General features: G+C 51.8%; 47 protein-coding genes and 1 tRNA gene (1 of these 48 running past the window's edge). 26 read left to right on the top strand and 22 right to left on the bottom strand.

Annotated features, from left to right (window positions below; translation table 11 throughout):
* Window positions 1–360: 360 nt before the first annotated feature.
* Window positions 361–852: a hypothetical protein gene (locus AB7C91_RS04630; protein ID WP_428589533.1), complete on the top strand. Its 492-nt coding sequence runs from the start codon at window positions 361–363 to the stop codon at window positions 850–852.
* Here AB7C91_RS04630 and AB7C91_RS04625 read toward each other — a convergent pair.
* From AB7C91_RS04625 to AB7C91_RS04605, 5 genes are all read right to left on the bottom strand, one after another.
* Window positions 849–2,147: a tyrosine-type recombinase/integrase gene (locus AB7C91_RS04625; RefSeq protein WP_428589530.1), complete on the bottom strand. Its 1,299-nt coding sequence runs from the start codon at window positions 2,145–2,147 to the stop codon at window positions 849–851. The genes AB7C91_RS04630 and AB7C91_RS04625 overlap by 4 nt on opposite strands.
* Window positions 2,148–2,266: 119 nt before the next feature.
* A tRNA-Leu gene (locus AB7C91_RS04620) sits at window positions 2,267–2,350 on the bottom strand.
* A gap of 8 nt (window positions 2,351–2,358) precedes the next feature.
* Window positions 2,359–2,829 (bottom strand): hypothetical protein, encoded by a 471-nt coding sequence (locus AB7C91_RS04615; RefSeq protein ID WP_332446372.1) that lies wholly within the window; start codon window positions 2,827–2,829, stop codon window positions 2,359–2,361.
* Window positions 2,830–2,934: 105 nt separating this feature from the next.
* A complete protein-coding gene (locus AB7C91_RS04610) occupies window positions 2,935–4,158 on the bottom strand; it encodes a threonine synthase (RefSeq protein WP_332446371.1) in 1,224 nt (407 codons plus the stop codon).
* A 59-nt stretch (window positions 4,159–4,217) separates the two neighbouring features.
* Window positions 4,218–5,684, bottom strand: a complete 1,467-nt coding sequence (locus AB7C91_RS04605; protein WP_332446370.1) for a pyridoxal-phosphate dependent enzyme — start codon at window positions 5,682–5,684, stop codon at window positions 4,218–4,220.
* 360 nt (window positions 5,685–6,044) lie between these two features.
* Between AB7C91_RS04605 and ygfK the strand changes: the two genes are divergently transcribed.
* The 3 genes from ygfK to AB7C91_RS04590 are packed head-to-tail and all read left to right on the top strand — an operon-like array spanning window position 6,045 to window position 11,886.
* A complete protein-coding gene (ygfK, locus tag AB7C91_RS04600) occupies window positions 6,045–9,287 on the top strand; it encodes a putative selenate reductase subunit YgfK (RefSeq protein WP_428589525.1) in 3,243 nt (1,080 codons plus the stop codon).
* A gap of 11 nt (window positions 9,288–9,298) precedes the next feature.
* Entirely contained in the window at window positions 9,299–10,621 is a 1,323-nt protein-coding gene (ssnA, locus tag AB7C91_RS04595; protein ID WP_332446368.1) for a putative aminohydrolase SsnA, read from the top strand.
* Window positions 10,622–10,668: 47 nt separating this feature from the next.
* Window positions 10,669–11,886 (top strand): YgeY family selenium metabolism-linked hydrolase, encoded by a 1,218-nt coding sequence (locus tag AB7C91_RS04590; RefSeq protein ID WP_332446367.1) that lies wholly within the window; start codon window positions 10,669–10,671, stop codon window positions 11,884–11,886.
* A 137-nt stretch (window positions 11,887–12,023) separates the two neighbouring features.
* Here AB7C91_RS04590 and AB7C91_RS04585 read toward each other — a convergent pair whose 3' ends face one another.
* The gene (locus tag AB7C91_RS04585) at window positions 12,024–12,164 is read right to left on the bottom strand and encodes a hypothetical protein (RefSeq protein WP_332446366.1); all 141 of its coding nucleotides are present in this window, start codon (window positions 12,162–12,164) and stop codon (window positions 12,024–12,026) included.
* Between the two features lie 45 nt (window positions 12,165–12,209).
* Between AB7C91_RS04585 and AB7C91_RS04580 the strand changes: the two genes are divergently transcribed.
* From AB7C91_RS04580 to ygeW, 4 genes are all read left to right on the top strand, one after another.
* Window positions 12,210–13,598 carry an 8-oxoguanine deaminase gene (locus AB7C91_RS04580; RefSeq protein WP_332446365.1) on the top strand — a complete coding sequence of 463 codons (1,389 nt, stop codon included), beginning with the start codon at window positions 12,210–12,212 and terminating at the stop codon, window positions 13,596–13,598.
* Complete coding sequence (locus AB7C91_RS04575; protein ID WP_332446364.1) at window positions 13,595–14,428, top strand: FAD binding domain-containing protein; 834 nt, start codon at window positions 13,595–13,597, stop codon at window positions 14,426–14,428. Before AB7C91_RS04580 ends, AB7C91_RS04575 begins: the two co-directional genes overlap by 4 nt.
* Window positions 14,425–17,307, top strand: a complete 2,883-nt coding sequence (locus AB7C91_RS04570) for a molybdopterin-dependent oxidoreductase Mo/Fe-S-binding subunit (RefSeq protein WP_428589519.1) — start codon at window positions 14,425–14,427, stop codon at window positions 17,305–17,307. Before AB7C91_RS04575 ends, AB7C91_RS04570 begins: the two co-directional genes overlap by 4 nt.
* A 106-nt stretch (window positions 17,308–17,413) precedes the next feature.
* On the top strand, window positions 17,414–18,613 hold the full coding sequence (gene ygeW, locus AB7C91_RS04565) for a knotted carbamoyltransferase YgeW (protein ID WP_332446362.1): 1,200 nt from the start codon (window positions 17,414–17,416) through the stop codon (window positions 18,611–18,613).
* Window positions 18,614–18,684: 71 nt separating this feature from the next.
* Here the strand turns inward: ygeW and AB7C91_RS04560 are convergent, their stop codons facing one another.
* The 4 genes from AB7C91_RS04560 to AB7C91_RS04545 all read right to left on the bottom strand — a co-directional run bounded on the left by AB7C91_RS04560 (window position 18,685) and on the right by AB7C91_RS04545 (window position 22,710).
* Complete coding sequence (locus AB7C91_RS04560) at window positions 18,685–19,047, bottom strand: VOC family protein (protein WP_428589515.1); 363 nt, start codon at window positions 19,045–19,047, stop codon at window positions 18,685–18,687.
* Between the two features lie 18 nt (window positions 19,048–19,065).
* Entirely contained in the window at window positions 19,066–20,271 is a 1,206-nt protein-coding gene (locus AB7C91_RS04555; RefSeq protein ID WP_332446360.1) for an aminoacetone oxidase family FAD-binding enzyme, read from the bottom strand.
* 38 nt (window positions 20,272–20,309) lie between these two features.
* Window positions 20,310–21,314, bottom strand: a complete 1,005-nt coding sequence (locus tag AB7C91_RS04550; protein WP_332446359.1) for an NAD-dependent epimerase/dehydratase family protein — start codon at window positions 21,312–21,314, stop codon at window positions 20,310–20,312.
* A 106-nt stretch (window positions 21,315–21,420) separates the two neighbouring features.
* Window positions 21,421–22,710, bottom strand: coding sequence for an NCS2 family permease (locus AB7C91_RS04545; RefSeq protein WP_332446358.1), 1,290 nt, complete (start codon window positions 22,708–22,710; stop codon window positions 21,421–21,423).
* A gap of 301 nt (window positions 22,711–23,011) precedes the next feature.
* Between AB7C91_RS04545 and ade the strand changes: the two genes are divergently transcribed.
* Window positions 23,012–24,757, top strand: coding sequence for an adenine deaminase (gene ade / locus AB7C91_RS04540; RefSeq protein ID WP_428589510.1), 1,746 nt, complete (start codon window positions 23,012–23,014; stop codon window positions 24,755–24,757).
* Here the strand turns inward: ade and AB7C91_RS04535 are convergent.
* Genes AB7C91_RS04535 through AB7C91_RS04525 form a run of 3 tightly spaced genes read right to left on the bottom strand, consistent with a single transcriptional unit; the run spans window position 24,747 to window position 27,618 of the window.
* Window positions 24,747–25,502 (bottom strand): ABC transporter ATP-binding protein, encoded by a 756-nt coding sequence (locus tag AB7C91_RS04535; RefSeq protein WP_332446356.1) that lies wholly within the window; start codon window positions 25,500–25,502, stop codon window positions 24,747–24,749. The two genes, ade and AB7C91_RS04535, sit on opposite strands and share 11 nt — an antisense overlap.
* Complete coding sequence (locus AB7C91_RS04530; RefSeq protein ID WP_428589507.1) at window positions 25,499–26,518, bottom strand: FecCD family ABC transporter permease; 1,020 nt, start codon at window positions 26,516–26,518, stop codon at window positions 25,499–25,501. Before AB7C91_RS04530 ends, AB7C91_RS04535 begins: the two co-directional genes overlap by 4 nt.
* Window positions 26,515–27,618, bottom strand: a complete 1,104-nt coding sequence (locus AB7C91_RS04525) for an ABC transporter substrate-binding protein (protein WP_428589504.1) — start codon at window positions 27,616–27,618, stop codon at window positions 26,515–26,517. The genes AB7C91_RS04530 and AB7C91_RS04525 overlap by 4 nt, the downstream gene beginning before the upstream one ends.
* Window positions 27,619–27,771: 153 nt before the next feature.
* Between AB7C91_RS04525 and AB7C91_RS04520 the strand changes: the two genes are divergently transcribed.
* From AB7C91_RS04520 to AB7C91_RS04500, 5 genes are read left to right on the top strand one after another with little or no spacing between them, the layout of a single operon-like run.
* Complete coding sequence (locus tag AB7C91_RS04520; RefSeq protein ID WP_428589501.1) at window positions 27,772–29,097, top strand: glutamate-5-semialdehyde dehydrogenase; 1,326 nt, start codon at window positions 27,772–27,774, stop codon at window positions 29,095–29,097.
* Complete coding sequence (gene proB, locus AB7C91_RS04515; protein WP_332446352.1) at window positions 29,097–30,221, top strand: glutamate 5-kinase; 1,125 nt, start codon at window positions 29,097–29,099, stop codon at window positions 30,219–30,221. Before AB7C91_RS04520 ends, proB begins: the two co-directional genes overlap by 1 nt.
* Window positions 30,211–31,131, top strand: coding sequence for a hypothetical protein (locus AB7C91_RS04510; protein WP_332446351.1), 921 nt, complete (start codon window positions 30,211–30,213; stop codon window positions 31,129–31,131). The genes proB and AB7C91_RS04510 overlap by 11 nt, the downstream gene beginning before the upstream one ends.
* Window positions 31,128–31,874: an N-acetylmuramoyl-L-alanine amidase gene (locus tag AB7C91_RS04505; RefSeq protein WP_332446350.1), complete on the top strand. Its 747-nt coding sequence runs from the start codon at window positions 31,128–31,130 to the stop codon at window positions 31,872–31,874. The genes AB7C91_RS04510 and AB7C91_RS04505 overlap by 4 nt, the downstream gene beginning before the upstream one ends.
* An 11-nt stretch (window positions 31,875–31,885) precedes the next feature.
* The gene (locus AB7C91_RS04500) at window positions 31,886–32,476 is read left to right on the top strand and encodes a GyrI-like domain-containing protein (RefSeq protein WP_428589496.1); all 591 of its coding nucleotides are present in this window, start codon (window positions 31,886–31,888) and stop codon (window positions 32,474–32,476) included.
* Here the strand turns inward: AB7C91_RS04500 and AB7C91_RS04495 are convergent.
* From AB7C91_RS04495 to AB7C91_RS04480, 4 genes are read right to left on the bottom strand one after another with little or no spacing between them, the layout of a single operon-like run.
* The gene (locus tag AB7C91_RS04495; protein WP_332446348.1) at window positions 32,473–33,924 is read right to left on the bottom strand and encodes a nicotinate phosphoribosyltransferase; all 1,452 of its coding nucleotides are present in this window, start codon (window positions 33,922–33,924) and stop codon (window positions 32,473–32,475) included. The genes AB7C91_RS04500 and AB7C91_RS04495 overlap by 4 nt on opposite strands.
* A 10-nt stretch (window positions 33,925–33,934) precedes the next feature.
* A complete protein-coding gene (serS, locus tag AB7C91_RS04490) occupies window positions 33,935–35,212 on the bottom strand; it encodes a serine--tRNA ligase (RefSeq protein WP_332446347.1) in 1,278 nt (425 codons plus the stop codon).
* A gap of 9 nt (window positions 35,213–35,221) precedes the next feature.
* Window positions 35,222–36,025: a pyrroline-5-carboxylate reductase gene (gene proC, locus AB7C91_RS04485; protein WP_332446346.1), complete on the bottom strand. Its 804-nt coding sequence runs from the start codon at window positions 36,023–36,025 to the stop codon at window positions 35,222–35,224.
* The gene (locus tag AB7C91_RS04480; protein WP_332446345.1) at window positions 36,013–36,528 is read right to left on the bottom strand and encodes a tRNA (cytidine(34)-2'-O)-methyltransferase; all 516 of its coding nucleotides are present in this window, start codon (window positions 36,526–36,528) and stop codon (window positions 36,013–36,015) included. Before AB7C91_RS04480 ends, proC begins: the two co-directional genes overlap by 13 nt.
* A 134-nt stretch (window positions 36,529–36,662) precedes the next feature.
* Between AB7C91_RS04480 and AB7C91_RS04475 the strand changes: the two genes are divergently transcribed.
* From AB7C91_RS04475 to AB7C91_RS04460, 4 genes are all read left to right on the top strand, one after another.
* The gene (locus AB7C91_RS04475; protein WP_332446344.1) at window positions 36,663–37,490 is read left to right on the top strand and encodes an undecaprenyl-diphosphate phosphatase; all 828 of its coding nucleotides are present in this window, start codon (window positions 36,663–36,665) and stop codon (window positions 37,488–37,490) included.
* 1 nt (window position 37,491) lies between these two features.
* Entirely contained in the window at window positions 37,492–38,634 is a 1,143-nt protein-coding gene (locus AB7C91_RS04470; RefSeq protein ID WP_428589490.1) for an MFS transporter, read from the top strand.
* A gap of 186 nt (window positions 38,635–38,820) precedes the next feature.
* A complete protein-coding gene (locus tag AB7C91_RS04465; RefSeq protein ID WP_332446342.1) occupies window positions 38,821–40,506 on the top strand; it encodes a 2-oxoacid:acceptor oxidoreductase subunit alpha in 1,686 nt (561 codons plus the stop codon).
* A complete protein-coding gene (locus AB7C91_RS04460) occupies window positions 40,503–41,354 on the top strand; it encodes a thiamine pyrophosphate-dependent enzyme (RefSeq protein WP_332446341.1) in 852 nt (283 codons plus the stop codon). The genes AB7C91_RS04465 and AB7C91_RS04460 overlap by 4 nt, the downstream gene beginning before the upstream one ends.
* Before the next feature lie 19 nt (window positions 41,355–41,373).
* On the opposite strand, the gene dinB is transcribed toward AB7C91_RS04460, so the two are convergent.
* The 3 genes from dinB to AB7C91_RS04445 are packed head-to-tail and all read right to left on the bottom strand — an operon-like array spanning window position 41,374 to window position 45,102.
* Complete coding sequence (gene dinB, locus AB7C91_RS04455) at window positions 41,374–42,540, bottom strand: DNA polymerase IV (protein ID WP_332446340.1); 1,167 nt, start codon at window positions 42,538–42,540, stop codon at window positions 41,374–41,376.
* A gap of 4 nt (window positions 42,541–42,544) precedes the next feature.
* A complete protein-coding gene (locus AB7C91_RS04450) occupies window positions 42,545–43,624 on the bottom strand; it encodes a D-alanine--D-alanine ligase family protein (protein WP_428589485.1) in 1,080 nt (359 codons plus the stop codon).
* Window positions 43,615–45,102: a UDP-N-acetylmuramyl-tripeptide synthetase gene (locus tag AB7C91_RS04445; RefSeq protein WP_332446338.1), complete on the bottom strand. Its 1,488-nt coding sequence runs from the start codon at window positions 45,100–45,102 to the stop codon at window positions 43,615–43,617. The genes AB7C91_RS04450 and AB7C91_RS04445 overlap by 10 nt, the downstream gene beginning before the upstream one ends.
* Before the next feature lie 104 nt (window positions 45,103–45,206).
* On the opposite strand from AB7C91_RS04445, the gene AB7C91_RS04440 reads away from it, so the two are divergent.
* On the top strand, window positions 45,207–46,286 hold the full coding sequence (locus tag AB7C91_RS04440) for a hypothetical protein (RefSeq protein WP_332446337.1): 1,080 nt from the start codon (window positions 45,207–45,209) through the stop codon (window positions 46,284–46,286).
* 2 nt (window positions 46,287–46,288) lie between these two features.
* On the opposite strand, the gene AB7C91_RS04435 is transcribed toward AB7C91_RS04440, so the two are convergent.
* The gene (locus AB7C91_RS04435) at window positions 46,289–48,853 is read right to left on the bottom strand and encodes a cation-translocating P-type ATPase (RefSeq protein ID WP_332446335.1); all 2,565 of its coding nucleotides are present in this window, start codon (window positions 48,851–48,853) and stop codon (window positions 46,289–46,291) included.
* 445 nt (window positions 48,854–49,298) lie between these two features.
* Here AB7C91_RS04435 and AB7C91_RS04430 point away from each other — a divergent pair, with 445 nt between their 5' ends.
* The 7 genes from AB7C91_RS04430 to miaA all read left to right on the top strand — a co-directional run bounded on the left by AB7C91_RS04430 (window position 49,299) and on the right by miaA (window position 54,080).
* Window positions 49,299–49,475, top strand: coding sequence for a hypothetical protein (locus AB7C91_RS04430; RefSeq protein WP_332446334.1), 177 nt, complete (start codon window positions 49,299–49,301; stop codon window positions 49,473–49,475).
* Window positions 49,476–49,540: 65 nt separating this feature from the next.
* Window positions 49,541–50,998, top strand: a complete 1,458-nt coding sequence (locus AB7C91_RS04425) for a UDP-N-acetylmuramate--L-alanine ligase (RefSeq protein ID WP_428589479.1) — start codon at window positions 49,541–49,543, stop codon at window positions 50,996–50,998.
* The gene (locus tag AB7C91_RS04420) at window positions 50,998–51,867 is read left to right on the top strand and encodes a YicC/YloC family endoribonuclease (RefSeq protein WP_332446332.1); all 870 of its coding nucleotides are present in this window, start codon (window positions 50,998–51,000) and stop codon (window positions 51,865–51,867) included. Before AB7C91_RS04425 ends, AB7C91_RS04420 begins: the two co-directional genes overlap by 1 nt.
* Window positions 51,868–51,878: 11 nt before the next feature.
* Window positions 51,879–52,403, top strand: a complete 525-nt coding sequence (gene cmk, locus AB7C91_RS04415) for a (d)CMP kinase (RefSeq protein WP_332446331.1) — start codon at window positions 51,879–51,881, stop codon at window positions 52,401–52,403.
* Between the two features lie 22 nt (window positions 52,404–52,425).
* The gene (locus AB7C91_RS04410; RefSeq protein ID WP_332446330.1) at window positions 52,426–52,863 is read left to right on the top strand and encodes a hypothetical protein; all 438 of its coding nucleotides are present in this window, start codon (window positions 52,426–52,428) and stop codon (window positions 52,861–52,863) included.
* Window positions 52,864–52,942: 79 nt separating this feature from the next.
* Window positions 52,943–53,146, top strand: coding sequence for a hypothetical protein (locus AB7C91_RS04405; RefSeq protein WP_332446329.1), 204 nt, complete (start codon window positions 52,943–52,945; stop codon window positions 53,144–53,146).
* Complete coding sequence (gene miaA, locus AB7C91_RS04400) at window positions 53,112–54,080, top strand: tRNA (adenosine(37)-N6)-dimethylallyltransferase MiaA (RefSeq protein WP_428589474.1); 969 nt, start codon at window positions 53,112–53,114, stop codon at window positions 54,078–54,080. Before AB7C91_RS04405 ends, miaA begins: the two co-directional genes overlap by 35 nt.
* Here the strand turns inward: miaA and AB7C91_RS04395 are convergent.
* Window positions 54,031–54,651: the 3' end of a hypothetical protein gene (locus AB7C91_RS04395; RefSeq protein WP_428589471.1), read on the bottom strand. It continues 858 nt past the right edge of the window; only the last 621 of its 1,479 coding nucleotides appear in the window; the start codon falls outside the window, past its right edge — the gene reads right to left on this strand; it ends in the stop codon at window positions 54,031–54,033. The genes miaA and AB7C91_RS04395 overlap by 50 nt on opposite strands.

Genomic DNA, 54,651 nt, shown 5'->3' with positions numbered 1-54,651 from the left:
TTCGAATCGATTGCGGATGCCGCCGTTGCGTACGGCGTGAACAAGAAAATCATACTTGATCGAATCAGTGATGGGTGTACGCTCAAAGACGGATACACGACCCTTGATTGGTACTCCAACGAGGAAGAAACGGTTGAGGAACTGAGAGAGATGAGGCAATACATCCCTTTAGATTAGGAAAGTAAAGTCTGTAGTATGCCATGATGATGTCATGGCAACCTTTCTCTGCCTTTTGGAACTTCATACTCCCCAATCCCTACATAGTTATATTTTATGTAAGACTACATTCATAGTATTTGTATGGAACTTAACTCTGATACCATATTATAGTATAGGGAAATTAAATTTTGGGGGAGCGTCTTGGAGAAATACGATTCTTGCAGCCGGCCATTATTCAATACACGCACTTCTCGTAAGTGGATGGAGGCGGATTCTCAAGCGAGAAAGCTTGAAAGCCAGGATGGACTGGATCGAATTGTTTTGATAGATGATGATGAATATCGAATTTTCACCTTGGAAGAGTGCTATAAGGTATTCTCTTATTACGAAGATGAACATGCTGAAGAAATACACATAGAAAAAGCTTTCTACGATGCACAGGAGGGGTTACCGATTTATGCCTTTTTCGATTTGATATTATCTGTGAAAGGTGGTTGTTCTGATTATTTCGTTCGTGCTTACACAATGTTGATGTCCAAGGATTTTTTTATGATTGATGTCGAACCATTCATGGATAAAGAAATACGGATGAAGCTTCGGTATAAACTTCCTCCATGCTCCGACCTGTTGTACCTGACGCACTATCTGAAGGAGCATTGGGAAAAATTCGAACGACCATTTGTTTGGGATTAGATGATGTTGCTCAACTTGTCTCTGATGCCTTGGAGTTGTTCAAGCCGCTTTTTACCCTTACGATGGTCATAATCATGTCTGTATTTAGTGTGCCCCATCAACTCCTCGATCATTTTATCCTCGATTTCACCTGCGAGCATAGTTTGGAATGTGTGCCTCAAGCAATATTGAGTTCTCCCTTGGAGTTCGATGCCTGCTTTCGTTGCAAAAGAATTGAAGTGCTTATTTGATGTAAATACTGAAACAAATCCTCCGTTTACCATAAATAAATATTCTTGATCTTCGGGTATTGTTGCTATGTACTTATCCAGGATTCGACAACATTGGTCAGATAGCAGCCCAATTTTTGCTTTCAGCCCTTTGTCAGTCGTTTTTATCCGCTTGACCACATTTTTTGTAAAACTGTTAACTGATTGGGAAGTGTAAAGCCCTTTGAGTTCAGGGTAGTAGTTGTCTCTTGTCAATCCAGCAATTTCTCCGGGCCGAAAACCTGTGCTTTTCATAATTAGGAAATAGCTTGCCCACATGAGTCCTCCCCAGACCCAGATGGCTGTGTTATCGAATTCTGGAAACATAATTGCCATTTCTTCCTCAGTGAAAGGTTGTCTTGGATTTGATTCCTCAGAAATTTTGTCAACTTTATCACATGGATTCGCTTCAATGAGTCCTACGTTGACCGCCTCTTTCATAATGTATGACAAACATATAAGAACTTTATTTTTAGAATTGGACGCCATCTTCTTTCCGCTTGCAGCTCTTTTCATAGAAACAAACCACTCATCAATCATTATATGAGTAATATTTCTTAAATAGATGTTGCCGAAAGTTGGTAAGATATAATTCCGAAGTCTTCCATCCATCGTGTAGTAATAGTATTCGTTATAACGACGATTTTTTCTTTCGTTCCTAGCTCTGTAAGACCTATCGTCTGTTCTGGTGTAAAAGCCTTCAGAGAACTCCCCTAGAGTGATGTCTTTGCTTTTCCTTTCCCTTGCTTGGCACCGTGCCCATAGGGTTGCATTTAACTCATCGGAATAGCCAGTAGAAAACCAAGAATTAGAGCCTTTGAATTGGACTTGGATGTTACGACCTTTCCTATGGATTAATTTAAAATCGGAATGATCCGCCTTTTGCAGGTAGTCCCCATTATTCCTCAGTCGAGCTTCCGCCCATTTGATTGCATCCTCTTTGATATGACAACCAGAAGAGACCCACTTGTCAGTTCCGGCAAACATGACCTGAATACAACGCCCTTGTCTTTGGGTGATTCTATACATTTCTTTTTTAGGTTCCATGTCTGGATTATGTGCAAAAACTTAACATTTGTAAACATAAAAATGTACATAAAAGTACAGATGTACATTGGTGTACATTGCTAATTATTTATATTTAAATACTATACTCAAAAAAACTTTGCCGAAAACGGGGCTTGAACCCGTACGCCCTTACGAGCAAGGGATTTTAAGTCCCTTGTGTCTACCAATTCCACCATTTCGGCTGTTCGTTTTATTTTTCCTGGGTCTCCACAGTCTGAGGGAGTACGGCAGCATCCGTCTTGATGGGTATCAAGCGCTTGATGAACGGCTGTACACCGACATAGGTTCTCTGGAATTCATCCTCGCTTTCCTTGAGGGCAGCCTGCCAGGCAGCTCCGAATCCAGGGCTGTTGATGGTCAGTCTGTCAACCGCCAACTGATACACATGCAGTCGTGCCACTTCCTTTCTTCCCGGTTTCTGAGAGTAGGTGTTCAGACTGATCCGAAGGTTTTCATTTTGCTTTCGCAATTCTTCGTTTTGTTCCTTCAGTTTGGAGAGGCCTTCGCTTTCCAAATCCATTCGGTCGGTCAACATCCGCTTCAGTCGTTCGGTCTCCTTGGTTGCAACCAGGATTTCCTTATGCCGCTTGAGGGACATGACAACCACGAGGACTATGGCCAGTACTACTCCGATACCAAGACCGATTAGAAAGTTCTGCATGCAAATCTCCTCATTACAGAACAAAAGGTACTGTAACTATGCGCTTTTGTCAAAGGAGAATGCCAAAAGCCATGTTGATTGGCATGGCTTTTGGTTTCTTTCTGTTCAACTGAAGCGCTTTTTAACTGCTTCCACGCTGTTTTCGATTGCTTGGGGAATACTCACTCTTCCTTGGAACACAGCCATATCCTTGAAGCCGGTGCCGGTCAGCAGGGTGCACACCCGCACATCCTTCCCAAATCGTTCGGCCAACATTGCGCTGTCCGCCCTGCAGGCAGCCCAAGCGCATGCAGCGGCGGGCTCCACGAAAATGCCTGCGTCCTTGGCCAGCTCCAGCTGTGCTGAAAGGATTTCCTCATCCTCCACTTCTGTGGCCCAGCCTTCGCTCTCTTTGATGTAGCGGACCGCCATGCGTCCGTTTGCCGGACTTTCGACGCTGATGGAATCGGCACGGGTGGTCGCCTTGTTGAGATTCGAGAAATCACCGGTCCTCCAGGCGTGGCTTATGGCATTGCTTTGCTTGCTTTGTGCACAGACGAGGTGGGGTACCTTCTCGATCAGACCCGCTTCCTTCAGATCGTAAAAACCTTTGTATACTCCGGCGTAGATGCAACCATCACCGACGGGTACATAGACTACATCGGGAACGCTTCGGCCCAGTTGTTCGAACAACTCGATCGAGACACTTTTCTTGCCCTCGATCGTCATGGGGTTGTAGGCAGTGTTGCGATTGATACCGCCGAATTCCTTGGTATAGGCGATGGAAAGGGCGAACGCATCATCGTAGGTGCCTTTCACCGGAACCACCGTTGCCCCATAGAGAACACTCTGCATCAACTTGTTGATCGGGGCGGTCTCGGGGACAAACAGGATGATATCCAAGCCATAGGCAGCCCCTGCACAGCTCATAGCCGCCCCCGCGTTCCCCGTGGAAGCCAAGGCTATCTTGTTCTGTCCATGAGCGAATGCCTGTGCGGCAATCAACTGGCTGGCACGGTCCTTGAAGGATCCGGAGGGCAGTGCACTGTCAAGTTTGCAAATCAAGTTCTTGAGGCCATATCGTTTTGCAAGCCGCTTGGGTCTTGCAACCGGGGTTCCCCCCACCGGATAGACATCGGCATCAACAACAGGGTAGGGGAAGAAGTCATACATGCTGACATGCTCTTTTTTTACCAGCTGTTTCAGATCATCGGAATTGAGTTTTACGATCACATTCCCTTTCGGGAAGGTGTTTCCATCCTGATCCTTGGCACAGGATGGGCACTGATAGAACACTTCATCGGTCTCATACACCGCACCGCAGTCACAACATTCATAGACAAATCGCATACTTCCTCCTACGAAGAAAATGCCGGACCGAAGTCCGGCATCTGACGGGTATCCTGCCCTTATTTGGCAAGAACTTCCTTGTTGAACGCTTCGATCAACGCATCAATCTGGTCTGCATATGCAGGAATCTGTTTCCAATAGTCCTTGTCATACCACTGGGCATTGATTTCCTCATAGGTCTTACCCTGTTGCTCGACCCAGGTGTAATACTTCAGGTTATGCACTCTCAGCCGTTCGTAATAGGTCAGCTCGAGTGCTCCGTCGATTGTCTGGTGGTGGAAGCAGCCTGCAAGTGCGCGGACGGCTGCATACTCATCAAACGGACCCTGGATCTCATTCTGCTCCTTCAAGCGGGACGTGTACATCTCCGAACTATCGGTCAATACGGTGAATACCACGTCGTCTTCGGTCATTTCGTAGTATTTCGCCATCTTGATGGCGCCCAGTACGTTTCCGATGCCGCTGATCCCGTAGAGCGGGAGGTTCTTCAGGTCTGCTTCGCTGACTCCGATCTTTCTCAGGTATTCAACACCAGCCGGTTCATTGAAGAGGCGGTAGATATCCATGCAGTCCTGGTCGTCGATGGCAAGCACCATATCGGTGTTCTTGACATTGTGAACCCAAGGAACATGCTTGTCGCCGATTCCCTCAATGCGGTGGCCGCCGAACCCATTGCGAAGCAGCGTCGGGCATTGCAAGGCCTCTGCAGCGCCGATCTTGAGGTTGGGGTACACATCCTTGAGATGATCGCCGGCGGCGAGCGTACCGCCCGAACCGGTGGCGGAAACGTAGCCGCGTACATTTTCAGCAGCAACGCCTTCCTCCTTGAGAATCTCCAGCATGGCAGAACCGGTTACCTTATAATGCCACAGGTAGTTTCCGAATTGGTCGAACTGGTTGAAGATGACGATATGATTGCCGCGCTGGGCATCCAGCTCATGGCATTTGTCGAAGATTTCCTTGACGTTCGATTCACAACCCGGGGTCGCGATGACTTCACCTGCGACAGTTTTCAGCCATGCAAACCGTTCCTGGCTCATCTCTTCGGGGAGAATGGCGATGGACTGGCATCCGAGCAACGCACTGTTGTAGGCACCGCCGCGGCAATAGTTGCCGGTGGAAGGCCAAACTGCCTGCTGGGTTACCGAATCGAAATTCCCGCTGACCAGAGCCGGGGCGAGACATCCGTAGGTTGCGCCGACCTTGTGGGCGCCGGTGGGAAACCATTTGCCGACCAAGGCAAGGATTCTGGCCTTTACGCCGGTCAGTTCATGGGGGACCTCAATGTAGTTCACGCCGCCGAACGTCCCGCCCTGCTTGGTGGGCTCGTTCTTCCAGGTGATCCTGAACAGGTTCAGAGGATCGACATCCCAAAGTCCTACATGGGAGAGTTTCTCCTTAATATCAGCTGGTACGGTGGAAGGGTCCATCATCTGCTTGAATGTAGGAAGCAGGATACCCTTTTCCCTACAGCGCTGGATGTTCTTTGCCCGTACTTCCTCATTGACATTCAAATTGATCAACATGTCTTATCCTCCGTGGTGAGACTTCCATTACGTTTCAGATGAGACAAGTATACAAGAAAGAAACAAAATGTAAAGCCATAATTAGCGAAAGTTTAATTTTAGGTTTTTAATTTGCGTTAAGTGGCAGTATGGAATTATAATTTTATCGAAAAGTGCGTTTTATTGAAAAATGGAAACGTGATTCTTGTTTCCTTTGGGTTTGATGCTCCGCATCTTGCCTATAAAGAGGGCGTCATCTGATTTTCTATCGGAAAAGTTGTTGCGAAATGTTGCAATAATGATTGACTTCTCTTCAATCTGCATTAGAATGGATAAGGGTCGGGTTCGCATTCCCGACCGACACCTTATGAAGGAGTGAGTATGGGAGACATCATGCGCCCAGTTCCCTTCTCGGAACTTATCAATCGTATGGTCGGTGAATACCGAAATCATCATTCAATTTTCGGCATTGCCGAGGAGCAATTCTATCATGATACAGGCAAACAGAGTCTGAAGGTTTTCGGCCAGAGTTGCAGCACCCCGTGCGGACCTGCAGCAGGTCCTCATACCCAATTGGCCCAGAACATCATTGCAAGCTACTTGGTCGGTGGTCGGTTCATCGAACTGAAGACCGTGCAGGTGATGGATACCCTGGAAATTGAGAAGCCGTGTATTGATGCACGGGATGAAGGCTACAATGTCGAATGGTCAACTGAATTCACCCTGCCCAAGGCTTGGGATGAATACGCCAAGGCTTGGATCATCCTGCATTTGGTCGAAGCGGCGATGCACAAGGGGAAATTCGAGAAACCCTCCTTCATCTTCAATATGTCGGTGGGGTACAACCTGGAAGGCATCAAGACCGAGAAGATGCAGAAATTCATCAACTCCATGATTGATGCACGAAGCGACGAACGCTTCAACGGGTATCTCGCTGAATTGGAAGCGATGCTCGATGAGGGGCTGTTCGACGGTACTCCCTGGGAGGGTTTGGAGAAGAAACTCAAGGGTCTGAGCACCAAAATAAGCCCGAACATCAGCCCCTCGACCACGCTGAGCACCATGCATGGATGCCCACCGAAGGAAATTGAGGCGATCTGCACGTACATGCTGACCGAAAAGAAGGTCGATACGTTCGTCAAATTGAATCCCACCCTCCTTGGTTATGACCGGGTACGCAAGATTCTTGATGACCTGGGATTCGACTACATCACCCTTACCCGTGAAAACTTCGAACACGACCTGCAATATGCCGATGCAAAGGCAATGTTGCATCGACTGGTCGATCTCGCCAAGAAAGAGGGAAGAGGTTTCGGCGTGAAGCTTACCAACACCCTGGGTTCAGTGAATGACCAGGAAGTGTTGCCTGGCGGGGAAATGTATATGTCCGGCCGCTCTTTGCTGCCCATTTCCACGACCGTTGCTACGCTGCTCAGTCAGGAATTTGCAGGAAAACTTCCCATCTCCTATAGTGGTGGAGCAAATGCGTTCACCATCCAGGCTTTGTTTGAGAGCGGAATCCGGCCGATCACGCTGGCCACCGATATGCTCAAGCCCGGTGGGTACACCCGTATGAAGCAAATGGCCGAGATTCTGGGCAAAAGCAAGGCTTGGTCCATGGATGGCATCGACCTGAAGAAGTTGGAACAGCTGTCCGAGGATGCTCGTTGTGGTAAGTTCCAAGTCACCGAAAAGGATTTCAGAGGAACGGATACGATCAAGATCGGTGAAAAGCTTCCGCTTTTCGACTGTTATGTTGCACCGTGCCAAGTAGCTTGCCCGATTCATCAGGATGTGCCTGAGTATGTACAGCTGGTCGGACAGGGTCGGTATGGTGAAGCGCTGGCTTTGATCTACGACAAGAACGCGCTCCCAGCAATCACCGCCCACATTTGTGATCACCAATGCCAGTTGCACTGCACCCGGATGGATTACGAGGGAGCAGTGAGGATCCGTGACATGAAACGGATCGCCGTAGAGAACGGTTTTGAGGAATACAAGCAGATCTGGGAAGGTCCCACAGAGAAGACCGAGGTGAAAGCTGCAGTCGTCGGAGCCGGTCCTGCCGGTCTGTCTGCTGCCTATTTCCTTGCACGCGCCGGGTTCGATACCCAGGTCTTCGAACGTGAGGAAAGTGCAGGCGGTGTGGTACGGCATGTCATTCCTGGTTTCCGACTTCCCGTCGAAGCCATCGAAAGTGACGTGGCGTTCATCCAGGCCCACGGCGTACAGTTCAACTTCGGAGTCGATGCCGATAAAATGACGGTCAAGGCACTGAAGGATGCCGGGTATTCCTATATCTTCTATGCAATCGGCAGTGAAGTGGACAACGACATTCCCCTGCAGGGAGACCGCAGCCGCGTCCGTCAGTCCCTCTCCTTCCTTTCGGCATTCAGAAAGAACCCCGCCTCCTTGTCGTTGGGCAAGCAGGTGGTGGTCGTAGGCGGAGGCAATACCGCCATGGACAGTGCACGGGCTGCACTACGCATCAGCGGTGTCGAGAAGGTCACGGTACTCTACCGTCGCACCGAAGAGGAAATGCCGGCGGACCGTGAGGAATACGGGCAGGCCATGGATGAGAAGGTCCAGTTCATTTTCCTTGCCAACCCCGAACGGTTTGACGGCAATGTACTGACCGTGCGCAAAATGGCTTTGGGAGATAAGGACAACAGCGGCCGTCGCCGTCCCGTCTCCACCGACCAAACCTTCACGATCGAAGCCGATACCATGATTACCGCCATCGGGGAGCACGCCGACAGTGAGAAACTCACCTGGTTCGGCGTTCCGGTGAACGAGAAAGGCTGGGCGAAGACCGATGCAGAAACCAAGGAATCGGAAGTCGAAGGGGTGTACATCATAGGGGATGCCCAAAGCGGGCCGTCCACCGTGGTACGCTGCATAGCAAGTGCACGCAGTGCTGTTGAGGCTGCCATCGATGCCGTTCTCGGACCAGAGGATGCAGAAGACCATTGTGATTGTGGACATGATCACGATCATGACCACAGTTGCAGTTGTGAGGATGGCTGCGACTCTGATGACGAGGACGAAGAGGACGACGATGATGAGGAAATGACCGACGAAGAACGGGTTCAGTTGGAGAACGATGAGAACGAATTCTTTGCCGAAGTTTCCCAGAAGAAGAGTTCCATGCTGGTTTCCAAGGCGTTTGGGGACGCTGCATTTGCAGCGACCGAAGCCAAGCGCTGTCTGGAATGTTCATATCTGTGCAACAAATGTGTGGATGTTTGTCCCAACCGTGCGAATGTAGCCATTGATGTACGGAATACCGGAGTCTTTTCCGATCCGTTCCAGATTCTGCACCTCGATGCCTACTGCAACGAATGTGGGAACTGCGAGACGTTCTGTCCGTATGATGGAGGCCCGTACCGCAAGAAGTTCACCTTGTTCAGCCGGAAGGAAGATTTTGAGCATTCAGAGAACAGTGGATTTTTCGCTGAAGGGGAGGATGTACTCATCCGTCTGGAAGATAAGATCTACAGCTGTTCTCTGGACAGCGACGGGATTCTCACCGGCGAGGAGGAAGGCATCACCGATGAGGTTGCCGCCTTGGTCGAGGAAATCTTTACTTCCTACAACTACCTGCTTGGGTATGTGGAAGAGTAGAGGAGGAAGACGTGTCAACTACGGTTATCAAGAATACCAGGGTCATGCAGACCCAAAGTCCGTTCACTGTCTCAGAGCATGTTGATATCGTCATTGTCGATGATGTCATCAAGGCGGTGGGAAAGGATGCCGCACTGAAGGTGGTGGCAGACAAGGTCATCGATGGGAGCGGGAAAACCGTTATTCCCGGCAATGTATGCGCACACCACCATTATTATAGCGGGCTTTCCCGGGGAATGCTCATTTCCGCCGGAGCTCAGACCGATTTCATCCAAGTGCTCAAAGAATGGTGGTGGCGTCTCGACCGTGGGTTGGATGAAGAAGCGTGTTATTACAGTTCCCTCATCTGTTCCCTCGATGCCATTGCCAGTGGGACGACCACCTGCATCGACCATCATGCAAGTCCCTCCTACATTGCAGGAAGCCTCGACACCATCGCAAAGGGTATGGAGGAAATCGGGGTCCGTGGTACGACCTGTTACGAGGTCACCGATCGCAACGGCGGTATGCAGGAAGTGGAAGCCGGGGTGGAGGAAAACCTCCGCTTCGCGATGGCCAGCAAGAACCGTCCTTTGGTACGGGGAATGATCGGAGGGCATGCTCCTTTCACCATTCCCGACGAAGGATTGGGCATGATGGCGGAGGCGATGCGGGAATCCGGAGCGGGAATGCACCTGCATGTCGCCGAAGACAAGTATGATGTGGTCTTCAGTCATCACAAGTACAACATGGACATCATCGATCGTCTGGAGAAGTTTGGTCTTCTTACCGACAACTCATTGCTGGTACACGGTCTGTGGCTCAATGAGGCGGAAATTGAGAAAATCAATGCCCACGACTCCTTCTTCGCCCATAACGGACGGAGCAACATGAACAACAATGTCGGCTATTGCCGGAACATCCAGAAGGTGAAGAATCTGGTCATTGGTACGGATGGCTGCGGTGGAAATATGTTCGAGGAGTTGAAGCTGGCTTTCTTCAAGCACAAGGACCAGGGTGGTTCTTGGTGGCCGAGCGACTATGTTGCAGCACTGAACCGTGGCAACCAGTTGGTGGAAAAGTACTTCGACGGAAAATTCGGGAAAGTCGAAGCCGGGTATCAGGCTGACCTGACCATCTGCGATTACCATGCTCCCACCCCGTTGGTTGCACAGAATGCTGCAAGCCACTTCGTATGGGGCATGAGCAGCAATTGTGTGGAAAGCGTTATCGTAAACGGGAAATTGGTGATGGAAAACCATCAATTCCCGGGCATTGATGTGGAAGGAATCTACCGTGAGGCTGCCAAGGTTGCCGAACGGGTATGGAAAAAAGTGGATACAATCGCTCCCTAAGCGGGCGAGGACGATGATATGACCAATGGTCAAAGGGGAAATGGAACATGACTATTCAGGAACAAATCAGGGCGAAGGCCGCCGAGTATCGTGATTACACGGCACTCAATCTCTCGAAGATGGTACAGACCAAAAGCTACAGCTCCCAGGAAGAGGACGTCTGCCGCCTCATCGTCACCCTCTGCCAAGAGGCTGGCTTTGATGAAGTGTATATCGACGGACTTGGATCGGTGATCGGCCGCGTTGGCAATGGCCCGAAGAAAATCGCGTTTGATGCACATATCGATACCGTCGAGGTTGGGAATCTCAACAACTGGAATTTTGATCCTTTCAGTGGAGAGGTCAAGGATGGAAAGGTGTGGGGACGTGGATCCAGCGACCAGAAGGGTGGTGCCGCTTCCATGATCACTGCAGGACGCATTCTCAAGGAATTGGGGTATGGCGGTGAGTACACGGTCTATTTCACCTTCACGGTTATGGAAGAGGACTGTGACGGCATGTGCTGGAAGTACCTGATCGAAGAAGAGAACTTCAAGCCGGATTTGGTTGTTTCCACCGAACCCACCAGCTGCCGTCTGTATCGCGGACATCGCGGTCGTATGGAAATCAGGGTCATTCTCAAGGGTATCAGTTGCCACGGAAGTGCTCCTGAACGTGGTGTCAGTGCAGCGTACAAGGCTGCGAAGGCTGCGTTGGCCATCGAACAGCTGAACAAGGATCTCCAGCCCGATGCCGAGAAATTCCTGGGCAAGGGAACGATTACCGTCAGTCAGATGGACGTCAAGGGTCCTTCACAGTGTGCAGTCGCCGACTATGCCATGTTGTACCTCGATCGCCGTCTCACCTGGGGTGAGGATGCCGATCTTGCAATCGGTCAGGTCCGTGAGTACATCGCCAAGGCAACTGGTGACGATCCTCAGTCCTTCATCGTGGAAATGCCCAACTATGAGAAGACCGGTTGGACCAAAAAGCCGTACAGCCAGGAACTCTATTTCCCCACTTGGAAGATTGATGCCGATCATCCTCTGGTATTGGCAGGTGTCGATGCCCACCAGGCGCTCTTCGCCAAGCAGCCCGTGGTTGACAAATGGACCTTCTCGACCAATTTGGTGGCAACAACCGGACGTCACAAGATTCCGGCCATCGGATTTGGTCCCGGCGATGAATCCCAGGCACATGCTCCGAACGAGATCAATCGGGTCGATGACCTGGAGATTTGCGCGGCCTTCTATGCCATGCTTCCCTATTCGTTGGAGAAGAAGTAAGGCCCCCCTTGTATAACAGGTAGCCTTTCCATGGTATACTACAGCCACAGGGTAATATGCCTTGTGGCTGTTTGAAGCTCAGACGTTTCCGTTATAGTATGTTCTAGATAATGGAATGTCATTCAGACCCAACAGGTTCAGAAGGGGCTCTGCCTGTTGGTTGCAGGATACACCAAGGTAGCGGATATGCACCCCTTGCTTTCCACTCCTTCCTTGCGGAACAGCCCGCATGCCGTGCCGAGGAAATACAGGATCGGCCTTTGCTTTCTTTCCCCCATGTAGGTCAGGATCGCCGATCCTTGTAGAAAAGGAGATTCATAGGCATGAGTTCCTCGCTTCTCTTGAAAAACATATTTTGTCTGCAACCAAGTTTTGATGGACCCCAGTATCATGGAGCCGATCTGCTTATCGTCGGGAACAAGGTTGAGGCAATCGCCCCGAATGGGGGCCTGGTTGCCCCGGGTAAGGTTCGGACCATCGACTGCTCGAAACACGTAGTCATTCCCGGTCTGGTCAATACACACCATCATTTCTACCAGACGCTGACACGCAACCATCCTGCGGTACAGAACGCCAAGTTGTTCGATTGGCTTACCTTCCTCTACGACGTTTGGAAGTACGTTGATGAGGAAGCGGTATATTATTCCTCACTGCTTGCAATGGCTGAACTGATGAAGACCGGCTGCACGCTGACCACCGACCATCATTACCTCTATCCCCGTTCATTCGGGGGGGATTTGATGGGAATCCAATTCGAAGCCGCCGATACCTTGGGCATGCGTTTCAGCCCGACCAGGGGATCGATGAGTCTGAGCAAAAAAGACGGGGGGCTTCCTCCGGACAGTGTCGTCCAGACCGAGGACGAGATTCTCAGCGACAGCGAGCGCTGCATCAAGACATATCATGATCCAAGTGGGGATGCAATGCACAAGATTGCGCTTGCTCCCTGTTCCCCGTTCAGTGTCACGAAACCCTTGATGAAGGATACCGCAGATTTAGCACGCAAATACGGCGTGCGTTTGCACACCCATTTGTGCGAAACCTATGATGAAGCCGATTTCTGCCAATCCATGTACGGCATGCGTCCCTTGGCTTTGATGCAGGAGTGCAATCTCATCGGTGAGGATGTCTGGTATGCCCATGGCATTCACTTCAATGATGAGGAACTGAAGGTCCTCAGTGAGACCAAGACGCATATCGCCCATTGTCCTTCCTCGAACATGCGTCTGGGCAGTGGCATCTGCCGCGTCAACGAGATGCTCAAGCAGAACATCAACGTGGCCATTGCCGTTGATGGGAGTGCAAGCAATGATAGTTCGGATATGCTTGCCGAGGTCAGACAGGCAATGTTGCTGCAACGGGTCCGATACGGAGCCGATGGATTGACTGCGAACGAGGCGTTCACCATGGCGACCGAGAATGGGGCCAAATTGCTCAATTTCACTGAAGTTGGTAGACTGGAGAAAGGTTGGACCGCCGATCTTGCCATCTATGATGTCTCGACCATCCCGTATGCGGGAAGTCAGAGTGATCCGGTGGCGAGTCTGCTTTTCTGCGGTACCAATCACAATACGGACTACACGATCATCAATGGGAAAGTGGTAGTCGATCACGGACAGCTGGTGGGTTTCGATGAGCAGGAGCTTGCACAAAAAGCGAACGCCATCAGCAAGCGGCTGCTCGAACGTGCTGCCAGACAGGAGGCTGTATGATACAGGAATTATTTATTGCCACCAGTAGTGAGGATGCGTTGAATCTTAAGCGTTCACATGCCAAGAGCGTGTTTTATGCCGGCGGAACGGAAATCAATCGTCTCCATTCAACGGTGGATGCCAAGACTGCAATCAGTCTGGCCAAACTTGGGCTGAATGCCATCACCGACGAAGGTTCCTATATCCGCATTGGGAGTATGGTGACGCTTCAGCAGTTGGTGGAATCCGAATTGGTGCCCCAGTGGCTGAAGGATGCAGCCTTGTTCTGTGGATCCTTCACTCGGAGGAACATGGCCACCATCGGGGGCAATCTTGCCTTGATGAGTGACCATTCCTATTTGGCACCGGCATTGCTTGCTTCCCGCTGCCGCTTGTTGACGGCCAACTTGACCGAGGGCGGGGCGTATAGTGAGGACAATATCCCCATTCGTGAGTACCATGCATACCACTTGCAGTTCTCTGGGACCTTGATTTTGGCAATCAGTCTCTCCAAGGACAGCAGGTATGTCGGCTCGTTGCGGTTTGCCACCAGCAGTCAGAATCGTGCATCGGTGACCGTCGGCTTCGGGGCGACGCTCAACAGCGAACAGGTCATTGATCATGTCCGGGTGTTTGCAGCTGTCCATGGAAGTGGGGTCCAGCGTCTCAATGCTGTGGAGAACGCCATCGAGAACGGGGAGTTGACCACCGGCTCGGATATGCAGCTCGCCGTCCACCACAGCGTCGTAGGTATGGACGACTACACGGCGACTGCAGAGTACAAGCGCTACATCGCCAGTGAAGGGCTTTCCTCTCTCTTTACCGCATTTCTGAAAGGAGGCGCACGATGAACACGATTGTCTGCACCGTAAATGGGAAAAAACATACCGTTGCCTGTGAAGGCTCGGAGTCATTGCGTGCTTTACTGGTGCGCCTCGGCTACATCAGCGTCCGTGATAGTGACGACCGTGAAGGATTCGCAGGATCAGACACCATCATCCTCAATGATGTTCCGGTGTATGCCAACCTGATGCTGGCCGCCCAGGCCGATGGCAGTGAAATCCGGACCGCAGAGGGATTGGGCACGAGTCGCAACCTCAACGTGATTCAGCAGGCTATGATCGACGCCGGCATCGTGCAGAGTGCATACAATGCCCCCGCCGCTGCGTTGTTGCTTACTTGGTTGCTGGAGCGTGAAAGCAACCCCACCAAAGCCCAGATCGACCAAGTGCTCAGTGGTATCTTCATCCGAGACACCGGCTATGAACACTATTATCTTGCGGTCAAGCTGGCTGTGGAGCGCATGCAGAGCGGACGCTACCAGTCTGAGATCGCACCTTCCTTCCGCGAAGAGTTGACGTATGTCGGCAAGGCGAAAGGAAAGATTGATGGGCCGCAACTGGTCGCCGGCGAAGCCAGCTTTGTTGAGGACCGGGTGCTTCCCGGCTATTATTCCATGGTGGTTCTCCGCAGCCCCTATGCACATGCATACATCACCAGCATCGATACAAGCGATGCATCGGCGATGGATGGGGTGCTCTCCATCATCACCCATGAGAATTGTCCCGATGTCTTCTACATGCAGGCAGGGCAGGGGAATCCTGAACCCAGTCCGCATGACCGCAGGCTCTTCAACCGCAAGGTCCGCCATGTCGGTGACCGGGTGGCTGCAATTGTTGCAGAGACCATGGAACAGGCTATCGCCGCCCGTGATGCAATCAAGGTGGAATACGAGGTTCTCAAGCCGGTGTTCACCGTTGAGGAGGCAATGGCCGAGGGCGCTCCGTTGGTTCACAATGGGCTCGTCGAATATCGCGCTGGTGCCCCGGACGATTTGGAGGCATACAACAAGAGTGCCGATCCAAGGGATGGGAAAGTCATTTACCAATTCCCGCTGCATGGAGACATCCATCACAACATTGCATCCGCTGCCCATGGCCATATCGGTGATGTGGAGAAAGGATTCGCCGAGGCCGATGCCGTGGTGGAGCGGACGTACCAGACCAGCCAGATCCAGTGTACTCCCTTGGAACCCCACATCTGTTATGCAAAGATTGACGGCGGCCGCTTGGTCGTGCACGCATCCACGCAGGTTCCCTATCATGTCAGACGCATCGTCGCATGGGTCTGCCAGATTCCGGAGAATAAGATCCGTGTCATCAAGGAACGGGTCGGCGGCGGATATGGCTCCAAGCAAGATATCCTGGTCGAGGATTTGGTCGGGTATGCTACGTGGTTGACCGGAAAACCCATTTTGTATCGCAATACCCGTGAGGAGGAGTTCATCGCCAACTCTACACGGCATCCCATGCGGGTGACCGTCAAGATGGGCGCGAAAAAGGATGGGTCCATCACTGCAGTCTACATGGACGTCAGGGCAAACACCGGCCCGTATGGAAACCATTGTCTGACAGTTCCAATGAATGCATGTTCAAAGACGCTGCCGTTGCTCAAATGCGACAACATGAAGTTCGATGTCATCACCTATTACACAAATATCCCTCCTACCGGTGCGTATCAGGGATACGGAGCTCCAAAAGGTTCCTATGGTTTGATGGTCTGCATGGCCGAGCTTGCCGATGCCTTGGGAATCGATTACTACGACATGGCCATGAAGAACAAGGTCGAGAGCGGTTATATGCTTGAGATTCTCAAGGGTCTCGGAGAGGGGCGCGAGGGTACGGTCGTACCGGTTGGGTCCTGTGGTCTCGAACAAGCGTTGGTTGAAGGCGCAAAGATGATCAAATGGGGCAAGAAGGAGAAAGGTGAGGGAGCCGACTGGAAAATCGGGAAAGGGTTTGCCATGATCCAGCAGGGAAGCGGGCTTCCCGGACTCGACCATTCCAATGCCTGGGCCAAGCTGTTGACCGATGGGACGTTCCAGATTTTCAGCGGTGGCGCCGATTTGGGTACCGGCCTGGATACAATCAGTGCCAAGATGATCAGTGAAACGTTCTGCGTTCCTCTTGAGCTGGTCACGGTAACCAGCGGCGATACCGACAGCTGTACCTTCGATACCGGTGCCTATGCATCCAGCGGTACGTACTTCAGCGGCAATGCCTCATATCTGGCGGCGCAGGACCTGAAGAAGAACCTTTTGGACGAGGCAGCATACCAATTGGGGGAGGCTGTGGAGGATTTGGTGCTTCGCGCCCCTGGCGAAGTCTCCAGTGTAAAGACTGGCAAGACGCTTTCCTATGCGAAGCTCAGCCATGATGCACTGACCGGCACCGGCCGTGGCCAGGTGATGGGGCGTGCCTCGTTCACCACCAACCACAACTCCATCCCGTACGGCGCCCATTTCGCCCAGGTCGCTGTCAACGTGAGAACCGGTCAGGTCAAGGTGCAGAAATACTATGCACTGCAGGATGCAGGAACCCCGATCAATCCGGAACTTGCATTGTGCCAGATGTACGGTGCGTCCTTGAAGTCCATCGGACATACCCTGTATGAGCAGATGATTCTGGACGAGGAGGGCCGATGCCTGAACCCGACACTTGCCGAGTACGGAGTACCGATGATTGCTGACAAGCCGGAGGACTTCAAAGCGGTCCTGATCGATGTCAATGATGAAGTCGGGCCGTTCGGCGCGAAATCCATCAGTGAAATTGCAACCAATGGGGCAGCCCCTGCCATTGCTACAGCCATTCATGATGCCGTCGGTATCTGGATGCGTTCCTGGCCGTTCACCCCGGAAAAAATCCTGAAGGAGTTGGGCAAGATCTCATAGAATCTTGCAACAAACTGCAACATTAAATCTAGACAACGGCACCCCGCCATGGTATAGTGCCATTGTCTGGATTTTTTATGAACAAAACCAATGGAGGTTCCACCACATGAAGGACAAAGCCACTATTTCGAAGATGATCGAGGAGTTGAAGACCCTCAAGACAGACAACATGTATCTCAATGACTTCTTTCATACTTGGAAAGAGTCAGACGATGAAATCGCTGCCGTATTCCAGGTAGCTGAAGTTCTGCGCGCCATGCGTGAGAACAACATTTCCACCAAGGTGTTCGACAGTGGTTTGGGAATCTCCGTTTTCCGCGATAACTCCACCCGTACCCGTTTCAGTTTCGCCAGTGCCTGCAACCTGCTCGGTCTTGAAGTCCAGGACCTTGATGAGAAAACCAGCCAGATCGCCCATGGGGAGACGGTCCGTGAGACTGCCAACATGGTAAGCTTCATGGCCGACGTTATCGGCATCCGCGATGACATGTATATCGGAAAGGGCCACACCTACATGAAGACCGTAGCTCAGGCGGTCCAGGAAGGGTATGACGATGGCGTCCTCGAGCAGAGACCCACGCTGGTGAACCTCCAGTGTGATATCGACCATCCGACCCAGAGTATGGCTGACATGCTCCATGTCATCAATTACTTCGGTGGAGTAGAGAATCTCAAGGGCAAGAAAGTCGCCATGACCTGGGCCTACAGCCCATCCTACGGCAAGCCTCTCTCCGTGCCCCAGGGCATCATCGGACTGTTCACCCGTTTCGGCATGGATGTCGTACTTGCGCATCCCGAAGGGTACAATGTGATGGCCGAGGTTGAGGAAGTCGCCAAGGAAAACGCCAAGAAAAGCGGTGGCTCCTATGCGCGTGTTGCATCCATGGCCGAAGCATTCAAAGATGCCGATATCGTCTACCCCAAGAGTTGGGCTCCGTTTGCCGTAATGGAAGAGAGAACCAAGATCGTCGAGCAGGGTGATCAGGATGCCTTGAAGGCGTTGGAGAAGTCCTGTCTGGCGAACAACGCCAAGTTCAAGGAATGGACATGCACCGAAGACCTGATGAAGACGACTAAGAACGGAAAGGCTCTGTACATGCACTGCCTGCCTGCCGACATCAGCGGTCTCTCCTGCAAGGAAGGAGAAGTGGAAGCATCCGTATTCGATCGATATCTGGTTCCCCTGTACAAGGAAGCCAGCTACAAACCGTACGTCATCGCTGCCATGATTTTCCTGGCCAAGTTCAAGAACCCCTCTGCAAAGCTTGAGGAACTGCTTGAAGCGGCAACCAAGAGAATTCTCTAAACCTTTGATTGAAAGAAAAATGAGGAGAGCCGGGGTGACCCGGCTCTTACTGTTTCAATACGTGTATTGCATCAATGGCGTTCTACGAATTGGATCTTCAAACCGTTGGGGTCGGTGACGTAGAAGAATTTGATCATGGGATTGGGGCTGAAGGGTCCCTCTACTCCGAGCCCTCGTTCCTGTACGAAGGAGAGCATCTGATCCAAATTATTTGTGGCAAAACCAAGGCTGATCCCTTTGCCGATCGGATCGGCTGTTTCCTTGGTGGGGTGATAGAGCAGCTCCACCTGTGTTTCTCCGTCGCCGAGGAATGCAAGTTCCGTATCCACTCCATTTTTCATCCGGTTCATCAGTTTCAGTCCTACCACTTCCTGGTAGAACGCCAGACTCTCTTCCATGTTGCGTACCGTCAGTGTGCTCCAAAGAAATTGCATGTTGTTTTCCTCCCATGCCTATAATGATTGACAAGCCAAATATGCAGTCGAAAAGGCTGCCTGCAAATTGAATCCTCCACTTTCGCCATCGTAGTCGAGTATTTCTCCACACACGAAAAGCCCGGGTTGGATCAAGGACTCCATGGTTTTTCTATTGACTTCCTGCAAGGCGACTCCGCCCCGAGTCACCATTGCAGATGAAAAGCCTTTCACCGAAGCTACGGTGAGACTGTGGTTGGTGATCCGGTTGGTCAGATCAAGGCGTTGGTGCTTGTTCAATGCTGAGGTGGTGATGTCATCTGCAAGTCCTGCTTGGCTAAGGAGCTCCTGCACCAGGGCGGAAAAGAGCCCCGCTTGTTTGAGCAACGTAGAGACCTGTTTCGCTTGCTTGGACAACAGGATCTGTTCCATCTCAACATGGGCTGCTTGCCTGTTCGAGGCAGGAACGAGCGTCAACTTGATTACATCATGTTTCTGGATTTCCCTGGATGCAGTGAGGATCACCGGGCCGCTGAGTCCGTCGTGGGTGAACAGGACATCACCGATATCCGAGCGGTATCGTTTGGCTTCTCCTTGATGAAAGAATTCAACGAATACCGAGCGCACGGCATTTCCGGCCAATGCCCGATACGGATATGCTTCGATGCTGATGGCACTGAGCGCCGGCCGAGTCGGGACGATCGTATGACCAAGCTGCTTCGCCAAAGCATAGCCGCTGCCGTCACTGCCTGTACGGGGATAGCTCATGCCGCCGGTTGCCAGCAGTATCTTTCTTGCTTGAAAGACGCCTTTGGTGGAAGTGATTGTAAAACCTTCGTCATTTCGTACGATAGCCGATACCCGCGCATCGGTGATCAATTCGGCTTTGCCTTCCCGTACCAAAAGGGTACGTACATCGCGGGCATCCTGGGAGGATGGAAAAACCTTTCCATCCTCGCGGATCATCAACGCCAGGCCACGTTGCTCGAACCACTTTCGTAAGCTTGCAGGCGGAAAATTCTCCAAGGCAGGCAAGAGAAAGTTGCGTTGGTCCTTGCCTCCGAAATGTGCAAGGAACGCCTTTGGGGAAAGCGTATTGGTAAGGTTGCACATCCCGCTTCCGGTAATCAGCAACTTTTTCCCCGGTTGCGGAGATTGGTCGAGCAGAAGCGCGTTGTGTGTCCTCAGATTTGCACTGGCGAACAACCCTCCGGCACCGGAGCCTACGATCAGGACATCATACATAGCCCTATTCTAGCAGAAGTCATGGTCAATGTCTGTGACTAATACCCATAATATGGCTTGAACCAGGAGGCGAATGCTGCCAAGCCCTCTTCGAGGGGGGTATCTGGCCTGAAATCAAAGTCCTGTATTAAATCGGTGACGTCTGCGTAGGTTTGGTAGACATCGCCCATTTGCATCGGAAGGTATTCCTTAACCGCCTCTTTTCCCAGGGTTTGTTCAAGAATCTCAATGAATCGGCTCAACTTGACCGGTTTGTTGTTTCCGATGTTGTAGACCTTGTATTGGTCTCCGAAGGAATTCTTTACGGGAGGATTGGGGATGATGCGCTGCAGTGCGCTGATGATGTCATCGACGTAGGTGAAATCACGATACATGTCGCCATGATTGAACACCTTGATGGATTTTCCCTCCATTATTCGTTTGCTGAAAGAAAAATAGGCCATATCAGGTCTCCCGTAGGGACCATAGACGGTGAAAAAACGGAGGCCGGTGGAAGGGATCTGGTACAAGTGGGTGTATGCATGGGCCATGAGCTCGTTGGACTTCTTCGTTGCGGCATACAGGCTGACCGGATGGTCGACCTGATCAGAGGTGGAGTAGGGGATTTTGCTGTTCAGTCCATAGACGGAACTGGATGATGCATAGACCAGATGCTTGACCTCGTGATGACGGCATGCTTCCAGGATATTCAAAAAACCCGCCAGATTGGACTGCAGGTACGCGTACGGATTGTCTATGCTGTAGCGGACCCCGGCTTGTGCACCCAGGTTGACCACATAGGCAATGTGATGCCGTTCAAAGATTTCGTCGAGTGCTTGTTTGTTTGCCAGGTCGGTTTTATAGAAGAGAAAGTGTTCGTGAGAGAGAAGTCTCAGACGTTCTTCCTTGAGACTGACCTCGTAATAATCATTCAGATTGTCGACTCCGATGACCGTGCACCCCAGGCCCAATAGGCGCCTTGCAAGATGAAATCCGATGAAACCGGCCGCCCCGGTTACCAAATAGACGGCGCCTATATCGAGCGATGAATAATTGCTTCGCATCACATACTCCTTGCTTTGCATTGTAGCTGAGAAATCTTGCTCTTGGTAGCGCAAAAGAAAGCTGGACCCCATTCTTGAGGTCCAGCATAGGCAAGGTGAAGTAACGTCAGATTGCGCTGAACAGAATCTTCAGGACGAACAGGGCGAAAACAACCCAGGTCATCTTGGAAATCTCTTTGGTCTTCTTGGTAAAGAGCTTGATCAACACAAAGGAGATGATACCGAACATGATACCATCGGCGATGCTGTAGGCAACGATCATGAAGATGATGGTAAGGAATGCCGGGATGGCTTCGGTCATTTCGGTCCATTCGATTTCGGTGACCGGGGTCATCATCATGACGCCGACGATGATCAGAGCCGGAGCGGTTGCTGCACTGGGGATGGAACCGAACAACGGTTCGAGGAACAGCGAAAGGAGGAAGAGAATGGCGACAACCAGAGAAGTCAGACCGGTGCGTCCACCCTCCACGACACCGGCAGAGGATTCCACGAAGGTAGTGACGGTGGAGGTTCCCAGGACAGCACCCACGGTGGTACCGACTGCGTCAGCAAACAGAGCTTCCTTACAGTTGGGGATTGATCCGTCTTTTGCGATCATGCCGGCCTTGGTGGTGCATCCGATCAAGGTTCCGACTGTGTCGAACATATCAACAAACAAGAAGGTAAACATGATAATGACGAAATCAATGCTCAGGATTCCGGAGAAATCGAACGGGAAGAAGTATGGGGTTGGAGGAACGAAGGAACCGCCGGCATATTTGGTCAGGCCGAACGGAATGCCGATGATCGTGGTGATGATGATACCGATCAGAAGCGCGCCGTTGACTTTGTATGCCAACAGGACACCGGTGATCAACAAACCGAGCATGGCAAGACCGGGAGCTCCCTTGAACCAATCGGCGGACAGCCCGACGAGGGTTGCATCATTGTTGGTGATGATGCCGGCGTTCTGCATGCCGATGAAGGCAATGAACAGACCGATACCAACGCCTATTGCTTTCTTGATGTTTGCCGGAATGCTGTTGACAATGGCTTCGCGGATGTTCACAGCCGTCAGGATCAGGAAGATGATACCTTCAACGAAAACGGCGGTCAGTGCGAACTCCCATTTGTACCCCATGCCGAGGACGACGGTGAAAGCCAAGAAGGCGTTCAGTCCCATACCGGGGGCGAGAGCGAACGGGAGGTTAGCCAACAGGGACATAACCAAGGTTGCGATTGCAGAGGCAATTGCAGTTGCTGCAAATACCTTTGAGAAATCCATTCCAGCGTTGGAAAGGATGCCGGGGTTGACGGCAAGAATGTAGGCCATGGTAAGGAAGGTGGTTAAACCTGCCATGATCTCAGTCTTGACGTTTGTTTTTCGTTCTTTGAGCTTGAAAAACTTTTCCATCGATGCACTCCTTGCAGATGATTTGAATAGTAACATTTTAGCGCATGGTTTGCAGTTCGTACAGAAAAATCGTCAGATTTGTTATATAACCAAATTATGGGGTACATTTTCGATAAAGTGGATAAATAATATTGGAGATTATTGCTCTAAAGTTAAAAATGTAAAATTTTACTATTGATACAAAGTATTAAAAAATACGATAATTATCCCAGTAATGGATACGAAGTTTTCTCTTGAAGAATCGTGGTGAGGTGGTACACTACTACAAATACGTTGCAGTTTGTTGCTAAAAGGAGTGCGCATGGTAACCAAAGAGATGCTGGGAAGTATTGTAGATACCGCTGCAAGGCGGAAGAGAGCTCAGCTGTGCATCACCAATGCTCATGTTTTGGATGTATATAACAAGGAATGGTTCGACGCGGATGTGCTGGTCAGCGAGGGTTGTTTCACCGGGTTCGCCCCGAGTGGAAGCGGCGAAGCCGAACAAATCGTGGACGCCGGCGGAAGGTATCTTGTCCCCGGATTCATTGACAGCCATGTGCATATCGAGTCGAGTCATGCCACACCCCAGGAATTCTCAAATCTGGTCGTTCCCTGCGGAACCACCACCGTTATTGCAGACCCGCATGAAATCTGCAATGTCTGTGGATTGGATGGCCTGTCCTATATGCTGGATGCCTCCAAGGATACCGCCTTGCAAGCTTTTTTTGTTGTTCCCTCCTGTGTTCCGGCCACCACGTTTGAACACAGTGGGGCAGTCATCGGTCCAGATGATCTGATTCAACCGTTGCAGGAGGAACGCATCCTTGGCTTGGGGGAGATGATGGATTATCCGGGCGTCATCGCCGGTTCTTCGTTGGTACTGGACAAAATCATGGAAGCGAGAAAAGCCGGCAAGATCATCGATGGCCATAGCCCGGCAATCAGTGATGCCGATCTGGATGCGTATAGTGCCTGCTCGATCCATACCGATCATGAATGTGAGAATGGTATGGAGTTGCATGAGCGGATCAGAAGAGGCATGTATGTCATGCTCCGCCAAGGATCGGCCTGTCATAATGTATTGAATCTCCTCGGAGGCGTCACCCCTCAGAACAGCAGGCGGTGCATCTTCTGTACCGATGACCGCCAACCGATGAGTATCCTTGCCGAAGGGCATATCAACAACAATGTACGACTTGCCGTTGGGGCGGGTCTCGATGTCATCGAGGCGCTCTGCATGGCTACGATCAATAGCTGTGACTGTTATCATCTGACCGATCGTGGGGCCATAGCCCCCGGGCTTCGGGCGGATTTCTCGCTGTGTGACAATCTTCAGGATTTCACCATGCATCAGGTGTATGTTGCTGGAAAACTTGTTGCCCGGGACCAGAACATGCTTAAGCCGAATAGCAGCGCAGTCGATGGAAGGGTCACCGGAAGAATGGATGTTAAGAATTTTTCCGCAGATCGATTGAAGCTGGCTCTCGGTGATACGCATGTACGGGTCATCGACATCATCCCCGGTGGGGTGGTGACCGGTGCCGGGGAAGCAACCGTCAAACTCGAGGATGGGCTTTGGGTCCATGATCCGCAGCAGGATATCGTCAAACTCGCCGTAGTGGAGCGGCATAAAGGGACGGGAAATGTCGCCGTAGCGTTGCTTCGCGGCTATGATCTGCAGGGGGGTGCACTTGCCACTTCGGTTGCCCATGACTCACACAACATCATCGTCTGTGGGGATAATGATGGTGATATGGCGCTTGCCGTTGAAGAACTCATCAGGCTGGGCGGAGGGATGTCCATTGTCAAGCAGGGGGTGGTCCTCTCTTCCTTCGAACAACCGGTTGCCGGTTTGATGAGCTATGCAAACGGAAAAACGATTGCCGATACGCTTGAGTCCCTGCATGCCATCGCGACGAAGGAGTTGCATATTTCCGATTCGGTCGATCCGTTCATGACCTTGTGTTTCATGTCGCTTCCGGTGATCCCAGTCTATAAATTGACCGATATGGGATTGTTTGATGTGACCAAATTCTCGTTCGTTCCCCTGGAGCTCAATAGATAAATGTTTTCTCTCCAAGCTGGCACACTTCCAGCGATGTATCATACAAGGTGGTCAGCATTTCGGTGGTGACCACCTCTTCTTTTGGGCCGAAGCACAAAAGCGATCCCTTCTTGAGCATGGCGACATGGGTAGCCAAGGCATAGGCAAGATTGGCATCGTGTGTGGTGAACATCAGCGTTCTGCCTTGCGCGTGCAGGCCTCTGAGAATTGAGAGGACACGTATTCTGTTTGCTGGGTCCAATGCGCTGGTAGGCTCGTCGAGCAACAACAGGCTGCTCTGTTGGGCGATGGCGCGGGCAAGCAGCAGCAATTGGTGTTCTCCTCCGGACAGATTGGTGATGCTTCTGTCTTGATAGTGCTCCAGCCCTACTTCGCAAAGCGCCTGATAGGCGATCTGTGCATCCGCCGGGGATGGGGTCCCCAATTCCGAAAGATAAGGGCTCCGCCCGAACAGGACGTAGTCCAGCAGGGTGAAGGAAAAATTGGATGGTTCGCTCTGGGGAACCAAAGCCAGGGTTCTGCCTAGTTCCTTCCTTCCATAATCACTGAGTTTCTTGTCGAAGAGCAAGACTGAGTCATCAGTCTTCCACCCCAGCAGGATGTCGAGTAAAGTCGATTTCCCTGCTCCGTTCGCCCCAAGGATGGCAACGCTCTGCCCTTGTGCAATATCCAGACTGATATCGCAGAGGGCACGGTTTCCGCCTGGGTAGGTATAGGTGAGGTTCTTGATGGATAAGGCGTTCATGCTTTGCCTTCTTGATGTTTGAGACTGAGGATGATGATGAACATGATCGATCCCAAGAAACTCGTCAACAGTCCGATCGGGATTTCGGTGGGAAGCACAGTCCTTCCCAGCGTATCGCAGAACAGCAGGAAGCAAGAACCCAGGACCATGGAACCGGGAAGACTGAACGAGCTGTCCGATCCGAAGAGTTTACGGCCCAGATGGGGGGTGATCAAGCCGACCCAACCGATCAGGCCGGTGATGGAAATGGTGAGAGTGGTTCCGATTGTGGCCACACACAGTAGGATGATGCGGTCCCGTTTTGGATTGAGGCCGACGGAAAAGGCGGTTTTCTCCTGCAGGGAAAGCAGATTCATCCTCCAACGGAATCCATACAGAATCACCAGACAGAGGATGACCAATCCGAGGACGGAAAAAATTTGATTCCATGAGGCATTCCACAGACCACCCATCATCCAGAAGGTGATGTCCTGCAGATCCTTGGTAGGTTCAGCCACCAACTTTACCACCCCCAGCGCGCTTGCAAAAATTGCGGAGACTGCAATCCCGCTGAGGACCAGTCTGAGAAGCCAACCGCCGAAATGAAATCGTTTGGCCAACTCATAGGAAGAGAGAAGCGCGAGCAATCCGAACACGGTGGCACTGGCCTGTATCATCGCCCCCTTGGAAAAACCCAATACGATCATCAGGGCGGCTCCGAATGCCGCCCCTTGGCTTACTCCCAAAAATCCTGGTTCCACCAAGGGGTTGGAGAAGAGCATCTGGAAGGTGAAACCGCTGGCACTGAGCATGGCACCGGCAAGCAAGGCGAGCAGGATACGAGGTAGCCGTATGTTGAGGATGATGGACCTGGTCATCTGGTTTTTCAACCAATCGGAGGGAATGGAAAAGCCGGCGGTAGGGTACCGGCCGGCGAATAGGAAGAGGAAGGCGAACAACAACGTGGCCAAGCTAAGCAACGTAAGCAGCCAAGCTCTTTTGTGTTGGATCAGGATATAGGATTGGGAAGCGTTCATACTTGGTTTTCAGCGATGCTCTTTTGGTAAGCATCGACGAGGGTCTGCAGCTTCTGTTCATCTTTGATCCCGTAGAAATCCCGATAGAAGGAAGCAACCTCAGATGCCATATCCATGTTGGCAAACTGATCAGGGTAGACAGTCTTGGCCATCCATTGGAGTCCGAGTATCCAGGAGGCAACCGGTTGGATGTAGTTCATCATGTCCGAGGGGCTGGCCAGTACTTGATGGTTTTTCACCGCCTTCAACTGCGCCCAGGGTTTTGCATCATAGACGGCCTTCAGATACTGGTCGGAGCCGATACGATAGTTGACCAGGATGATAATATCGGGATCCCATGCCGCGATTTGTTCGAAACTGACCGTCGACCATCCGTTGGCGGCCGTGTTGGCCCCTTCCCATACCGGTATGGCGTTGATGGTTTGTACCATCCAGGTCTGCATCCAGGAATCCGGGGCGATTTTGTACGCATAGGTGTTGTCGGTACGATCTGCCTGCAGGATGAGCACACGTTTTTGTTGGTCTTTCGGTATTGCTTTGACGGTGTCGGTGAGTTTTTGCATACGCTGGTCATACAGGGCGAGTATCTGCTTGGCTCTCGCAGTATTCTTCAAAAGTTTTCCCAGTTCATTGATTTCGTGCATCCATTGACCATAGGTTTCGAGATTCATCGTATAGTTGGGAATGCCCAACTGGTCAAGTTTTTTGCACAATGCCTCGTAGTTGGATGTTTTGGTCAGGATGACATCGCTGTTCTTCGTTGCCAACTCTTCGACACTTGCATTCTGTGCAAGCCTAGGCTTTTGGTCGAGATCCGGTCTGAGGAAAGAGAAAAAATCGCCCAACCCTTGGTCGGTCTTGGCCGACTCGATGGTCATGGTCTGGGATTCAGGGAACAGGAACAATGCATTGGCCGGCATGATGGCCGCCTTGCCTGCGATCAAGATATGTTCCGGTTTTTGGGGCAGTTTGAGCGTCCTGTTGTTTGCATCGGTCGCTTGGTAATAAGCACCTTGGTTCATTGTCTGCTCGGCATTCGCCTGTGCGAAGAGAAGGGAAGGGAATACCAAAAGAAGGCACAAGAACGTACGTAATTTCATGGATATGGCTCCTTGCTGTTGCGATTGGTTGCATTTTACCATTATACATTTGTAAATGCAATCGCATTTGCTCCTGACTTGCTTTGCTTTCTCCCTTGATACCTTCTTGCATTCAGTTTACTGTTAGGGTAATCGCAAAAAAGGATTGCACCTATGGAGAAAGAGACTCTACAGCAAAAGATTCGCGCATTGCGCCAAAGCGCCAAGCATCTTTCTGCAAGTACTGCAGAAGAAAGGAACTCCCTGCTGATCGCCATCGAAACAGGGTTGCGTGAGGCATTCCCCCGGATCAAGGCGGCAAATGATGAGGATGTCCGAATTTCTGAGGAAGCCGGACAGAAACCGGCGCTGGTCAAGCGCCTGATCTTCAACGAGGATAAATTGGAAGCCACCGCGCTCGGCTTGCGCCAAGTAGCTGCTCTGCCTGATCCCATCGGAAAGGTTCGCCAGCGCCGCCTGCTTGATGACGGTTTGCTGTTGGAACAGGTCAGTTTTCCCATCGGGGTGATCGGCATGATCTTCGAGGCGCGTCCGGATGCCTTGGTGCAGATTGTTTCTTTGTGCCTGAAAAGTGGGAATGGCATCATTCTCAAAGGTGGTCGTGAGGCGTTCAGAACCAATACTGCGTTGGTGCAATGCATCAAGAAACAGTGTGCGGCATCACCGCTCGGGGATGAGTGGTTGCTTTTGTTGGAAAGTCATGGCGATGTTGATCAGATGCTTGGGATGGAAGAGGACATCGATTTGTTGATTCCCCGTGGGTCCAACCAATTCGTACGGTATGTCATGGAGCATACCTCGATTCCCGTACTCGGGCATGCCGACGGCATCTGTCATGTGTATGTGGACAAGGATGCCGATCTCATCAAAGCCGTAGAGATCGCATACGATGCGAAGACCCAGTATCCTGCAGCGTGCAATGCGGTGGAGACCTTGCTCGTCCATGCGGATGTGGCCGCCCTATTCATTCCCCGAATGGCTGAACGATTCAAACAAGCGAAGGTGGTGATGCATGGGGATGCCCGTACCGCCGCATTGATCGATTGCATACCCTATCAGGAAGGGGACTGGCGGATGGAATATCTAGCTCTGGAGATCAATATCAGGGTGGTTGATTCTCTCATGGTTGCGATTGATCACATCGAGACCTACGGTTCTCACCATACCGATGCCATCGTCAGCGAGAATCAGGATGCGATCAAGCGCTTTTATGCATTGGTCGATTCTGCGGATGTCTTTGCAAACTGCTCCACTCGGTTTGCCGACGGGTTCAGATTCGGTTTGGGTGCGGAAGTCGGTATCAGTACGGCGAAAATTCATGCTCGCGGACCGGTCGGCTTGGAAGGCTTGATGAGCACCAAGTATCTGGTCCAAGGTTCGGGTCAGGTGGTTGCAACCTACAGTGGAGGCAATGCACAGTCCTTTTTTCATGAGGACCTTTCGCTAGAGGGGCCTTCCTTGGTGTCGGGAGTACGGTAATGAGTCGTGATCTTTCCTCAGTTTCCCGCATCGTGTTGAAAGTTGGAACAAACCTGCTCTCAACCAAGGATGGGATTGATGAGTCCTGCATCGATTCGATCGTTACACAGATGGCAGCGTTGGTTGCACAGGGCTACCAAGTGCTTTTGGTGACCTCCGGAGCCATCGGCATGGGGGCGAAGGAACTTCATCTTTCAGGTCCGGTTAAACAGGTCGCCATGCGTCAGGCCTGTGCGTCAATCGGCCAACCCCTGCTGATGTCCAGCTACCGCAAGGCATGCAAAAAGCATGAGCTGGTGTGTTCCCAGATCCTGCTCACCCGCAAAGACTTCAACAACCGACGTACCTATGTGAATCTGCGCAACAGCGTATTCACTCTGCTTGAGCTCGGAGTGGTGCCCATCTTCAACGAGAACGATGTGGTCAGCACGGCTGAAATCGGCTCTGCATTCGGGGACAATGACCGGATGAGCGCAATGGTTGCCAGTAAGATTGATGCCGATCTTTTGATCATTCTTACCGATATTCCCGGCCTGTATACCGCTGATCCCAAAAAAGACAATCAGGCGCAGTTGCTCAGTGATATCGAAAGGATCGACGACACCATTCTTTCCTATGCCGGAGGAGCCGGTTCCACCTATTCCACCGGCGGGATGAAGACGAAGCTGCTGGCTGCAAAGATTGCTTCCTTGGCTGGATGCGGAACGATCATCGCCAGCGGGTATGAAGAGAATGCACTGCTTCGGCTGTTGGGTGGAGAACCATTGGGTACCTACATCCATCCGGATACTCGGTTGAGCCAGCGCGAGCGTTGGATCATGAACAACTCCCATCTTGGATGGATCGAGGTCGATGAAGGGGCCAAGCAGGCACTGCTTGCGAAAAAAAGTCTTTTGCCGAAGGGTGTAGTCCGGGTACACGGGGTATTCGGTTCGGGTGATGTCATCCAGGTTTGTACTACCGATGGCAAACCGTTCGCCAAGGCGGTGCCCTATTACAACAGCACCGACATTGCGTCGGTTGCAGGGCACAGCAGCAAGGATATCGAGGCAATCCTTGGCGAAGGGCATAAGGGCGTAATTTTCCGTCCAGAGGATTTGGTGTTGCTCGACGATGTTGAATAACTATCGGATTTACCGCAGAAAGCAGGAAATCGGCTCGCGTATCACTCGGTTGCACAACACCGAGCAGCTTGCCGTGGGTTTGCTTGACAGCGGTACGCCTGAGCAATTGACAGAAGCGCTTGACTGGTATGTCCTCTCTATGAACTACAGCCTGCATGTGGTGACCCAGGAGGGGCGATTTGATATTCCCCATATGCAGGAACGATACAAGGATGTCACGTTCTTGGTCTTCACCACCCATACCTTCACCGGGGAAAAGATCAATGCGGTAGCCAATGAATGCAGGACCAATCTTTTTCTCATCGTGCGTAGTGACACGTTGTTGGTGACCTTCGATGGGCAACAGCTCTTTTCCGCCATGGCCGAAAGTGATCATCCATCTGCAATCTGCGCCACCCTTGCCAATGCATACCGGGAAATAGTTCCCTGCTGCCGCATACCGCGTCTGGTGGACCGAAATCTGGATCCGGATGCTGATTTCCCTCGTTTGGAAGCGAATGAAAGTCTTCCCACCTTATATCCGGTTATGTGTCTTGCCTTGTATGATCGTGCACTTTTCCAACGGCTGCGCGGATTCGATGAAAACATCCATAGTGAATATTGGCAAGCCCTTGATTTCGGCATCCGCTGCCACCTGCTGGGGTACACCGTGGAGATCAGCAATTCACTTCTGCTTCAGTTCCCCGACCGGGAGAGTGTGATCGAAGACCGAAGTGAAGCGCAAGGGTTCGAGCGTTGCTATACCAAAGCCCTGTCGGTACAGCAGGTGAACGGGAAAAACATTGCCCGGAAATACAAGGGATATACAGATAACGAAGTCTACCAAACCGAAGTCAAGAAGCGGATGCTTTGGCTTCAGAAGCTGGATTTTCATCAACTTTGTGAACGATGGCCGAAGGAGAACGCATGAAAAGACTCTTCTCCGTCTGCCTGCTGCTTGGATTTCTGGCATGTGGATTGGCTGCGGCAACAGACCCCTTCTCCTATCCAGTGGGGACGGTGATCCTGGATGCCGGTCATGGTGGCCATGACCCGGGCGCATCCTATGCATGGAGCTTCACCGGCGGCACCATCTATGAGCGTGATCTGAATCTTGACATTACGCGGCGCCTTGCTGCGTTGCTTTCAGTATCGCACCCAGAGCTGAATATTGTACAGACCCGTGCCGATGATACGTATGTGAGTTTGGATCAGCGTTGCAGCATCGCCTACACGACCCCCTTGAAAAGCCTGCAAAGCTCCCTGTTTGTTTCCATACATGTCAATAGCGCCCAAAGTCCCGATGCAAAGGGGTTCGAGATTCTTACCAAGCGCCAAGAAAAGCGCGTGGTTTTGTTGGATGATCAGACGCCGCTTGAAAATCTTGTGCTCTTCTCCTCGAGTTCCCTGACTGGACTCAACCGTATGTTGAATCATCGCAATCTGATTGTTGCCTCGACCTTCGCCCAAACACTTTCCGAGCAGCTGATCACCACAGCCAACCGAGGCGTCAAGGAACGGGATCTGTATGTTTTGAATGCAAGCCGCATGCCCTCGGTGTTGGTGGAAGTCGGGTTCATCACCAACGAGGAGGATGCCCGAAACCTGAGTTCACCCCAATTTAGACAGCATCTCGCCCAAGCGTTGTCGCTTGCAATCGAGAAATGTCTCTGAAGGAGGTTTCTATGCAGCAATATGACCTGCGGTCGGTGTACAAGCATCTGTATCAGCCGAAAACAGAACCTTCAGTGGTGGAGGTCCCTTCACTGAACTACATCGTTTTGGATGGAGAAGGGGATCCGGAAGAGGATGCCTATACCCAAGCTGTCGATATCCTGTTTTCCATCAGCGATGGTCTGCGGGAGGAATTTGGTCAGCAGCATCGGTACAAACCGTTTGTGGTCGCTCCCTTGGAATGTGTATGGACAGCGGTGGAAGTGGAAAACCGGAGGACATGGCAGTGGTCGGCCATGATAGCACAGCCCGATTGGGTTGATGCACAAATATTTTCCCTGGTTCGGGACGAAGTGGCCTTCAGAAAAGGGGTTCCCACGGAAAACGTCAGGCTCTGTTCCCTTGTCGACGGGTTATGCGTTACGCTTCTGCACTTGGGCTCCTATGAGACCGAGAACCAGAGCTTTGAGAAGATGGAGGCATTTTGCCGACAACAGAACCTCACGCGTACCAGCGCTTCCCATCGGGAGATATATCTCGATCATCCAAGACAAGGGGATGAACAGTTGCTGAAGACCATTCTGCGGTTTACCGTGCGCTAAAGCTCTTCCTTTGCCTTCCTTCGTTGCGCAACCAGCAGGTCCATCTTCAATTTCTTGAGTTTTGCCGAAAGACTGACCTTGTAGATATGCGGGTTGATTTGGCGGAGATAACTCGTATGGAACAAGGCAAGGTTCTTACGGGCAAGATCTTGGATTTCCTGGACACTTGGTTTGTCTCCGATGCGCTTCCCGTTGGCCATTTTCTGGCTCAACAGTGGTTCACACCGATGGTAGCGATCGCTCTGCATCTCGAAGAAGTCAGCTTCAGCAAAGGGGTGATAAAATGTATATTTTTTACCAGAAACGATTTGTTCGGAATCCAAGGTAATAAGATCAGCTAATGCCCCACCATCTCCGTCAAAGAAGCGATAGACTTGTTTGATACCGGGATTCGTAGTTTTCTCAAAGCTGTTGGAAATCTTCATCGTGGGAATGATCTGTCCCTCTTTGCCTTCCTTTGCCGCCAGCTTGTACACTCCGTTGAGGGATGCTTGGCTTCCACCGGTGACCAAATGGGTGCCGATGCCCCAACTGTCGATCGGAACCTCATCATGCACAAGAGTCTGTACGATTTCCTCGGTCAAGTCGTTGGATACCACGATGGTTGCATCCGTAAGTCCGGCATCATCGAGCTTCTTTCTGATGACCCGAGGCAAATAGGAAAGGTCTCCGCTGTCGATGCGGACCCCGATTTTCTTGCCTTTCTTTTTCTGTTCCAAGCCTACGATGATGGCGTTGTCGATTCCTGACCCCAACGTATCATAGGTGTCGATCAACAGCACCGTATTGTCAGGGTACAGTTGTGCATATACCCGGAAAGATTGGAGTTCACTGTCAAAGCTCATGATCCAGGAGTGTGCCATGGTGCCGGCTACCGGGATGTTGAACGCTTTTCCCGCAAGGGTGTTGCTGGTCACTTGGCAGCCGCCGATGAAAGCTGCGCGGCTTGCCGAGAGAGCACCATCCTCCCCTTGGGCACGACGCAATCCGAATTCCATCAGGTTGCCGCGACTACAGGCCAAGGACATGCGGGAAGCCTTGGTCGCGATCAGACTCTGAAAATTCAGGGTGTTCAAAAGAAGGCCTTCGATCAGTTGTGCCTCAATGAGGTCGGTTTGGATCCTCAGAAGCGGTTCGCCGGGGAATACAACCTGGCCTTCATCCATCGCATAGACATCGCCACCGAAGTGATATTCCCGCAAATAGGCCAGGAATTCTGAAGAAAAGGTACCCAAACTGCCCAGATACTCGATATCGTCATCACTGAAGCACAATGATTGCAACTTGTCGATCAAATCATGCAAACCGGCAAAAATGACATATCCCCCTTCAAACGGATTGGTACGGTAGAACATGTCGAACACTACTTGCGGATTATGCTTCTGTTCGAAGTATCCTTGCATCATGGTCAATTCATAAAAATCGGTGATCAGGGCGCTTGTATGCATGTTTCCTTCCTTATGAACGGGATATCTTGGAGAACCCGGTGTAGGGGACCAACGCATCAGGGATGCGAATCGATCCATCCTCAGTCTGGAAGTTCTCCAATATGGCGACCATGGCCCTGCTCAGTGCAATGGCGGTTCCATTGAGCATATGAACGAACTGGTTTTTGCCTTCGGCATCCTTGTATCGGATGGAAAGAGAACGAGCCTGGTAATCGGTGCAGTTGCTCGTGGAGGTCACCTCCCCGTATTCTCCGTTGTCTCCACGGCCTGGCATCCATGCCTCGATGTCGAACTTTCGATATGCGGGGGCTCCGAGATCTCCGGTGCAGGTATCGACGATCCGGTAGGCAAGGCCGAGACCACCGAAAATCTCCTCTTCTATCTCAAGCAGGAGTTGGTGGTATGCATCGGACTGTTCGGGAAGGCAATAGATGAACATTTCCAGTTTGGAGAACTGATGCACCCGGTACAACCCCTTCGAATACTGACCGGCACCACCGGCTTCGCGTCGGAAGCAGTGGGAGAGTCCTGCCATTTTGATCGGTAGTTGGTCCATTTCAAGGATTTGGTTCGCATAGTATCCGCCCAAGGTGATCTCAGCTGTTCCCACCAGACAGGAGTCGGTCCCCTCAATGGTGTAGATGTTGCTTTCCTCGCCCCGGGGATTGAAACCGATCCCCGCAAGGATCTCTTCCTTGGCGATATCCGGCGTGATGAACGGGGTGAATCCCTTTTTCATAACGATATCCATCGCATAGCGTTCCAAGGCCATTTGCAGAATGACCGCCTCGCGCTTCAGGTAATAGAACTTGGGTCCGCTGACCCGGGTAGCCGTGTCAAAGTCAATGAGGTCGAGCTTTTCGGCAAGTTGTACATGATCGAGCGGCTTGAACGAAAATTGCGGGACGGTTCCGACAAACTTGATGGCGGTGTTGTCCTTATCTTCCTTCCCCACGGGAGCCAGTGGATGTGCGTAGTTGGGAATGGTCCTGGCTTGCATCTGGAAATCCGATTCAACCGATTGCAGCTGCGCTTCCACGGCGGCGATGGTCTCCTTCACGTTCTTCCCTTCTGCAATCAAGGCGGCGCGTATATCCGCATCCAGCTTTCCCTTCATTTTTTGTGCGTTTTCATTGCGCTTGGCCCGAAGATTCTCCGCTTCCTGCATCAATTGCGAGCGGCGTTCCTGCAAGTCGATGATCGCATCGATGTCAACCTGCATGTTTCGTACTCGAATGTTCTGTGCGATCTCATCTCGTCTGGTTTTCAGTTCTTTTAAATCTATCATGATGGTTCCTCATTGCTTGGGATTGGTTTGGGCGTGTTGTTCCAGAAAACGGGATTTTTCACTGGCTGCCTGAACAGCCTGCATGACGGTGGCATCAAAGCCGCCTTCGGCCAAAGCCTGCATGCCTTCGATGGTCGTTCCTCCCGCCGAACAGACCATGGTAGCCAATTCCACCGGATTCTTCTGCGTGTGTTTCGCCAAGGCGACGGCACTGGCAGCCGTGTCTATGGCTATCTGCAGGGCCTGTGGATATGCAATGCCTTGTACGACACCGCCCATAGCCAGTGCATGGAAGAATTGCAATACGTAGGCAATGGCCGATCCGCTGATGCCGATGAATGCGGCGAACTGGCTCTCGGGAAGCAAGAATGCACTGCCGAAGGCCTCGGCAACAGATTTGGCATACTGGATGTGGGCATCCGAGCACCCCGCAAGGGGAGCGATTGCAGTCACCGCGCTGCGCATCTGTGCTGCGATATTCGGCATGAATCGTACCACTTCATCGGTTCCGAGTTCTTCATGCAAAACCATGAGTGGTACTCCTGCTGCGATGGATATCCAAGCCTTCTGATCACTGCCAAGAGCTCTGAGTTCAGGATACAAGGACGGAAGGATCTGTGGTTTTACGGCGAGCAGCAAACAGGATGATTGCGAAAACAACTCCTTCAACGAAGCGACTGCGACCAGACCGGCTTCTTTTGCGAAGGCTTGCGCCTTTGCCTGGTCACTGTCATAGACCAAGACATCACGGCCGAGGCTTTTGGCTATTGCGCCCCCCATATTCCCACATCCGATGATTCCTAATTGTTGCATGCTTGCTCCTCCCAGTGCAGATGATGCAGATTTCCCGTACCGCTGAGGCCGGGGAACTCGGTCTGTCTGAGGTATTCGTACGCGGCGACTGCCACGCTGTTGGAAAGGTTCAGGCTTCTGGCTTCACTGCGCATGGGTATGCGTACGCATTGGTTCGGATACCGTACCAGGATTTCCTCGGCAATTCCCGCACTTTCCTTGCCGAAGATGAGATAGGTCTCCTGCGGATAGTGGAGCTGAGTGTATGTTCGAGGTGCCTTGGTAGTGAAAAAATAAAGATTCTTATCGTGGTGTTCAGCGAAGAATGCTTCAACATTGGGATATTCCACCAAGGTAAGCAGCGGCCAATAATCCAATCCCGCCCGTCTCAGGTATTTTTCCTGGAGACTGAAGCCCAAGGGATGCACCAGATGCAGTGTCGCTCCCACTGCGGCACAGGTACGGGCGATGTTGCCGGTATTCTGTGGAATTTCTGGTTCGAACAGTACGATATGTAAAGCCATGGAACATCCCCCTACGGGCAAATCTACCACTTGGAGGAAATCAGTACAAGAGACAGCAGGTGATGGTGATTGAATTAACCAAGCTTGTAATGGCGGTCGCTTTATTCTAGACTTGCACCGACAGGGAGGAGTGTATGGCTTGGGAACTGGTAAAATCATTGGTATTGGGAGTAGTGCAGGGAATCACCGAATGGCTGCCGATCAGTTCGACCGGGCACCTGTTGTTGTTGGATGAGTTTTTGCACCTGGGTCTGGGCGCCCAAGCCAAGGAATTGTTCATGGTCATCATCCAACTGGCCTCGATTCTTGCGGTAATCATCCTGTATTTTTCCACCCTCAACCCTTTCTCCCCCAAGAAAGGAGTGCAGGAGCGTACACAAACCTACGTGTTGTGGCTCAAGGTGCTCATTGCCACCATTCCTGCCGGTGTGATCGGGATATTGTTCGACTCATTCGTTGAAGAGAAGCTCCATCGCTGGCAGGTCATTGCCGCTTCTTTGTTTGTCTACGGGGTGCTGTACATCATTCTGGAGAAAGGCTCTTGGGCCAAACGGCAAAAGCGGGTGAAAACCCTTGAATCGGTCACCTATACCGATGCAATGTTGCTCGGATGTTTCCAGATGCTTGCCTTGGTGCCGGGAACCAGCCGATCGGGCTCCACCATTCTGGGAGGCATCCTCATCGGCATGGAACGTCAGGTGGCGGCGCAGTTCTCCTTTTTCATGGCAATTCCCGTCATGGCCGGAGCCTCCTTGTTGAAATTGCTTAAACTCGGATTCTCCTATTCTGCCGAGGAGTACGCAATCTTATTCGTCGGTTTTGTCAGTTCGTTCCTCGTCTCTTTGGTGTGCATCAAGGCGTTGGTCGCTTACGTGCGTAAGCATGATTTTTCCGTGTTCGGCATCTACCGGGTGTTGCTTGCTCTTTTGGTGACGTTCTATTTCCTGGGTGCGGGAGTCTGAGATGCCGCTGCTTCTGATCATTTATCTGGCTTTCATCAGCCTTGGGCTGCCTGACGGGGTGTTGGGGAGTATCTGGCCGGTTATGCGCCAGGATCTCGGTCTGCCATTGTACAGTGCGGGCTTCATCGGAGCAGTGGTTTCGGTCGGCACGGTTGTTTCAGCTTTGAACAGTTACCGCCTGATCTACCGCTATGGAACCGGCAAAGTCACGTTGGTCAGCGTGTTCCTGACCGCTCTTGCCCTGTTGGGATTTTCCTTCGCCCCGAATCTGCCTGTATTGTTGCTTTGGGCTGTCCCTCTCGGGCTCGGAGCAGGCTCAGTCGATGCAGCTTTGAACAACTATGTGGCATTGCATTATCAAGCCCGACATATGAATTGGCTGCACTCCTTCTGGGGACTTGGGGCAAGTACCGGTCCGTTGGTCATGGGAATGGTGCTCAGCTTGCAGTACAGCTATCGTTTCGGATATCGGTTGTTGGGAGGTTTTCAGCTGATCCTGGTGGTTGTTCTGCTACTCTCAATTCGGCGATGGGAAGCCCCGCACAAGCCCGATCTTGTCGGACATGCTTCAGAACCAGAACAAGAACCGGTGAAACAAAGTGCTCTTGCCCTCGCTATGCTTGGCTTCTTCCTCTATTGTGCATTGGAAGTATCGACCGGACTTTGGGCGGTCAGTTACTTGGTGGAGGTCAAAGCCCTCGATGCCACTGAAGCTGCATTCTATGGTTCCTTGTTCTTTTTGGGCATCACCTCAGGCAGGATGCTCAGCGGGTTTGTATCGTTTCGCCTTTCCAATACTGCATTGATCAAGGGCGGGTTACTCGTTTGCCTGGTCGGGATCATGCTTCTCTTTTTCTCTTCCCTGCAAACCAGCGGATTCTCACTCCTGTTGCTCGGTCTCGGCTGCGCCCCTGTTTTCCCGAGCATGATCCATGAGACACCCCGACGGTTCGGTGTGGAGCAGAGCCAGAGGATCATCGGTTTAGAGATGGCCGCCGCCTATGTGGGCAGTACGGTGACTCCACCCCTCTTCGGCCTGCTTGCCTTGGTGCTTGGTCTTGCTTGGATGCCTGCTCTGCAGGTCTTCATCCTGTTCTTGCTGTTTCTCTCGATTCAGCTGATCAAGCGATTTCTTAATACCTAGATTTCCCTCTCTTACCCTGCTGTAGCAGGACAGCAGGGACAGTGGCTGGTGCCAGGTTGCAAAGCCTGCTGATTGGTGTATGAAAAAACAGTGATTTAGTAAGGAGTATGATTATTTGATGCAATATAGTTTTCAAAAACATAATTATCGGGTATACTCTATGCATATCAGATAAGGAGTATATCTATGGATGGACGATCGTATAGCGTTGTACTTTCCGGAGAAGCCGGGCAAGGACTGAAGACGATAGAGTCGTTGTTCATGGTCCTTTTACAAAAGAGTGGATACCATGCCTTCATCGCCAAGGAGTTTATGTCTCGGGTGCGAGGGGGAAACAATACCAGCGAAATTCGGATTTCCGACCGTTCGGTCGGAGCATTCATTACCAGGATCGATCTGTTGGTCGTGCTCAGTCGTAATGGCCTGAGCCGATTGTTGGACCGTATCGATGCACATACCCTGATCATCGGGGAGGAAGCCTACATCACCAGTGAACCGACCAAGGGCAAGTTGCTTGCCCTTCCGGTCATGGATCTGATGAAGGAGCTCGGCAATTCAATTTATTCAAATAATTTTTTCAATGGATTTCTCAGCGGGGTCTTCGGTTGTGATGAATCGATCGCCCTTTCCCTGATCGCTGGTCAATTCGCCGCGAAAGGGGAGGAGATTGTACAAAAGAATCAAGCATCCTTCCGTATGGGACTTGAGCAGGCGCAGAAAAGCGGTACACGCTTTGTGGTGGAAAAGGATAAGCAGGTGCTGTCGATGCATGCAGTCAAGGGATATGAGACCATCGGCATCGGGGCTTTGAGCGGTGGATTGGGTTTTGTCGCATCGTATCCCATGTCACCGGCCACCACTGTATTGGCATATCTGGCAAAACATGAACGCAGTCATGGGGTGCTGGTGGAACAGGCAGAGGATGAAATTGCAGCCATCAACATGGCCTTGGGTGCATGGTATGCAGGATCGCGCAGTATGGTGACCACCAGTGGAGGAGGTTTTGCCTTGATGACTGAGGGCATCAGTCTCAGCGGGGTCACCGAGACTCCTGTGGTGGTGCACCTTGCCCAGCGGCCCGGCCCGGGGACCGGTCTTCCCACTCGTACCGAGCAAGGGGATTTGAACCTTGCCCTGTATGCCGGTCATGGAGAATTCCCCCGGGTTATCCTCTCACCGGGTACCTATGAAGATGGGGTAAATCTAACCTACCACGCCTTCGAGACTGCCGATGCCTTCCAGATTCCGGTTTTTGTCCTTACCGATCAACATTTTTTGGACAGCGAGGGATTGCTTTCGCCCCTTGATTTCTCCAAGTTCACGGTACACAACCATATCATCAAGACGAAAACCGACTACCAACGGTATGCGCTCACCGAATCAGGGCTGTCGCCCCGAGGAATTCCTGGATATGGTGACGGTTTTGTGTGTGTGGATAGTGATGAGCATACAGAAGGGGGAAGAATCACCGAAAGTGCAACGGTCCGTGTCCAACAGATGGACAAACGGCTTCGCAAGGTATCTTCCTATCAGGATGTCCCGGTCAGGCTGGTTGGAGCAAAGGATTACAGCACATTGGTGGTCGGTTGGGGTTCTTCCTATCCGGTCATCGCCGAGGCTGTCGAGCAACTCGGCCATCCTGGGTTTGCCTTCGCATTCTTTCCCCAGGTCTATCCATTACCGAAGGAGACCCGAAGGATTCTGGAAAAGGCCAAGACCTTGGTCATTGTGGAAAACAATGCCTCTGCACAATTCGCCCAGCTCATTCGTCGCGAGACGGGCATCACCTTTGACAAGACCATCCTGCAGTACAACGGTAGTCCCTTTGCCGTGGAGCAATTGGTCGAATCCTTTTCGGAGGTACTCGCATGAAACAGACACGATATGATTTTTCTTCTGATATCGCTTGGTGTCCCGGTTGCGGGAATTTCATCTTGCTGCAGCTGCTCAAGGAAAGCCTGGAGGAGCTGGATCTCGATCCGAAGAACCTGGTGTTCAGCAGCGGCATCGGTCAGGCGGCCAAGATGCCCCAGTACGTGAACACTTCATTCTTCAACGGGTTGCACGGTCGCGCACTTCCGGTTGCCACCGCTGTCAAGCTGGCCAATCCGGAACTGCTGGTCATTGCCGAAGGGGGTGACGGAGATATGTACGGCGAAGGGGGGAACCACTTCCTCCATACCATCCGACGCAACCCGAATATCGTGCATCTGGTACACAACAACATGGTGTACGGCCTTACCCAAGGCCAGGCATCCCCGACCAGCGGGAAAGGGTTCGTCACCCCTATTCAGACCGAAGGGGTGATTCTTGAACCTTTCAACCCCTTGGCGGTGGCGTTGAGTCTGGATGCACCATTTGTCGCCAGGACATTCGTGGGAAATAGTGAATTGACCAAGCAGGTGATCAAGGAGGCGATAGCGTACAACGGATATGCACTTGTTGACATCTTCGATCCCTGTGTATCGTTCAATAAGATCAACACCTATGGATGGTACAAACAGAATACGTATGTATTGGATGAGCACTATGACAAGACTGACAAAGCATCAGCCATGGCCAAGGCTATGGAGGATGTCCCCTTCCCGTTGGGAGTGCTGTATGCAAAGAAGGAGCACAAGCCGACCTTGGAGGAACAGCATCCACTCTATCAGCAAGATCGTACTCCGTTGTACCGACGGTCACGAACAACAGCGGATCTAGAGCAGTTGCTGCAGTAGGGATGTTGCCCTAGGGTGGTCATTCCTCAACGGACTTGAGGTTTGTCGCCTTACACACCGATTTGCCTTGTTTCTGAAGCTGGAGCACCACCTGCTCCAGCTTCCGTTTTTTCTCATACGGATCGGCGAACAGTTCTTCCTGCAAAGGTCGATCCCCGCTGTAGAGTTGATGCAAACCGAGTCCGATCAAGCGCAAGGGAGTTCCTTCCTGCCATTTTTGCTGGAGCATCTGCAGGGCATAATGATAGATTTGTTCTGCACTGTACAGATTCGACTGCGGGGTAATCTGGATGGATGTGGTGGTGAAGTCGGGAAAACGGAGTTTCAAAGCTATTGTCCGACCCATCTGTTTTTCCTCCAAGGCACGGAACATGATCTCGTGACTCATGGCCAAAAGCGTTTGCTCCAATACATCCTTGGTCGTTACATCCTCGATGAATGTTGTTTCAGTTGAGATGGAATGGCTCTTGGACTCTTCCTTGAATATGCCCGGATCGATTCCCCGGCCGGCCAGATACAGAAAGTGTCCCATGCTCCGCCCGAAGAGATTTTCCAAGGTTGTTTCGCTGTAAGACCGGAGTTCTTCTGTAGTGGTGATGTGATGCTTTGCAAGCATGGTTTGGGTGACTTTCCCGACGCCCCATAGTTTTTTCAATCCCACCGCATCGATGAAGGCCTGTTCCTTGCCGGGCGATACCCTGCACAGCCCGTTCGGTTTATCGTAGTCGCTTGCCATCTTTGCGATGAAACGGCTAGGTCCGATGCCTACACTGATCGTCAGACCCGTTTGTGCATGCACCTCTGCCTTCAGGCGTTCTCCTGCTTGGCGGGGAAGCCCGAACAACCGGTTGGTCCCGCTCATATCCAGGAAGGCTTCATCGATGGAAATCTGCATGACATCACTGGAAAACTGACGAAGGATTTCCATGACCTTGCCGCTCATCTGGCTGTAACGTTCCATTCTTGGTTTCACTACCAAGGCATGCGGACAGAGGCGGAGGGCTTGGGTCATCGGCATGGCCGAATGTACCCCGAATGTACGGGCTTCATAACTGGCGGTAGACACCACCGAACGTTTGCTCAGACCTCCGATGATCAGGCACTTGCCCTTGTATTCAGGGTGGTCAAGTACCTCGATGGCAGCGTAAAATGCATCCATATCGACATGGAAAATGACCGGTTGCATTTGCTTATTCCTTTGGTGGAAGATAGATCCGATTTCTTTCATGCCTGAATCTTGTTTGTGCATCAGAGATGAGATGGTTCACCACCGTAACCATGTCATAGCCTTGCGATGCCATCAAGGCAGGGAAGTGGCTGGTTGCGGTCATGCCCGGGAACGTATTGATTTCATTCAGATAAATGTCTGAATTACTGACGAAGAAATCGATTCTGGCATAGCCGTCAGCTTTGATCGCAGCAAACGCTGCCCGTGCATAGCTGCGTATAGCCTCCTCGATGGTTGCATCCAGTCCACTGGGAATCTGGATGTGCGCGGTATTGATGGGACCGTATTTGTGGGCATAACTGAGGAAGCCCGCTTCTTCCCTGGCAGGATCGATGACTCTGCCGGGACCTGCAATGACCAGATTCCCATCCTCCAAATGCAGGGCGGCGCATTCGACTTCAACCATTGGATCGACCATGGTTTGGACCAAGACCCGCTCGCTGTACTGAAACGCTGTTTTCACTGCTTCTCTGAAACGATTCAGGTCTGCGTTCCTGAGGGAATGCACTCCCACCGATGATCCCCCATCCTCAGGTTTTATGAACAGATGGGGACCGAGGCGGGAAACGAGGTCTGCGAAGAACGCATCATTGAGGTCCTTCCGATTGACTTCTGTGATGAGGACTGTGGGTACAGTGGGGATGTGGTTTGCCTGAAACACCGCTGCGGCCAAAGCCTTATACATACCCAATGCACTGCTTACCGTGTCACAGCCGCAGAGTGCAAGGTTGCACAACAAGCAGAGTCCCTGCAGATTTCCATCCTCTCCGCCATGCCCGTGGGTGGTGGCGAACACTACCTCAATGTTCAGTTTCTTCTCGTCAAGAAACACTCCCTCTCCTGGTTTGAGATACAAGGGCCGGGTTGTGTCCACCGGAAAATTGACACAGTCGTGCTGCAGATACCAGATACCTTCGAGACTGATGCCGATGATGAGTGTGGTATGACCGGCCTCCCTGAGGGTGGTGAGCATGGCTCGTGCACTGGAAACTGAAACCTCATGTTCGGTGGAACGACCGCCATAGACGAGAGCTACCTGCATGTTCTCTTTTCCTCCTCATCGCGAAGAGCGCTGTGTACCTCTTCGAGTTCATCCCAGGCAATTTTTCCGTTTTCTCGTTCTATGCTTGTCTCATGGCCCTTGCCCAGAAACAACAAGGTGTCTCCGCTTTGTGCGATGGACAGGGCTTTGCGGATTGCCGCCCGCCTGTCTTCAATTTCCCAGACGGTGCAGGCATTGTTGTGCATCAGAAAGCGTAGGTCGCTGAAGATGGCTTGGTTTCCTTCCTTGCGGGGATCCTCTTCGGTCAGGATGATGGTGGAGCAGTATTTATTGGCTATTCTGCCCATCGGCGCACGTTTGGAGGTGTCTCGTTCTCCTGCGCATCCGAAAACGGCGATGATATCACCGCCTTCACTGGTCCGGCTGGCAAAGCGAAAGATCCCTTCATAGGCATCCGCGGTATGGGCGAAGTCGATGATGACCCGTAATCCAAGGAGATTGTCCACGATCTGCATCCGTCCCTTGACCGGTTGCAGCGTGACAAGATGATCCAGCAATCTATTCGGCTCGATGCCCAGTACCGAGCTTGCACAGAAGGTCGCCAAAAGTGCGTTGGTCGCAAGACTGGGGAGGAGTACCGGAGTTTGGATCCGCCGTCCGAGCACCTCTACGATGACGCCATGATAATGCATGTATTCAATGCGCATCGGAACATCTCGGCCCAGCACAATGGCTGATTGCCTGTCATGCAATGCTTCAAGGAATGCGTCCAATTTGAGATTGTCCGTGCTGCTTATCAGAACCCCGTCGCTTTTCAGGGCTCGGACAAGATTCACCTTGGCCTGGGTATAGGCTTCCAGGCTATGGTGGAATTCCAGATGTTCGCTGGTGACTTTGGTGACAATCGCACCGATGAATGTAATGCCTGCAAGACGGCTGAATGTGTCACTCAGTGCATGGCTGGTGCATTCCAATACGACGAAGGAAACTTTGTTGAGGACACAACGGTGAAGGAATGCGTACAGTTGGTCAGGCTCCGGCGTACTCTGTCGATACGGGGAATCGACTTTTCCCGAGCCGTCGTCCATACTGACAGTTGTCAAAAGCCCGGTTGTATTCCCTTCCTTGCTGAGGATTTGGTGGAGGTAGTCGCAGGTTGTGCTTTTGCCGTCCGTGCCGCTGACCCCGATGATGGCAAGTGTATTCTGTGGATCGTCATACAAGCTGGCGCACATGAGGGCGAACAGCCGATGGCTTTGCTCGACTTGATAAATGAAAATCTCTCTGGATTGTGCAAGCACAGGGATTTCCTGTTCACTGATGATGCAGACCGCTCCGTTGGCGATGGCTTGTCGGATATAGAGATTTCCATTGGTGTGGAGGCCGGTGAAGGCGAAAAATACCGAATTGGGCGTGCATTGACCTGAATGTTGGCAGATAGATTGGATGGTGAGTTCCTGGGGTACGCGTTCGTCATATATGCCGATTGCGCTCAATAGTGACCGTAACGTTTTCATAGTCTGTATGGTACCAGCACAACCTGTGCACTACAATAGCCGAACAGGACTGTTGTTCTGGCCCGTCCGTCGAATTTTTGCTATGCTTTGCCGAGGAGAAGGTAATGAAGATGAAGCGAGTGTTGATGACCCTTCTGGTTGTGCTCGTCCTGGTGGGCAGCTTGGTCGCATTTCCGTTGGACAGTGTATCCACCTCAGCCTGGGCTATGGCTGGAGCGGGTCTATCCTTGGACTACGCACCGGATTCCTTCGCAGCGAATCCAGCGTTGCTGGCTATGCAACAAGACCGGTCATCCTCCTTCGTCGCGGCAATTCGCTATGAGGATGCATTTTTGCAGTCCAATTTCAGCAACCATCTCACCAATCCATTGCTTGAGCATCCTCAGTCCGACTGGGCGCTCGCTTTCACAGCAGGAAGCTTGGCTTTCTCCATCCAGAATCGGAATGCACTGGAGAATCGAGTGGATTTTGCCGATTACACCCAGTATACGGGTAAAAGAAATACATTGTTCCAATTTGATTGGGCAACCGGAAAGGCCCCGTTGTATTTTGGTCTGACGGCAAAGGCGCTGGGGCAGAGCGAACGGAATACCGTTGAAATTGGTGCAGACCGGTTGTTGCTGGACTATTTCATCCAGACAGCGATCGGTTCATATGAACCGGTTGACAACCAAAGCAGTGTTTCGTTCGGCCTTGGGTTGTTGCTTGATTATCATTGGTTCAAAATGGGGGTGGTAACCAACCAATTTGCGTATTCGAGCAGCGACAATCCTTTGGTCATCAGTTTCGATTCCTTGCTCAAAACCATGGATTGGGGTTTCTCCTTCAGTTCTCCCACCTACGATGGAGACAACCAATTGCATCTGTTCAAGATTGAGGCAGCCGTTGATCTGCTCAATATCAGTTCCAATGAGGACCGGCAGTTTCGTGCCGGTCTTTCGATGAAGCTGCAATTGCTCCCGACCTGGACGATCAGTTTCTTGACCGGTTACCGGGAACCCAAGGCAACCCCATCGGACCTGCTCAGCATCGATCTGGCGAATGGATTCCAAACCTTCGGCTTGATCATACGCATGGATACCTTCAATCTGATCTGTTCGTATGGTATTCCCACCGCTTGGTATCTGAAGCAGGATTCCAGCGCCGATCCAACCTTCCAGGTGGGAGCGACGCTGATGCTCTGAACTCAATTTCGGGATCGTCCTTTCAGACTTTTGTACAATTCGAACCAAACGATGGAGAGCATACCGGACAGGGTGGCTGCCCCGATCGCCCAGAGAGGGATGGATGCGAAGTGAAACACCTGCTGCAACGGCCTGATGCTGATCACCAAGGCCAGGAAAATCAGAGCGGCCGACATGACCCATCCCAACGCCGCATTTGCGTGTCTGAAGCTTTTGCTGATGCGTTCGGTCCAGGACCGGTTGGTCAGGATCAAGGCAAGATTTGAGATGATCAGGGTGATGAAACTACCCGTCCGTTGTGCTTCGAGCGAAAAGCCTGCATACTTGAATCCGAACCATGTGCATAGCACAAACAAAAGGGAGACCAATCCTTGCAGCGAGCTGATGAACAACATGGATCTGCTGAACAGCGACGAGGCGTAGGATGCTGGTGTGCGTTGCATGACCCCGGCTTCTTCCTCTTCACATTCGAAGACGATGGAACAAGCCGGATCGATCAACAGTTCAAGAAATACGATATGTACCGGCAGCAACGCCAATTCCTTCCACTGGAAGAGCACCGGAATGATCGACATGCCTGCAATCGGAATATGGACGCTGACGATATAGGCCATGGCCTTGCGCAGGTTGTCGAAGATGCGTCGTCCGATTCTTACCGCCCAAACAATGGAGGAGAAATCATCATCCAAAAGTACCAGTGAGGAGGCCTCCCTGGCGACATCGGTTCCCCGTTGACCCATGGCGATGCCGATGTCGGATGCCTTGAGTGCAGGGGCGTCATTCACTCCGTCTCCGGTCATGGCGACCCGTTCCCCGTTTGCCTTCAAGGCCTTGATCAATTGCAGTTTCTGCTCGGGGATGACCCGGGCGAATACATTGCAATGTTTCAACTTTTCCTGCAAGACCGAATCCTCGAGCGTTTCCAGCTCCATACCGGTCATGACCATCGATGGATTGTCCAGTCCGATTTGCCCTGCAATATTGCTTGCCGTCTGCGGATAGTCGCCGGTGATCATGACCACCCGGATGCCTGCCTGATGACACAAGCCAATCGCCTCGGAGGCTGTAGGCCGGATGGGATCGGCCAGTGCAACAAGGCCGAGGAAGTCAAAGTCGAAGTCATGCTGACTTTCCGGCAGTGCTTCTCCCTTTGCGTAGGTACCTTTTGCCACGGCGAGGATGCGCAGTCCTTTGCCGGCCATATCGGATACTTCCTCAAAGATGGCCGAACGGGCTTCTTCGTCCAGATGGCAGATATCCATGATGGTTTCCACAGCCCCTTTTGCCGCTACTTCATAGGTCTTTGCCGTTTCATTTTTCCAAACATTGGTGACACTGAAAAATCCTTGGGAGAGCGGGTATTCCCGTACGATATCCCAAGAGGGATGTACATGCAGTACATCGATCAATTTCTGGTCTGCCACTTCAAGAAACGCCTTCTCCATCGGATCGAACGGGTCTTTCCGGCTGGCCAGTATGCCGTATTCGATCAGGGGGTGCAAAGATTCGGGGACGGTTTTCTTCTTTTGGGGATCTTGGATGAACCGTTCGCCGTCGGCCCAGAGTTGTTGCACCTGCATTTTGTTTTGTGTGATCGTCCCGGTTTTGTCGGAACACAGCACGGTCGCCGAACCGAGGCTTTCCACTGCATGCATGCGTCTGGCAAGTACATGTTTTCGGGAAATTCTTGATGCTCCCAAGGCAAGGAATATGGTCAGCACCACGGGAAATTCCTCGGGGAGCATGGCCATAGCCAAGGTAATGCCGCTGAGTACTCCTTCCAACCAGTTCCCACGGGTTAGCCCGTAGACCACGATGATCAAGAGACAGAGAACGGCGGCGATAACAAAGAAGAGCCGTACTATCTTGTTGGTCTCCCGTTGCAAGGCTGTATCTTCACGGTCGAGCGACTGCAGCGATTCCCCGATTTTTCCCATCTCGGTGTTGCTTCCGGTGCTTCGTACCCGGTACACTCCCTGTCCGCCGACTACCAGGCTGCCTGCATAGACGAACAGTGAGGATTCTGCATTGGGACGTTGCATGGGGCAATCGGAATCCGCATACCCTTCGACCGCCTGCTTGGTCACCGAGACCGACTCACCGGTGAGCAGCGATTCGTCGATGCTGAGATTCGCCGCCCAGAGAACGACTCCGTCAGCAGGAACCCGTTCGCCTTCGGAAAGGACTACGATGTCATCAGGTACGACGTCCCGTCCTGCAATGGTGATGCGTTCTCCGTCCCGGATGACCATCGCCCGTGGGCTGGATAGGTCGCGCAGCGCTTCCAGGGTCTTTTCGGTTTTCCCTTCCTGCACAATGGTGATGCCCATCATAATGATGACAAAAAGCAACAGCATCAGGGCATCCTGTGGTTCCCCGATGATCAGGTAGAGGGTTCCACAGGCGATGAGCAACAGGAACATGGGTTCCCGCACAACCGAGAGAATTATGTGGCCCATCCCTCGTTTTTTTGCTTGTTGGAGCGTGTTGTGTCCGTAGGTGGCGAGTCGTTGGGCGACTTGTGATTGCGATAGTCCGGTAAGTGAGCGAATGGCACGTTCATGCATGGGTGACCATCCTTTGTGTGGTGTAGGTCCGGTCTCAGTCTTTGAGTCCGGGGGAGTCCCACAGATACCTCTGCTGCCGATAAGGCCCAGCCCAAGCTTGATCTCCCGAGATTGGCTCATCCTACTGTATGACAGTACATAAGTCAATGCATTATATAGAGATGTTTGTCACCTGAAACTTGGCTGAATCTAGAATGAGGGAGGAATCAGATTGTTGTTGCAGGGTTGCTGATTGTTGGTAATCCATTCTCCATGGAAGAAATAAGGGCGATGGAAGTAGCTATGCTGCAGGAAACAGAAATGATGAAAAAAAGTGTGCAGGATGTAAGCGGTTGAAAACACTTGATTTGGTGCATGGCATGCGCCCTTTTCCATACTTGACACGCCTTCCCCCCCACTATATAGTCAAACGGTAGAACGTTTGAACCTGTAAGGAGTAGAGTATATGTCCAAAGCACATAGAGGCAGTGGTATCAGGAGCGAAGTGAACCATGGACGTGGTCAGTGCCCCGTTTGCAAGCGAACCGAAGTCAAGGTTATGTATGAAGTGACTGTTGACGGTGAGAAGGTCAAGGTTTGCAAGCCCTGCAACGCCCATCTCAAGGCAACTGCCGCCAACTGAGGATTATCCTTGGGAATGAGACTGCCCGAAACGGCAGTCTTTTTTTATCGTTGGAAGGGAATTGCATGGATACCAAGTCACCTACCTGTTATCTGGTGGGGATCAAAGGAACCGGCATGGCGAGTCTAGCCGTCTTGTTGAAGCGACAAGGCCGGGTGGTCCGCGGATGCGATACCGACGAACAGTTCAGTACCGATGTGTTGTTGCGTGAACATGCCATCCCAGTCGACCATGGGTTTCATGAAGACCTGCTTCCCTTGGATACGGACTTGGTGGTACATAGCAGCGCCTATGATCCCACGCTTCCCATTCTGGTTCATGCCGCTTTACGTGGCATACCCGTATATTCCTACCCGCGATATCTGGCCTGTCTTTCCCGTCTGCAAGATAGTTATGCAGTGGCGGGGACTCATGGGAAGACTACTACCTGTGCGGTTGCCAGCCACCTTCTGGCAAGTGTGAGCAACCGACGATTCCCCTTCTATACCATCTATGGTTCGCGCCAGTTGGGTGGATCCTCCGATACTTTCTTCGGGACGGATTGTGCCTTGTTCGAAGCCTGCGAATATCAGGATCATTTCCTTTCCTACCGGTTCCGGGGCGCCGTGGTCACCTCCATCGAGCATGACCATCCTGATTATTTTCCAACGAAAGATTCCGTGATTGAGAGTTTCAAACGCTTTGTCGATGCTCTGGAGGCAGGTGGCTTTCTCATTGTCTGCAGCGACGATGCAGGAGCAAAGGAGCTGGGTCGGTATGCCAAGAAGCACCGAGCTGATCTTACGTTGCTCTCCTATGGTTTTTCTGCCTCCGGTCCATTTCAGATTCTGAAAGGTGAGGAGGGAACGTATCGTGTTTCCATCCTTCCTGATTATTCCTTCGCCCTTGCGGTTCATGCCCCTGCATTGGTGAATGACTATGTCGGGGCTATGCTTCTCTCGCTTTCCATCCTGTTGGATCGTCCCAAGCCGAATCTGTACTGCTCTGATGAGGTTCTGATCACCGATGAGGTGGTTCCCACCTTGGTGGGGCGACTCGGTTCCCACCTTGCATCCTTCAAGGGGTGCAGCGGTCGTACCGAGTATCTGTTCTCGGAAAACGGGGTGACGTATCTGGATGATTACGCACATCACCCGACTGAGATCATGACTTCCCTCGAAGAGGTCAGGTCGGCCTATCCCGGGCACCGTGTATTGGTGCTCTTCTGTCCGCATACGGCAAGTCGGACCAAGGCCTTGATCGACCGATTTGCTGCAGCCTTTGATGGGTGTGATGCCGTCATTGTACAAAAGACCTACGCATCGGCAAGGAACGATCAAGCGGAAGGAACGGATCCGGCACGAGATCTAGCCGTTCGATTGCAAGGACGGGACGGGTGTCCGGTCGCCTATTGCGATACCGACCAGGCATGCATCAGCCAAGCGGCAAGCTGGTTGCAAGAGAATTGGTTGTGTATTACCATGGGTGCGGGCAATAATCGCCATCTTTGCCGTGAGATTGCCGCATTCCAAAGGAGCTTTTGATGAAGAGCATGACCGGGTATGGATTTTCAGAGTCCATCGGAGAACAATTTCAACTTGCCGTTGAACTCAAGTCGTACAATAATCGGTATTTGGATATCAATCATACCATTCCCTATATGCTTGCACCTTTCGAGATGGAAATCGACAAGCAGATAGCATCAGTAGCCAGTCGGGGGCATATCGAGGTGAACATCAGGCTCAGAAATCAGGTTGCCGATGTTCAGTTGAGTGTGGATCCGGTGGCGGTGGAAAAATACACAGAAGCCTTTGCCAGGATCGCCGCATTGGCGAACAAGGCGCTGAAGCCCCAGCTCTCCGATTATCTGGCGAGCGAAGGTGTCCTGAACCAAGAGAAAACCAGCGACAGCGAGCGGTATCGTAGTATCCTGTTTGCTACCTTGGACCAAGCTATGGTCCAGTTCCGGCAGAGCAAGGAACGCGAAGGTGAATCGACAAAAGCCGACCTCATTCGTTTGGGAAATGTCGTCAAGGAAGGCCTAGCGGTTGTGCACAGCCATGCCGATGATCTGGAACGCATGGTGAAGGATACCTTGCGTTCCCGCTTCGAGGAGATGCTGGGGGACAAGAACTATGACGAGAACCGCATTCTTCAGGAAGTCGCCGTCATGTTGGTCAAATACTCAGTCCATGAGGAGATCAAGCGGTTGGGTGTGCATCTGAAAGAATATTTTACCCTGTTGGAGAAAAATGAACCGGTGGGCAAGCGGCTTGATTTCCTGTGTCAGGAAATGAACCGGGAGATCAACACCATAGGGAGCAAGAGCCAGATGGTGGAACTGAACCTGCAGGTGGTGAAGATGAAGGATGGCCTTGAGAACATCCGCGAACAGATTCGCAACATTGAGTGACGGGGGTGGATGTGCGTATTGCAATTAGTGGGAAAAGCGGTTGTGGAAATACCACCGTCAGTCGGTTGGTAGCTTCCCAATTGGATTATCCGATGATCAACTTTACCTTTCGCACACTCAGTGAGGAAAAGGGGATTGAATTCTGGACCTTCTGCAAAATGGCCGAACAAAGTGACGAATTCGATCTTGAGGTTGACAGACGGCAGGTGGAGATGGCCCTTGCCCAACCGAATTGTGTTTTGGGCAGCAGGCTTGCAATCTGGATGCTCAAGGAAGCTGACCTGAAGGTCTATCTGACAGCGAGTACCGAAGAACGTGCCCGAAGGATAACCGAGCGTGAAGGGGGAACGCTACAAGAGCGGCTGCAGCAGACAATGATGCGTGATGCGAATGACAGCGCACGATATATGCGTCTCTATCAGATTGACAACAGTGACACATCCATCGCTGATCTGGTCATCGACAGCTCCGACAAAGGGCCGGAACAAGTCGCAGCCTTGATTCTCCAAGAGGTGAGAAACCGTGAAAAGCGTTAGATGCATCATACTGATTACTCTCATGCTTCTGCCATTCAGCCTGTCGGCCAGACCCTATATCGGGCTGAGCCAAGGCAATGTCTCCACATCCTTGGAACTTGGCATGGTGGGCAGAAGAGCGGAGCAAAGCCTCTCCCTTTCTGTTCCGACCTTGGAAAGCTCCTCCCCTTTGACGATGCCGTCAGTCCAGGCGCGACTGTTTTTCCGTACCCAGCGTTTCAGCCCGATCGTTTTGGGTGTGGGCTTGCTCGGTGCTGTTGGATGGCAGGATGCAAATGCGTGGGCGGTAGGGCTGGGGGGATCGGTTGCACTTTCCTATGAATTCATTGCCAAACGCGGTATTCTGTTCGTAGAAGGTTCCTACCTTCCCTTGCTGAGCGTCCAGGGGACCGCCGTCGATCCGGCCATGGAACACCAGATGAAACAGTATGTGCGCATCGGCTATCGGCAGGTTCTGTGAGGTCTGTACATTTCTGAAGGAAATTATTATAGTAAGAGAGTTGTATCATTACCGTCCTGTAGGGACAAGGAGTTGAACGGTGAGCATTCCATTGAACAGCCTTATTGACTATGAGGATAATATCTACCAAATTACCTGCGTGGCTATCAAAGAGGCGAATATCCTGAGTAATCCCGGATGCGGCGGAAAGGAAATTGAGGAGAACAATGGCAAGATCGTCAGTGAAGTCCTCACCAGAGCTCTCAAAGGTGAAATCCACTTCGATACACCCGACGCAGAGTAACGCATTCGCAGAGATCATTTTTCTCTTCGGCCCGACAGGGGTCGGAAAAACAGAACTTCTTTTGGATCTTGATCCAAAGAAGTTTTCTGTTATCAATGCAGATTCCATTCAAGTGTATCGGTACCTCGACATCGGCTCGGCGAAAGCTTCGCTGGAGGTGCGGCATTCGATTCCCCATCATCTGATCGATATCAAGGACCCGTGGGAACAATTTTCCGTCGGTGAATTCATTGCATACGCCGACCAGGCGGTTGCATCCATTCACCAGGAAGGGAAGATACCGGTGATCAGCGGGGGGACTGCCTATTATTTCAAGCATTTTCTCTATGGTTTGAGTGAGGCCCCTCCGAGTGACGAGGGGGTCCGGCTCGCTGTAGCCCAGCGCATCGAGCAAAATGGGCGTGCATGGGCGTACGAGTACCTCAAGCAGATCGACCCGATTTCGGCACAACGAATCCACCCGATGGACATGTACCGGGTATCGCGCGCTTTGGAAGTCTATGAAAAAAGCAAGCGCCCCCTTTCCTCATTTTCCCTACCCGATACGCCCCGGAACGGCATGCATCCGCTGGTTATCGGGCTGATGCGTGAAAGCGATCAGCTCAGAACCCGTCTGGCCTTGCGGATCAAACAGATGTTCGATCAAGGGCTTGAGGATGAGATTCGCTCGCTGCTGAGAATGGGAGCCCAAATGTCATGGCCGGGCCTGCAAGGCATCGGATATCGTGAATTCTTCCAGGCGATGGAGCATGGAGAGTGGTCTCGTTCGATCATCGCCGACCAGATTGAACGCAACAGCAGACTCTACGCGAAGCGTCAGATGACGTTCTTCAAAAGCTTTGCACAGGTCCAATGGATGAATGCCGATGAAAAAGGCGAAATCCTTACTGCAATCCAGCGGTATTTGCACCCCGACTGTATGTCTCTACAATAATCCGCCCCTGCAGTTGTACGTGCGGTGAGCTGATGCCGGTAATCTCATACCAGCCGCGTTTGCCCATCTCGATGGTGAACTGCTGGGTGATGTCGTAGGTGAAGATGGGTATTCCCTTGGTTCCTGCGTCGGTTTGTTCTTCTTGATCGCTATAGGAATAGGGTGTGTACAAGACTCCTTGGGCCTCATAGGTATTTTCTGAAATTGGCTTGACCGAGAGATCGGTAACCCCATAGAGGAAGGTTCCTTCCAAAATTGCCGGCTTCCCGTCGGCAATCCATTGGTTCGGGTCGACTTGTGTGTTGATGCCTTCATAGGCCTGGCGGGTTTGTCGGGTGACGAAGAGATTGGTCACTTCCATGGCCGCAGGATCCTTGGTTCCTTTCGCCAACGAGGCTTCCATCTTCTCCAGATTCAAGGCATTTTGTCCGGCATAATATTCCTCGATGATTTGCACCGGCGGCATGCCTGCTGTATAGGGTGGGGTCAAGGCAACTTGGATTCTGTTGACGGTAAACCAGGTGACTGCGGTTGCCACAACCAATACGGTGATGACCAGCCACCCCTTCTT

The organism is Sphaerochaeta sp. (assembly GCF_050256055.1).
Classification (GTDB): Bacteria; Spirochaetota; Spirochaetia; order Sphaerochaetales; family Sphaerochaetaceae; genus Sphaerochaeta.
Note: the sequence above shows the minus strand (reverse complement) of the source record. Positions and strands in the feature narration are given on the sequence as shown.

Bases quoted from the DNA above. Each gene is read 5' to 3' on its own strand.
- AB7C91_RS04625 (WP_428589530.1), bottom strand. From the start codon at position 2,147: ATGGAACCTAAAAAAGAAATGTATAGAATCACCCAAAGACAAGGGCGT.
- AB7C91_RS04615 (WP_332446372.1), bottom strand. From the start codon at position 2,829: ATGCAGAACTTTCTAATCGGTCTTGGTATCGGAGTAGTACTGGCCATA.
- AB7C91_RS04610 (WP_332446371.1), bottom strand. From the start codon at position 4,158: ATGCGATTTGTCTATGAATGTTGTGACTGCGGTGCGGTGTATGAGACC.
- AB7C91_RS04605 (WP_332446370.1), bottom strand. From the start codon at position 5,684: ATGTTGATCAATTTGAATGTCAATGAGGAAGTACGGGCAAAGAACATC.
- ygfK (WP_428589525.1), top strand. From the start codon at position 6,045: ATGGGAGACATCATGCGCCCAGTTCCCTTCTCGGAACTTATCAATCGT.
- AB7C91_RS04590 (WP_332446367.1), top strand. From the start codon at position 10,669: ATGACTATTCAGGAACAAATCAGGGCGAAGGCCGCCGAGTATCGTGAT.
- AB7C91_RS04585 (WP_332446366.1), bottom strand. From the start codon at position 12,164: ATGGGGGAAAGAAAGCAAAGGCCGATCCTGTATTTCCTCGGCACGGCA.
- AB7C91_RS04580 (WP_332446365.1), top strand. From the start codon at position 12,210: ATGAGTTCCTCGCTTCTCTTGAAAAACATATTTTGTCTGCAACCAAGT.
- AB7C91_RS04575 (WP_332446364.1), top strand. From the start codon at position 13,595: ATGATACAGGAATTATTTATTGCCACCAGTAGTGAGGATGCGTTGAAT.
- AB7C91_RS04570 (WP_428589519.1), top strand. From the start codon at position 14,425: ATGAACACGATTGTCTGCACCGTAAATGGGAAAAAACATACCGTTGCC.
- ygeW (WP_332446362.1), top strand. From the start codon at position 17,414: ATGAAGGACAAAGCCACTATTTCGAAGATGATCGAGGAGTTGAAGACC.
- AB7C91_RS04560 (WP_428589515.1), bottom strand. From the start codon at position 19,047: ATGCAATTTCTTTGGAGCACACTGACGGTACGCAACATGGAAGAGAGT.
- AB7C91_RS04555 (WP_332446360.1), bottom strand. From the start codon at position 20,271: ATGTATGATGTCCTGATCGTAGGCTCCGGTGCCGGAGGGTTGTTCGCC.
- AB7C91_RS04550 (WP_332446359.1), bottom strand. From the start codon at position 21,314: ATGCGAAGCAATTATTCATCGCTCGATATAGGCGCCGTCTATTTGGTA.
- AB7C91_RS04545 (WP_332446358.1), bottom strand. From the start codon at position 22,710: ATGGAAAAGTTTTTCAAGCTCAAAGAACGAAAAACAAACGTCAAGACT.
- ade (WP_428589510.1), top strand. From the start codon at position 23,012: ATGGTAACCAAAGAGATGCTGGGAAGTATTGTAGATACCGCTGCAAGG.
- AB7C91_RS04535 (WP_332446356.1), bottom strand. From the start codon at position 25,502: ATGAACGCCTTATCCATCAAGAACCTCACCTATACCTACCCAGGCGGA.
- AB7C91_RS04530 (WP_428589507.1), bottom strand. From the start codon at position 26,518: ATGAACGCTTCCCAATCCTATATCCTGATCCAACACAAAAGAGCTTGG.
- AB7C91_RS04525 (WP_428589504.1), bottom strand. From the start codon at position 27,618: ATGAAATTACGTACGTTCTTGTGCCTTCTTTTGGTATTCCCTTCCCTT.
- AB7C91_RS04520 (WP_428589501.1), top strand. From the start codon at position 27,772: ATGGAGAAAGAGACTCTACAGCAAAAGATTCGCGCATTGCGCCAAAGC.
- proB (WP_332446352.1), top strand. From the start codon at position 29,097: ATGAGTCGTGATCTTTCCTCAGTTTCCCGCATCGTGTTGAAAGTTGGA.
- AB7C91_RS04510 (WP_332446351.1), top strand. From the start codon at position 30,211: ATGTTGAATAACTATCGGATTTACCGCAGAAAGCAGGAAATCGGCTCG.
- AB7C91_RS04505 (WP_332446350.1), top strand. From the start codon at position 31,128: ATGAAAAGACTCTTCTCCGTCTGCCTGCTGCTTGGATTTCTGGCATGT.
- AB7C91_RS04500 (WP_428589496.1), top strand. From the start codon at position 31,886: ATGCAGCAATATGACCTGCGGTCGGTGTACAAGCATCTGTATCAGCCG.
- AB7C91_RS04495 (WP_332446348.1), bottom strand. From the start codon at position 33,924: ATGCATACAAGCGCCCTGATCACCGATTTTTATGAATTGACCATGATG.
- serS (WP_332446347.1), bottom strand. From the start codon at position 35,212: ATGATAGATTTAAAAGAACTGAAAACCAGACGAGATGAGATCGCACAG.
- proC (WP_332446346.1), bottom strand. From the start codon at position 36,025: ATGCAACAATTAGGAATCATCGGATGTGGGAATATGGGGGGCGCAATA.
- AB7C91_RS04480 (WP_332446345.1), bottom strand. From the start codon at position 36,528: ATGGCTTTACATATCGTACTGTTCGAACCAGAAATTCCACAGAATACC.
- AB7C91_RS04475 (WP_332446344.1), top strand. From the start codon at position 36,663: ATGGCTTGGGAACTGGTAAAATCATTGGTATTGGGAGTAGTGCAGGGA.
- AB7C91_RS04470 (WP_428589490.1), top strand. From the start codon at position 37,492: ATGCCGCTGCTTCTGATCATTTATCTGGCTTTCATCAGCCTTGGGCTG.
- AB7C91_RS04465 (WP_332446342.1), top strand. From the start codon at position 38,821: ATGGATGGACGATCGTATAGCGTTGTACTTTCCGGAGAAGCCGGGCAA.
- AB7C91_RS04460 (WP_332446341.1), top strand. From the start codon at position 40,503: ATGAAACAGACACGATATGATTTTTCTTCTGATATCGCTTGGTGTCCC.
- dinB (WP_332446340.1), bottom strand. From the start codon at position 42,540: ATGCAACCGGTCATTTTCCATGTCGATATGGATGCATTTTACGCTGCC.
- AB7C91_RS04450 (WP_428589485.1), bottom strand. From the start codon at position 43,624: ATGCAGGTAGCTCTCGTCTATGGCGGTCGTTCCACCGAACATGAGGTT.
- AB7C91_RS04445 (WP_332446338.1), bottom strand. From the start codon at position 45,102: ATGAAAACGTTACGGTCACTATTGAGCGCAATCGGCATATATGACGAA.
- AB7C91_RS04440 (WP_332446337.1), top strand. From the start codon at position 45,207: ATGAAGATGAAGCGAGTGTTGATGACCCTTCTGGTTGTGCTCGTCCTG.
- AB7C91_RS04435 (WP_332446335.1), bottom strand. From the start codon at position 48,853: ATGCATGAACGTGCCATTCGCTCACTTACCGGACTATCGCAATCACAA.
- AB7C91_RS04430 (WP_332446334.1), top strand. From the start codon at position 49,299: ATGTCCAAAGCACATAGAGGCAGTGGTATCAGGAGCGAAGTGAACCAT.
- AB7C91_RS04425 (WP_428589479.1), top strand. From the start codon at position 49,541: ATGGATACCAAGTCACCTACCTGTTATCTGGTGGGGATCAAAGGAACC.
- AB7C91_RS04420 (WP_332446332.1), top strand. From the start codon at position 50,998: ATGAAGAGCATGACCGGGTATGGATTTTCAGAGTCCATCGGAGAACAA.
- AB7C91_RS04410 (WP_332446330.1), top strand. From the start codon at position 52,426: ATGCTTCTGCCATTCAGCCTGTCGGCCAGACCCTATATCGGGCTGAGC.